The organism is Brevundimonas sp. LPMIX5 (assembly GCF_003576505.1).
In the GTDB taxonomy this organism is placed as follows: domain Bacteria; phylum Pseudomonadota; class Alphaproteobacteria; order Caulobacterales; family Caulobacteraceae; genus Brevundimonas; species Brevundimonas naejangsanensis.
The window spans coordinates 166024-221179 of record NZ_QWTZ01000004.1; the positions used below are offsets into that span (position 1 = coordinate 166024).

The following is a 55156-nucleotide window of genomic DNA, read 5'->3' on the forward strand; positions in this document are numbered from 1 at the left end:
CGGCGGGATCGAGGCGCGCGGTCTGGGCGGCGTGGTCGAGGCGACGACGACCGGCGATCGGCTGGCGATCGCGCTTGATCTTCAGGCGGAACGGTTTGCAGCTGGGGATCAGGCTAGCGGCGAGGGCGCGGTCCTGCATCTGAAAGGCGACCTGCCTTATCCGGACATGAAGACGCGGCGCGGCGACGGGCGCATCGCCCTGACCGGCCGGTTCTCGGCCGATGCGGCGAGCGGCGCCGGGGTCAGAGCCCGCACGATCGGCGCCGACCTCAGTTTCGACGGTCAGGTCTCGGGCTGGCTCAACAAATACGCGCTGACGGGCAAGGGGCAGGCGACGGCCACGGCGGCCGCTGTCGCCGGCGAGGGGCTACAGGCGAACGCGTTCGACCTTCGTCTGACGGACGCCGATCTGTCGGTGTCCGGCGGCGTCGATGCTGCCGAAACGCGGTGGCGGCTGGCGACCCCGGCGCGCCTCAGCGCCGGTTCGGGCCGGGCGGGCGACACGCGGCTGGAGGGGCTGAACCTGACCTCGGCCAGCCTGCGCGCGGGCGGCCACGGCGATGCGCTGGAGGTGCAGGGCCCAGTGACGCTTCAGGCGCGCTCCGTGCACGCCAAGGACTTCAACCTGCGCAGCGCCAACGGCGCGCTGGATGTGGATATCGTGCGCGACGCCGTGACCCGCATCGATGTTCAGGGCGCGCTCAAGGTCGATCATGCCGCCGTGACCTCTATGGGCGCGCCGACGGCGGACGACCTGCCGGAAATGGCCGAGTTGAAGCGCGCCCTGGGCGACTTCGCCCTGAACGTTCCGCGCATCCGCCTGGCCAGCGACAACGCCGGACTGGAGCTGAGCCTGCCGCAGCCGATCACGGCGCGCCCGGCCAACGGCGGCGAGGTGCGGCTGGAGGCCCACCGCAAGCCCCTGTTCGCCTCGGGCGAGGGGGCAAATGGCGGCGGGGCGCTGAGCCTGACCTCCACGCGCGGCGGCGGCCTGCCGGAAGCCCGCTTTGAAGGGATCGAGTGGCGTCTGACGCGCGGCGGCTTTGCGGCGCGCCTCAAGGGGCAGGCGGGACTGGACTTCGGCCCGGCGCGCGACATCGCCTTCAGCACCCAGGGCGAACTGGCTTCGTCGGGCGGGCGGCTGACCTATACGGCCGACGACTGCATCCCATTGACGGTCGGCAAGCTGGATTTGGGCGAGAACTCGGTCGAGGCGATCTCGGGCCGGGTATGCCCTGGCGACGAGCCGCTGATCGCGGCCCAGGGCGGCGCCTGGCGCGCGCGGGCGCGTCTGGCCGATGTAGCGGCGACGGCGCCGTTTCTTGAGATGCGGTTTTCCGAAGCGGAAGGCTCTCTGGCCGTCGACGGCGCGGCCAAGGGGCTGTCGATGCGAGCCGCGATCTCCAAGGCCCAGGCGTCCGACGTCGCTGATCCGGCCCGCTTCCTTCCGCTTCAGGCCAAGGGCGAGGCGCAACTCGCCGATGAGGTCTGGACCGCCGGTTTCGATCTCAGTCGACTGGACTATGAGGTCGGCCGCATCGACCTGCGCCACGACGGGCGCCTTCAGGCGGGCGGGGCGGCGATTTCCGCGCCCAACCTGATCTTCACCGAGCATGGGCTTCAGCCCGACGACCTCAGCCCGCTGGTCGCCGACTATGTGAAGTCGCCGGTCGAGGGCTCGGCCGGGTTTGAGGGGCGGTTCGACTGGACTGCCGAGGGGGCGACCAGTTCGGGCGTTCTGACCGTGCCGGATCTGGATTTCACCAGCCCGGCGGGCAAGGTTCAGGGTCTGAAAGGGCGGGTGGAGTTCACCAGTCTGACGCCCCTGATCACCGCGCCGGATCAGAAGCTGACCGCCGACCGCGTGCAGACGGTGACGCCGCTGACCGATTTCCAGCTGACGTTCGGCCTGGACGAAAAGGCCCTGACCATCGGCGGCGGGCGGATTCAGGCGGCGGGCGGGCGCATCAGCGTCGAGCCCCTGTCCCTGCCGCTGACGCCCGGCGAGGGCTGGGGCGGGGTGATCGTGGTCGAGGGCGTGCAACTGAACGAGCTGCTGAAGAGCGCCAATCTTCAGGACAAGGCGGAACTGGACGCCGTGGTGTCCGGCCGTCTGCCCTTCACCTATGACCCCAAGGCGGGCTGGCGCATCGTCGGCGGCGTGCTGAACGGGGTGCGGCCCGGCCGTCTGTCGATCCAGCCCGAGGTGTTCGACGATCTCGGCGCGGGTGGAGGCGCGAACTCTGCCGATCTGCCGCCCAACACCATGCAGGATCTGGCCTATCAGGCCATGCAGGACCTGGCGATCAGCGACCTGACCGCCGAGGTCAACAGTCTGGACGAGGGGCGTCTGGGCGTCCGCTTCCGCATCAACGGCCGCCACGATCCGCCCGAGCGCGAACAACTGCGCCTGACCTTTATGGAGCTGATCCGCCGCGACTTCATGAACAAGAAGCTGAATCTGCCGTCCGATACGCCGATCGACCTGACGCTGGACACGACGTGGAACGCCAATCAGATCGTCTCGGACCTGCTTGAATACGCCCGGCGCGGCGAAACGCCCGTGCTGACGACGGATGAGCAGCCTTGATCGGCGGCTCCGCTTTGTTCAGAACCCGTTCACTCGCCGCAGCGTTATATGGCGGTGACTTCCAACGCCGCCTTCGGAGATCGGCCTCATGATCAGCAAGCGTCAGATCGTCGCTGCGCTCGGCCTCAGCGCCGTCAGCCTGGCCGCATGCGCGCCTACGGTGAACATCAAGTTCAGCGAGCCGCTGCAAATCTACGCCAAGCTCGACGCCGATATCCGCATCAAGCTGGACCAGGAACTGCAGAACCTGCTCCGCGAAAACCCCAACCTGTTCTGATACGAAAGGGGGCTTTGACATGACTAATCGCAAACTCTTCGTCGCCGTGGCCGCTGTGGCAGCCCTGGGCGTCGCCGCCGGCGCCGCCGTGGCCCAGACCGCCTCGCAGAAGGCTCTGGTCGATCAGGCCAAGGCCGCAGGCGCGGCGGGCGAGCAGGCCGACGGCTATGTCGGCGTGCGCACCTCGGTCGACGGCGACACCCAGGCCGCCATCAGCGCCACCAACGCCGGTCGTCGCCAGGCCTACGCCCGCAGCGCCGCCGACGCCGGCACCACGGCCGAAGTGGCCGGGGCCCGGATGTTCGAGACCCAGCTGCTGCCGCGCATCAGCTCGGGCCAGTGGTACAAGAACGCCCAGGGCCAGTGGGTCCAGCGCTGAACTGAGCCATGACAAAGACCTCCAGAGGCGGGCGGCTGTTCCGGCTTCTGCGGTCGCTGGTTCTCGCCGTCGCCATCTCGGCCGTCAGCACGCTTGGGCTGGCGGCCTATTGGCGTCTGATCGGCGGCGGCGAGATGAGCCTGCACGGCTGGATCGCCATGGGGCTGGGCGTGCTGGGCACGGTCGGCCTGGCCTGGGGGTTGATGGCCCTGGCCTTCCGGTCGGACCGCGACGGTTGGGACGACCGGGTCGATAACCATCTGGACCCCGGCATCGAGGGCTCCGAGGACCGCAAGGACGACGACCTCTATTACTGACGGTTCAGGCTGCGGCTTCGGCGCTGTCGGTCAGGGCGGGCAGGAACAGGCCGCGTGTCAGGGCCGCGACGACGGGCACGGACACGGCGTCGCCCATCAGCTTCAGCGCCGCGCTTTCGCTGGCGGGCAGGCGATAGGCCTCGTCCACCCCCATCAGCCGCGCCGCCTCGCGCCCGGTCAGGCGGCGCAGGGCGACCTGGCCATCCTCCACAATGACCACATACTGTCGCGACGATCCGCCCGACGGCGTGCGCAGACAGCCCGCCAGCCCGTCGAAGCGCAGCTCCAGCCGTTGCAGCTTCTGCCCGTCCTTGGTCCGCACCCGGCGGAAGGCGGCGCCCACGCGCCGCTCGCCCGAGGCCTGGATCGCCTCCAGCCGCGCCCGGTGCAGCGGCGACAGCATGGCGAGCAGGGTCTGCGCCTCCGCGTCGTCGAAACAGGGAACGTCAGGCTCAAGCACCGCCGCCAGATCGAGGTTGCGGCGCGGCGGCGTGTCCAGCCGCCACCAGGCCCAGTTCGCCTTCAGGGGCGCCGGCAGCCGCGCCCAGGCGGCGGTCAGGCGCGGCGAGTGGAAGGGCAGGGCGGGGCCTTTCAGGCGCGGCCCCTCGATCCCCCGCATGGCGATGATGAACAGGCGCGGCCGCGACTGGGGCAGCCACAGTTCCGCGTCCAGCTCCAGCGCCCCGACCGTGTAACCGGCCTCGACCATCGCCCCGCATACGGCGGCGAAGTCCTGTCCCTCGCCCGAGGTCAGCAGGCCGACCACGTTTTCCAGCACGATGAGGCGCGGCGCCCGACCCTCGGCGTCCAGCCCCTGCATCAGCTTCCAGAAACCCCAGAAGGCGCCTGACCGCTGCGCCTTCAGCCCGCCGCGGGCGCCCGCCAGACTGACGTCCTGACATGGCGATGAGGCCCAGCACAGGTCCGGCGCGCCCGGAACCTGATCGGGCGTCACCGTCCAGATATCGTCGTGGATCAGCGGCGTGTCCGGGTGGTTGGCGCGAAAAGCGCGAGCCTTGGCTGCGTCGATGTCATTGGCCAGAACAGTGCGGAAACCGGCGCCGCTCAGATGCAGCCCCAGCCCCGCCAGCCCGCCGCCCGCAAAGAACTCGCAGGCCGTGAGGGCGGCGCCTGCGTCTGTGGCTGGTGCGGGACGAATCGGCATGACGCCACATTAACCCAGGCGCGCCGCTTTGGCGCCTGTCTTGACGGGGGGGCGCCAAACCCTGACCTTGGCAGGCGAACCTCAGAAAGGATCGCCCATGCGCGCCGCATTCCTGCCTGCCGCCTTCTCCGCCGCCGCCCTGTCGCTGGTCCTCGCCGCCTGCTCCCAACCTGCCCAAAAGGCGCCGGAAGCCGCCAAGGCCGAGCCTCGCGCCCTGGCGGGCGTCGATCTGGACCAGCCGGTGCGCGTGCTGGGAACCGAGCCCTTCTGGGCCGTGGAGATCACGCCGCAGGCCCTGATCTATTCCGGCGTCGACCGGCCGGAGCAGAGGGCCGCCAACCCCGGCCCGACGCTTCAGGGCAACCTCGTCAGCTGGACGACGAAGACTGAAGCGGGCGCCGATCTGACCGTCACCCTGACGGCGACCGACTGTTCGGACGGCATGAGCGACCGGACCTATCCCCTGACGGCCAAGGTCGAGATCGGCGGCGAGACCCTGACCGGCTGCGCCGCCGCCACGGCCGCGATCGAGCGAGCGGGTGAAAGCGGCCGCGTCGAGTAAGGTCAAGCTGGCGCCGGGCTTGCACTGATCCCCTCAGCGCGGCCGGGCTGTCCCCGGTCGGTTCACCGGCCAGGATGGTCCCATGACGCCCTTAGCGACGCCGATCGACATCCGTCCCCTGACTTCGCTCAGGTTTCTCGCGGCCCTGTGGGTCGTGGTCTATCTGATGTGGCCCAATCTGGCGGTCGGCGGCATGCCCGCCCTGGCGGCCAAGGGTTATCTGGGGGTCGAGCTCTTCTTCGTCCTGTCGGGCTTCATCCTCAGCCACGTCTATCTGCAGGCGTTCGGCGAGAAGCGCTTCGGCTACAGGGGCTTCCTGTGGGCGCGCATCGCGCGGATCTATCCGCTGCACCTGTTCACCCTGTTCGGCGTCATGGCCCTGGGGCTGGCGGCGACGGCGGCGGGGATGGCGATCGATTCCGGCATTCTCAGCTGGAAGACCCTGCTGCCCAATCTGTTGATGCTCCACGCCTGGGGCTTCGCCGGCGAGGCGGGGTGGAACCACCCGTCCTGGTCGATTTCGGCCGAGTGGTTCGCCTATGTGACCTTCCCGCTCTTCGCCGTCGCCGCATGGAAGCTGCGTGACCGGCCGTGGGTGGCGACGGGCGCGGCGGCCCTGTTTCTGGCGGCCCTCTATGTCGGCTTCGAGCGCGTCGCGGGCTATCGCCTGACCGAGGCGACGTTCAAATGGGGGGCGCTGCGGATCGTGCCCTGCTTCGCCTATGGCTGCGCCCTTTATCTGGTCTATCGCCGGGCGCCCCTGCCGCGCGCGGGCCTTCTGGCTGCGGCGGCGGCGGTCGTGATGGCGCTCAGCGCCGCCCTGTTGAGCTGGGACGGGATCACCGTCCTGTCGGGCGGTCTGCTGATCCTGGCCCTGGCCAGCATTCCCGCAGACAAGGCGGGCCTGCTGGGATCGGCGCCGGCCGTCTATCTCGGCGAGATCAGTTATGCCGTCTATATGTTGTGCGCCCCGTGGCAGATACTGGCGGTCAATGTCGTCGCCCGTCTGACCGGCGCTGAAGACAAGCAGCTTCCCTTGGTGTTGTGGCTGGCGATCATCGCCGGACTGATCGTCGCCGCTGCGATTGTTCATCGGTTGATCGAGCGCCCGGCCCGCAGTTTCCTGCGCGGATGGGCGAAACGGCGCCGATCATCTGTGGATCGACGGGGGAAACAGTCGGAAACAGTTCTTCAACATTCTGACCCTATCGTCTAAGGCTTGTCCGCGTTCAGTCGGGAGCACGCCAGATGATGAAACGGCTCACAGCCGCCGCCCTTGCGGCGACCCTTGGCTTCTTCGCCTTCAGCACCACCCCGGCCCAGGCCGGCGACCCCTACTGGCAGTGCGTGACCTTCGCGCGCATGTTCTCGGGGATTCAGATTTTCGGCGACGCCTGGACCTGGTGGCGTCAGGCCGTCAGCAAGTTCCGCACCGGCAATGCGCCTGAGACCGGATCCGTCCTGGTGTTCCAGCCCCACGGCCGGATGAGCGCCGGCCACGTCGCCGTCGTCTCCGACGTCCTGACCGACCGGGTGATCCGCGTCACCCACGCCAACTGGGGCGGCAGCCGCGGCAAGGTTGAGGAAAACGTCACCGTCGTCGACGTCTCCTCCTCTGGCGACTGGAGCCGGGTGAAGGTCTGGTACAACCCGATCAACGATCTGGGCACCACCGTCTATCCGACCTACGGCTTCATCTATAACGGCGCCCGCGACGCCTTCGCCAACGGCCGCCAGATGGCCGCCAACGCTATCGCCGACGACCGCGCGGCCAACTAAGCCCAGGTCGCGGCCGCGTCGAAAAAGGGTCTGGCCCCGCCCGGCTGATCGGGCGATAGCTGGTTCATGACCGACGCAAACGACATTCGCGGACCCAATATTCGGGATCGGGCCATCGACACGGCCAAGCACGAGCCGCAGGGCGTGACCTACGCCGGCTATCTGGCGCTTGACGACATCCTGTCCGCCCAGAAGCCGCGCTCCGACCAGCATGACGAGATGCTCTTCGTCATCATCCACCAGACCAAGGAACTGTGGCTCAAGCAGATCCTGCACGAGGTGGCCCTGGCGCAGACGCTGGTGCGCGCCGGCGATCTGGTGCCCGCCTACAAGAGTCTGGCCCGCGTCAGCCGCATCCAGTCGGTGATGACCCAGAGCTGGGACATCCTGGCCACCATGACGCCCGCCGACTATCTGAAATTCCGGGGCGACCTGGGCGCCAGCTCGGGGTTCCAGAGCGATCAGTTCCGCCGTCTGGAGACCATGCTGGGTCTGAAGGACCCTCGGTTCCTGCGCTTCCACGTCGAACGCCCCGACGCCCATGCGGCGCTGAAGGCGGCGCTGGAATCGCCCAGCCTCTATGACGACGCCCTGCGTCAGCTGGCCCGCGCGGGCCTGCCGGTGCCCGACGCCGTGCTGAACCGCGACGTCAGCCAGTCCTATGAGGCCGACGAGGGCGTCGAGGCCGCCTGGCTGGAGGTGTATCGCGACACCGAGCGCTGGTGGCCCCTGTACCAACTGGCCGAGAAGCTGGTCGATCTGGACGACGCCCTGCTGACCTGGCGGCACAAGCATGTGGTCACGGTCGAGCGCATCATCGGCCGTCGTCAGGGCACGGGGGGCACCGATGGCGTGGGCTATCTGGTCGAGACGCTGAAGCGCCGCTGCTTCCCTGAACTCTGGTCGCTGCGCACCAAGCTGTAGAGCGCGGGCAGATCGGCAACCTTCGCTGCTGGCAGGGATTGAACCTGTGAAACGGCCAAGGAGGTTTCCGATGAGCGGCAACAGTCACGACATCAAGGTCCTCAACAGTCTGATCGAGGGGCTGATCGACAGCGCCGACGGCTATCATGAAGCTGCGGTCGAAACAGCTGACGGCGCCTATCGCCACTGGTTCGAGGCGCGGGCGTCCGAGCGTCGCCGTCTGGCCGAAGAGCTCAAGGCGGCGGTGCGCGAGCGCGGCGGTTCGTCCGATGAGGACGGCTCCATCCTGGCCAAGGCCCAGCGCGCCTTCAGCGATATCAGCCACGCCCTGCTGCGCAGCGAGGTCTCCATGATCGATACGGTCGAAAACGGCGAGGATCAGTTGAAAAGCCGGTTCGAGCGGGCGCTGGCGGACGAGGCCCTGTCGGCTACGACCAAGGAGAGCATCCGCCGCGCCTATGGCGAAGTCTGCGCAGGATATGATCAACTCAGCGCGCTGAAACACAGTCTCGCGGGCGACACAACCCGCTCAAGCAGCGAGCCGCCGCGCGGCGAGCGGTAGCGCGCTTAACCCGCTCAAGCAGCGAGCCGCCGCGCGGCGAGTGGTAGCGCACTCAACCCGCTCAAGCAGCGAGCCGCCGCGCGGCGAGCGGTAGCGCACTAAAAAGCCCCGGCGTTTCCGCCGGGGCTTTTGATCTTCAGCGCGAAGCCGAAGCCTGAAATCAGGCCTCGTCGCCGGCCTTCTCGGTCGTGCCGGCGGCCGGGACGGCGACCTTGCGGGCCGTCTGGCGCTCGGCGATCCGGGCCGACTTGCCGCGACGGTCGCGCAGGTAATACAGCTTGGCGCGACGGACGACGCCGCGACGCTTCACTTCGATGGAGTCGACGTTCGGCGACAGGATGGGGAAGCGGCGCTCCACGCCTTCACCGAACGAAATCTTGCGGACCGTGAAGGTCTCGTTCACGCCGCCGCCATCACGGGCGATGCAGACGCCTTCGAACGCCTGGATGCGTTCGCGCTCGCCTTCCTTGATGCGCACGTTGACGCGCAGGGTGTCGCCCGGCTGGAATTCGGGGATGGTCTTGCCTTCGAGCAGGCGGGCTTTTTCTTCGGCAGCAAGTTGCTGGACGATGTTCATGTTATTTCTCCGGAGCTTGTTTGCTCTTTACCTGTAAGTTGGCGAGATGCCGCTCCCAGAGATCCGGGCGCCGCTCCCGCGTCGTTCTTTCCCTTTGTTCCTGACGCCATTGGGCGATCTTCTTGTGATCGCCTGACAACAGGACTTCCGGGATGTCGTGGCCCTCGAACGTCCGCGGTCGCGTGTACTGCGGATGCTCAAGCAGGTCGTCCTCGAAGCTCTCGGTGGACAGGCTTTCCGCCGCACCCAGAACCCCCGGAACCAACCGGACGCACGCCTCGATCGCCACCATGGCCGCCGCCTCGCCGCCGGCGAGCACCGCGTCCCCGACGGAGACCTCCTCGAACCCCCGGGCGTCGAGCACCCGCTGGTCCACCCCCTCGAAACGGCCGCACAGGACGACGATGCCGTCGGCCTTGGCCCATTCCGTAACCCGCGCCTGCGTCAGGGGTCGACCGCGTGCGCTCATGTACAAAAGCGGCCTAGGCGGGCCTTCCAGGCTGTCGAGAGCCCTGGCCACCACGTCCGCTTTAAGCACCTGACCGGGACCGCCACCCGCAGGGGTGTCGTCCAGGAAGCCGCGCTTATCTTCGGAAAACGCGCGAATGTCCAGCGTCTGCAGGTCCCACAGCCCCTTCTCGCGCCAGGCGGTGCCGATCAGCGACACCCCCAGCGGTCCGGGAAAGGCCTCGGGAAACATGGTCAGGACGGTGGCGGTAAAGGGCATGGGCAGCCTCCTAGCCCTTCTCCCCCCGGGGGAGAAGGTGTCATGCGTCAGCATGACGGATGAGGGGGCGGGCGGATGAAGGCGAGACGTCAGCCGTCCGTGCGCTGAAACCTCCCCCTCATCCGAACTCCTCCGGCGCCCACCTTCTCCCCCGGCGGGGAGAAGGAAGACTTAGGCCGGGTGGCCGCCGCCCTTGGCGATCCAGGCGTCGACCAGGTCGCCCAGCACGTCCAGCGGCACGGCGCCCGAACCCAGGACGACGGTGTGGAAGTCCTTGATGTCGAAGCGGTCGCCCAGCGCCGCCTCGGCTTTTGCGCGCAACTCTTCGATCTTCAGCTCGCCGATCTTGTAGCTGGTCGCCTGGCCGGGGTTGGTGATGTAGCGCTCGACTTCCTTCTGAATGTCGCGCTCGGACAGCAGGGAGTTGTGGCGGAAGTAGTCCATCGCCTGCTCGCGGCTCCAGCGCTTGGCGTGCAGGCCGGTGTCGGTCACCAGACGCACCGCGCGCCACAGCTCGGTCGAGAGGCGGCCGAAGTCGGAATAGGGGTCCTGATAGAAGCCCATCTCCTTGCCCAGGCGCTCGGCATACAGGCCCCAGCCTTCGGAATAGGCGCCATAGCCCCCGAAGCGGCGGAAGCTGGGCAGGTGCTCCATCTCCTGCGCATAGGCGATCTGGAAGTGGTGGCCCGGCGCGCCCTCGTGATAGCTGATGCCCTCGATCTGGGGCTTCAGCACCTGGGTCATGTCCGACAGGTTGACGTAGTAGATGCCCGGGCGCGAGCCGTCGGGCGCGGGCGAGTTGTAGAAGGCGATCGACGCCGTCGCCTCACGGAACGGCTCGACGGCGCGGACCTCCAGCGGGGCCTTGGGCAGGGTGGAGAACCACTGCGGCGCCACGGCCATGACCTGGGCCACGAAGGCGCGGGCGTCGGTCAGATAGGCTTCCTTGCCCTCCGGCGTGTTCGGATACTGGAACTGCGGGTCCGTCTTCAGGAAGGCGAAGAAGTCCTGCAGCGAGCCGGTGAAGCCGACCTGGGTCTTGATCGTCTCCATGTCGCGCTGGATGCGGGCGACCTCGTCCAGGCCGATCTGGTGGATCTGGTCGGCGGTCAGGTCGGTGGTGGTCGAGAGCTGCAGGCGCGCGTTGTAATAGGCCTCGCCGTTGGGCAGGCGCCACACGCCCGCGTCGCTGTCGGCCTTCGTCTGCACCTGGCCCAGCGCCGTCAGCACCGTGTCGAAGCCGCGTTTGTAGGGGCCGGTCAGGGCTTCGCGGGCCGAGGCCAGCAGACGGTCCTTGGTCGCCTGATCGGCGTCGAGGGCGGCGATCTTCTTCTGGAAGTCCGCCCAGACCGGGTTGTCGGCGCCGCCGTCGAACGGGGCCCCGGCGATCACCGCGCGGGTGTTGTCGATCGAGGGCTCGAACACGAAGCGCGGCGACACCACGCCCTTGCCGGCCCGTGCGCTCAGGGTGTCGGCCACCTGGCCCATATAGCGCTCGGCGGCGTTCAGGCGGGCGACATAGGCCTCGGCGTCCGACACGTCTGAAATGCGGTGGTTGTTGATCAGGAAAACCGGCAGGCTGGTGGTCGGGTTGCCGTTGGCGGCGAACTGGAAACCCCAGTCGCGCCACTGGTTCGACAGGCGCGCCTGCTGCACGCCGTGCTCGAACAGGCGCCAGGACAGGCGGCTCTGCTCGCTCAGCTTGGCCGGATCGAACTGCGCCTTCATCTGCGCCAACTGGGCTTCCTGCAGCGCCAGCGAGCGTTCGGCGGCGGCGTCGGAGACGTCGTCCAGTTTGTCGTAGTCCGTCTTGCGGCCCAGCGAGGTCATGCGCTGGGGGCTCAGCGCCACGCGCGCCTCGAAGGCCTGTTCGAAGAAGGCGTTGAGCCGCGCGTCCTCGCTTTGGGCCTGGGCGGCGGCAGCGGCGGGCACCGCTCCTTCGGCCATGGCGGCGGGCGCGGCGGCGCAGAGCGCCAGCACGGCGGCGGATGAAATCAGAAGACGACGCATGATAAAGACCCCCTCGGTACAATAAGGGGCGCACTCTTTCGCGAAGCGTGGCGGGACGCAAGCGCGGAAGCCGACCCTCTCCCGATGGGAGAGGGCTTGAGCCTCCAAGAGCGTAGCGATTGGCTAAGGCGAAAGGGTGAGGGTTCGCGGCATAAGTCGGCCGAGAGGCCGTTGTGCGACGGCTGACGCCGACTGACACGTCAGCCCCTCACCCTTTCGCGCCAGAACGCTCGCCTTCGGCTCTCGTGCGCTCAAGCCCTCTCCCGCCGGGAGAGGGAGGTATTACTGACCCCGCAAATCCGTAATCGTCCGCCCCGGCGCGATCTGTTCGGCGTCGGTGATCAGGTGGATCAGGGCCGGACGGCCGCCTGCCGCCGCCTCGCGCGCCGCCGCTAGGGCCGCCGGGAAGTCGCCGGTCGTCTCGCAGCGCACGGCGAAAGCGCCGAAGGCCTCGGCATATTTCACGAAGTCGGGGTTCTTCAGCTCGGTGGCGATGACGCGAGCCGGGTATTCCCGCTCCTGGTGCATGCGGATGGTGCCGAAGGTCCCATTGTCCACGACCACGACGACGACGCCGAGCCCATACTGGGCGGCGGTGGCCATCTCATTGGCGCTCATCATGAAGTCGCCGTCGCCGGCGATGCAGACGACCTCGCGCGACGGCTGGATCGCCTTGGCTCCCAGCGCCGCCGGATAGCCGTAGCCCATGGCGCCCGAGGTCGGGGCCAACTGGGTGCGGCGCGCCTGATGGCGGTGGAAGCGGTGCAGCCAGGCGGCGAAATTGCCTGCGCCGTTGGTGATGATGGCGTCCTCGGGCAGGGCTTGCGCCAAATGGGCGTTGACCTCGCTCATGTTGACGGCGCTGTTCACCGCGATGGGCGAGGAGAAGGCGAGGAAGTCGGCATGGGCCGTTGCGCCCTGATCGTTCCATGTCCGTCCCGGCTCGATCGCTGACAGGGTCAGCGCTGCCAGTGAGTTATCCGCCGCCGCCGACAGGGCGGGCGCCCAGACGCGGCCCAGTTCTTCCGGTCCCGGATGGATGTGGATCAGGGTCTGCGCCGTCTTCGTCCGGTCCAGCAGGGTGTAGCCCTGTGTTGGATTCTCGCCCATGCGCGCGCCGATGACCAGCAGCAGGTCGGCCTCCTTGACCCGCGTGACCAGCTTCGGGTTCGGGCCAAGGCCGAGGTCGCCCGCATAGCCGGGGTGGTCGTTGCGGATCAGATCCTTGCGGCGGAAGGACAGGGCGACCGGCAGCCCCAGCCGTTCGGCCCAGCCTGAAATCGCGTCGGTCGCTTCATCGGTCCAGCCTGAACCGCCCAAGATCAGCATGGGACGCTCGGCGCGGCTCAGGCGTTCGCGCACCTGTTCGACGAAGGCCGGGTCCAGTGCGGCTTTTGCCGGGACGACCGGACGGACCGGGGCGGGGCCGCCGTTCTCGTGCAGGATATCCTCGGGCAGGGCGACGACGACCGGACCCATGCGGCCCTGCTGCGCCGTCGCGAAGGCGCGCTCGACCACTTCCACCGTGCGCTGCGGGCTTTCGATCTCGGTCGCCCATTTGGCCAGGCCGCCGAAAACCTCGCGATAGTCGACCTCCTGGAAGGCGCCGCGGCCCCGGTCGGTCAGGGCGATCTGGCCGACGAACAGGATCATCGGCGTCGAATCCTGATGCGCCGTATGCACGCCGATGCTGGCGTGGGTCGCGCCCGGCCCGCGCGTGACCATGCAGACGCCGGGACGGCCCGTCAGCTTGCCATAGGCCTCGGCCATGTTGGCGGCGCCCGCCTCATGACGGCAGACGATGACCTCGATCCTGTCACGCACATCAGCCAGGGCGTCGAGCACGGCCAGATAGCTCTCGCCCGGCACGCAGAAGACCTTGTCGACCCCGTTCATCACCAGGGTTTCGACCAGACGGCGGGCGGCGGTGTCAGGAGCTTGCGTCATACGTTCGCCGTTAGCAGATTGCAGGATGAATTGGCCATGCAACCTTATGGCCAAGCTTCACGTTGAAGCGCTCTATCGATCCACGGGGATTTCATCATGCGCAAGCTCATCGTTCTGGGCGTCATCGCCGCAGCCCTGACCACCGCCGCCTGCAATACGGTCTCGGGCATCGGTCGCGACCTGTCGGCCGCCGGTCAGGCCGTCACCTCGGGCTCGGAACGCGCGAAGAACTGACGCGAAGGCTTTCGCCGCTCCCCTGTCGCCGGACGCCTTGTTTTACGTTTCAGCGGCAAATCCGCCAAGGATATCCGCTATGCTGACGCTCCAATCGGAGGAATGAGCATGGGACTTCTGGACAATATTCTGGGCGGTCTGGGCGACGGCGCGGCCGGGGGCGTGGCCGATCTGCTGAAAAGCCAGGGCGGCGTGGCGGGCCTGACGGAAAAGTTCGGTCAGAACGGCCTGGGCGATGTGGCGGCCTCATGGATCGGCAAGGGCGGCAACGCCGCGATCAGCGCCGAGCAGATCGCCGCCGTGCTCGGTTCCGGCCCTATCGCTGACTTCGCCAAAAAGCTGGGCGTGTCGCCGGAACAGGCCAGCGCGACTCTGGCGACCCTGTTGCCGCAGATCATCGACCGCCTGACGCCGAACGGTACGGCCGCCGGCGCTGACGACATGCTGGGGGGTCTTCTGAACAACCTGCCGGGCGGCCTCGGCGGCGCCTTGGGCGGTCTGTTCAAGCGCTAGGCTTCAGCCTCATAGGTGACGCCCGTCAGATACAGCCCGTCTGACGGCGCCACCGGGCCGCAGCGGGCGCGGTCTTTCGCCGCCAGCGCCTCGGCCAGATCGGCGGGACTCCAGCGGCCCAGACCCACTTCGGCGATGCTGCCCGCCATTGAGCGCACCTGACGATGCAGGAAGCTGCGCGCCTCGAACACCAGATGCACCTCTTCACCGACGCGGGCGACGCGGGCTACGTCCAGCGTCTTCATCGGACTGGCCGCCTGACAGGCGGCGTCGCGGAAGGTGGTGAAGTCGTGCAGGCCGATCAGGGCTTGCGCCGCCGCGTGCATGGCTTCGGCGTCCAACGGCTTCCTGACGTGCCAGACCCGGCCCCGGTCCAGCGCCGGGCGGCCGGGCCGGTTCAGGATGCGATACAGGTATTTGCGCCCGTTGGCGGTGAAGCGCGCGTGCCAGTCGTCGCTGACCGGCGTGCAGTCCAGCACCGCGACCGCCTCCTTCACCAGATGGGCGTTCAGGGCGTTCATCACCGTCTGCGCGGGCCAGTCGCGTTCCAGATCGACATGACAGGTCTGGCCCGTGGCGTGGACGCCCGTGTCGGTGCGACCGGCGGCGGCGATACGCACCCTCTGGCCGGTGAAGGCGGCGATGGCCGTCTCAATGGCGCCCTGGACGGTCGGCTGGTCGGTCTGGGCCTGAAAGCCGTTATAGGCCGAGCCGTCGTATTCAACGGTGAAGCGGTACCGGGGCATTATCCTTGGGGGCCGCGATCAGAAGGCTCTGCCTTCTCGACCCGACGCGGCTCGGCCAGAACCACACCTGCCGGAACCGGAAAGCCTCGCAGCATCTCGTCGGCGGCCTGCGCCGCCTTGCCGGGGCGCTGCACGCGGGTCAGACGCACCGCGCCGCTTCCGCAGGCGATGGTCAGGGCGTCGTCCAGCACCTGACCGGCGGGGCCTTGCCCGTCAGCCAGCATCGACATCAGCGCCTTGATGCGCACCGGCTCGCCGTCGGCCTCGACCTCGAACCAGGCGCCGGGGAAGGGCGACAGGCCGCGGATATGGGCGTCCACTTCTGCGGCGGGGCGGGTCCAGTCGATGCGGGCCTCGGCCGAGGTGATCTTGCGGGCATAGGTCGGCTCGCCCGTCTGCTCCGTCTCAGTGAAGCCGCCGCGCTCGATGGCCGCCAGGGCGCGCGGCCACAGGGCGGCGCCGACATGGGCCATGCGGTCGCTGAGGCTGGCGGCCGTGTCGTCGGCGTGGATGTCCATCAGTTCCGACAGGATGATGGCGCCTTCATCCAGCCCCTCGCTCATCCGCATGATCTGGGCGCCGGTCTGGCGATCGCCCGCCATGATGGCGCGCTGGATCGGGGCGGCTCCGCGCCAGCGCGGCAGCAGCGACCCGTGCAGGTTGAAGCAGCCCAGGCGCGGCGCCTCCAGAACCTCGGGCTTGAGGATCTGACCGTAGGCGACGACGCAGGCGGCGTCGAGGTCCAGGCTCTTGAAGACGTCGATCGCTTCTGCCGACTTCATGCTTTCTGGCGTGAAGACCGGCAGGCCCATGGCCTCGGCGAAGGCGTGAACCGGCGACGGCGTCAGCTTCTGGCCCCGGCCCTTGGGGCGCGGCGGTTGCGAATAGACGGCGACGATCTCGTGCCCCGAGGCGATCAGCTCGGCCAGGGACGGCACGGCGAAGTCGGGGGTTCCCATGAAGGCTAGGCGCATGGGCAGGCCTTTAGACCGTGAGGCCGATTACATCCAGCGGGTATAGACGCCGCCGCCCTCGTCCCACTCGCCGCCCGCGTCCAGCGCGTCGTCGAAATCGAGCAGGCGGTCGACGATGAGGCCCGCCACCACGCCGACGGCGGCGACGGCCAGCAGGGTCGCGACGCTGGCGACGCCGACCTTTTCATTGCGCGTCAGGCGGCGACGGCCGCGCTGGTCTATGATGCGGGTCTTGCGGGACATCAGGCGGCCATCCTCGCGTGTTTCTTGACCTTGGCGACCGCGCGGTCGCGACGCAGGCGCGACAGGTGGTCGATGAACAGGACGCCGTTCAGGTGATCCAGTTCGTGCTGGAAGCAGACGGCGTAGAGGCCCCCGATCTCTTCTTCGATCGTCTCGCCCTGATAGTTCATGTAGCGGACGCGCACGCGGGCCGGACGCTCGACCGCGTCGTAATAGGTCGGCACCGACAGGCAGCCCTCTTCGTAGGAGAACATCTCCTCCGACGCCCACAGGATTTCCGGATTGACGAAGAAGCGCGGATTGCGGCGCTCCAGCGCCTCTTCTTCGGTCTGCGGCTCGTCAGCGGCGCCCTCGACCGGCTTGTCGCCCAGGTCCATGACGACCACGCGGGTCAATTCGCCGATCTGCGGTGCGGCCAGACCGATGCCCGGTGCATCGTACATCGTTTCCAGCATGTCATCCATCAGGGCGCGCACGGCGTCGCTGACGCCGCCCTCGACGGGTGCGGCGACGGTCTTCAGGATCGCCAAGTCGGCGGCGTTATCGATAGTCAGGATACGACGAATGGCCATGCGGGGGAGGTAGGGCCGCAACCCCCGAAGGTCAAGAATTTCCGACTGTCGCGCTGGGACTTGAGAACGTCTTCAGGCAGGCGGCACTTCGCGCGGCTTGCGGTCCTGGTCGATGGCCACATAGGTGAAGACGCCCTCGGTCACGCGGACCGACAGGGCCTCGGCCTGGCCGCGCGCCCGCTTCCATGCCTCGACATGAACGCGGATCGAGGTGCGGCCGACACGGATGATCTTGGCGTAGGTGGACACCTCGTCGCCGACCGAGACCGGCTGGTGAAACACCATGCCGTCCAGCGCCACAGTGGCGCAGCGGCCGCCTGCGCGCTCGAACGCCGGGGTCGCCCCGGCCAGGTCCATCTGGGCCAGCAGCCAGCCGCCGAAGATGTCGCCCTCGGGGTTGGTGTCGGCGGGCATGGCGATGACGCGGCCGACGGGGTGGCCTTCAGGCAAGGTGGCGATAGGCTTTTCGTCGGACACGGCGATTTCTCGATAGGGCGAGGGGGAGGGCGGATTTCATGCGCTTTTGGTCTTGAGGGCGCAAGTTCGTTGCGGCGATCTCAGGAACGGGCGACGAAACGCAGGATGGCGGGCAGGCTGGCGAAGGGCGCAGAGCCGTGGTCCTCGTCGGCCAGGACCGACAGGGTCGCCCCGTTGGCTGTCGCCAGAGCGCGCAGGTTGGAGACCATGCGCCGCGCCAGATGCGGGCCGGGCAGGGCAGGGGCCTCTTCTTCGGCGCCGACGGCCAGGAACAGGTCGCTTCGGGTCTGCGGCGGTTGGGCCTTGATGACGGCCGGATTCCACCAGATCGACGGGCTGATGGCGACGAAGCGGGCGAAGGGGGCCGAGCGCGCGCGCGCTTCCAATACGAACTGACCCGACATGGAATGGCCCATCAGGGCGGCGCGCGCCGGGTCGGCGCCGTGCCGGACCGCCAGCGGCAGGACGTCTGCGATCAGTCGGCGCAGCAGGTCGGGACCGCGCGGCGCGACTGTCCGCCCGCCCTTGTCGGGGCCGGAAACGAAGGCGAAGGCGCCCAGTCGCTCGGCGCCGGGCGCCAGGGCGACGCCGATCACCATCATCGGCCCCACGCGGGTCTTCTGCGGGCGGCGGGCCAGGCGGCGCGCGCACTCGGCGGCGGCGGTGAAATAGGCCTCACCCTCCAGCACGATCAGCAAGGGCCAGCCCTCAGCCGGGGGCTCGCCCTCGGGCGCGCTCAGCCACAGGGTCAGGCCGGGCGCGTCGCTCTCGGCGGCCAGGCTCAAGGCGCGGCACCCGCCGGACAGGGGCGGGGCGGACGGCGAAAAGACGCAAGGGGCGGAATCCATGCCTTCACCCTAGCCCATCTCGGCCCCGAGATGTATTGCGACGCAGTGGCTGAATGGAGTGTGCTGTTGGCGAGTCTCGAACCTGTCGCGTCCAAGGCGGCCCCCAGCGCGACGCCCAGCCGAACGCCCGACGCGATCGCGGCCTATGGGCGCGACGTGCGCTTGCGGTTCGTCGCCATCGGCGGGCTGGCGGTTCTGGCCCTGTGCAGCCTGCTGCTGGACGTGGTGACGGGGCCGTCCTCCATGTCTCCCCTGACCGTGCTTCAGGGCGTGTTCGACCCCTCCAGCCTGACCACGGCCCAGCAGGCCATCGTCTGGCAGGTGCGCCTGCCCTACGCCCTGATGGCGATGATGGTCGGCGCCGCCCTGGCCCTGGCGGGCGCCGAGATGCAGACGGTGCTGAACAATCCGCTGGCCAGCCCCTTTACGCTGGGCGTGTCCTCGGCCGCCTCCTTCGGCGCTTCGCTGGCCATCGTGCTGGGAGTGGGGGCCAGCTTCATCGGCGCCGACTGGCTGGTGCCGCTGAACGCCTTCGTCTTCGCCTTCGGCTCGGTGCTGGCGCTCCAGGCGCTGGCGCGGATGAAGGGCTCGGGCGTCGAGAACATCGTCCTGTTCGGCATCGCCCTGGTCTTCGCCTTCAACGCCCTGACGGCGTTGGTGCAGTTCCTGTCCTCGGCCGAGGCGCTGCAGCAGCTGGTGTTCTGGACCATGGGATCGCTGTCGCGCGCCACCTGGGGCAATGTCGGGGCGCTGGGCGTAGTGCTGGCGGTGGTCGCGCCCTTTTCCCTGCTGTCTTCGCGCGGCCTGACGGCGCTTCGCCTCGGCGAGGACCGGGCCATGAGCTTCGGCGTCGACGTGAAGCGTCTGCGTTTCCTGTCCCTGCTGCGGGTCAGCCTGCTGTCGGCGACGGCCGTGGCCTTCGTCGGCGCCATCGGTTTCATCGGTCTGGTCGGGCCGCACATCGCCCGCCTGCTGGTCGGCGAGGATCACCGCTTCTTCCTGCCCGCCAGCATCCTCTCGGGGGCCGTCATCATGTCGTTGGCCTCGGCGGCGTCCAAGATCATCGTGCCCGGCGTGCTGATGCCGGTCGGCATCGTCACCGCCGTGATCGGGGTGCCGGTCTTCCTGGTGCTGATCTTCCGCAACGGGGGACGCGCATGACCGGGCTGGATATCCGGAATCTCAGCGCCGGTTACGGCGGCCGCCCCATCGTCGAGGGCCTCAGCCTGCCGCCGCTCAGCCCCGGCGAGGTGGTGTCCGTGGTCGGCCCGAACGGCGCGGGCAAAAGCACCTTCCTGCGGGCTCTCGCTGGTCTGATTCCGGCCAAGGGGGCGATCCGGCTGGATGACGCTGAACTGACCGGCCTGTCGCTGGCCGATCGGGCCAAGCGCGTCACCTACATGCCCCAGACCCTGCCGCAGGGCGTAGCCCTGACGGTGCTGGAGACGGTGGTCGCCTCAATCCGCGCCACGCCGCTGGGCGGCGCCAGCTTCACCGACCAACAGGCGGTCGAGCGCGCCTATGAGGTGCTGCAACGCATCGGCGCCGAGGCTCTGGCCGGGCAGCGTCTGGACCGGCTGTCAGGCGGCCAGAAACAGCTGGCGGGCCTGGCTCAGGCCCTGGCGCGCGAGCCGCGCCTGCTGCTGCTGGACGAACCGACCAGCGCGCTCGACCTGCACTATCAACTGCGCGTGCTGGACCTGGCGCGCGAAGCGGCGGCCGAGCGGGGCATGACGGTGATGATCGTGCTGCACGATCTTCAGGCGGCGGCGCGTGTTTCGGATCGGATCGCCGTCATGGCCAAGGGGCGGCTGGTCGCCTTCGGAACGCCAGACGAAGCCGTCACGCCCGCCATCCTGGCCGAGGTCTATCGCGTCTCGGCCCGCGTCAAGCGCTGCGATCGCGGCGTGCTGCAGGTCATGATCGACGACGTGCTGGCGCACTGATCGTCGCTTCTATCCAACCCATGAAAAAGGCCCGGCAGCATCGGCGGCCGGGCCTTTTCTTATTCGGTCCTGATCGGGACTACGGACGGATCAGCGTCACCACGTCGCCGGTCGGGTCGACCGGGACCGGCGTGCCGGCCGGGGCGTTGCGCGGCAGGCCGCGCGCCTTGTTCGAGACGTAGACGGCGTTGGTCGCGCGATCGATGGCGATGGTCTGGGGGAAGGTCCCGGTTTCCAGGTTGGCCTTCACTTCATAGGTGTCCGAATCCAGCACCGTCACCGTGCCCGCCTGACGGTTGGCGACGTAGATCTGCTTGACCGCGCCGTTGTAGGCGACGCTCAGGGCGCCCGCGCCGGTGGCGGCTTTGTGGATCAGGGCGCCGGTGTCGGCGTTCAGCACCGTCAGTTCGCCCGACTTCTGGTTGGCGACGAACAGGCGGCGGCCTTCGGAATCGACGGCGACGTTGATGGCGGAATCGCCGTGCGACGGCCATTTGCCGACCGTCTCGCCGGTGGCCAGGTCGATGGCGGCGACTTCATTGCTGCTCATGCCCGTGACGTAGAGGCGGTTGGTCGCCGGATCTAAGGCCGCCCCGGTCAGGGCGCCGATCGCGACGGGAATGGCCCGCTCGACCTTATTGGTCGCGCCGTCGATGACCCAGACCAGGTTCGGCTTGGCGGCGTCGTCCGCCTCGCCGCCGACGACGCTGACATAGACCTTGTTGTTCGCCTCATCGACGACGACCTGGCGGACGTGAGCGCCTTCTTCGTCGCCGTTGCGGATGGTGGAGATGACTTCGCCCGTGCGGGCGTTGATGGCCGTGACGGCGCCCGCGCGGGTGTCGGTGCCGTACAGGACCTGGGTGCGGGGGTTCAGGTTCAGGCCGTAGAGCGGATTGGCCGAGACATCGACCGAGGACTCCGGCGCCAGGCTCTGGCCCTGCAGGCGAACGATCTGGGCCTGATTGGCGCTGCGCGGGCCAACGGCGGCGACATAGAGGTCGTTGTCGGCCGGGTTGAAGACGATCTCATACAGGCCGCCGGGGGCGACCTTGACGGTCTTCTCGATCGTCTGGGCCGAGGCGGTCGAGGCCATCGTCAGGGCGGCGAAGGCGGCGGCGGTGACAAGGCCGTTGCGCAGGATGGTCATGGCGGTTCTCCGGGGTGAAATCAGGGGGCAGGACATCAGGCGGCCGGGACCAGATCGGTCCAGTAGTCCCCGCGATAGGGCACGGCCAGGAAGTCCTTGTTGATCGTGTCCAGCGTCGCGCGCGGGTCCAGATCGGCGAACAGTTCGGGCTGTATCCACTTGGCCAGAACCTCGGTGGCGACGATGTCGATGGGCGAGTTGATCAACTGGTGCGACAGGCCGTGCACCTTGCCCTCGCGCACAGCCTTCAGGGTCGACAGGCCGCGCCGCCCGGCCACGCGGCGCAGCGAGGCGCGCGAGGTCTCTGCGTCGTATTTCGGGCCGACGACAAAGCCGCCGGTCTTCTCCAGGTGCGGGCCGCCGGTGGCGATGTAGATGTCGGGATCGCGCTCGACCACGAACTCCAGGTTCAGCTTGCCGGACGGCTGTTTCAGCACCTCGGCCCCGATGTTGCGGGCGCCGACGAAGGTCAGATAGTCGCCGATATTCCCGGCGCCGACCGAGTTGCAGCAGTCCGGTCCGTTGCCCGCGTGGGCCTCAAGGAAGACGGTCGGCTTCTGCTCGTCCTTCAGCCCGGCCACACGGTCGGAGATGGTTTTCAGCTTGGCGGCGCGGAAGGCGTTATAGGCCTGCGCCTGCTCCTCGCGGCCGATCATGGACCCCAGCAGGCTCAGGCTGCGGGGCTGATTCTGGAACGGGTGCTGGAAGAAGTCGATATAGGCGACGCGCACGCCCGCCTGCTCCAACTGGGCCGTCTGGGCGTCGGTCGGGCCTGAATCCAGCGACACCAGGGCGACCTGGGGCTGGGCGCCCAGCACCGCCTCGACGTTGAAGGCGGCGGCCGAACTGGGCGTCCTGGGCAGGCTGGCCAGCGCCGGGGACTTTTCCAGATAGGCGGCGTAGATTTCGGGGCTGAGCCGGTTCACGTCGCCCGCCCAGGCCGCCAGCAGACTGACCGGATCGGGATGGATCAGCGACAGGGCGATCAGGAAGCGGCTGTCGTCGATTGAAAGCTTCGTCACCGGCGGGGTGATGGCGACGGGCCGGTCGCGCAGATCGGTCAGCAGGGACGAGGCCCCCGTCTCTTCACGTCGCGTGCAGGCCCCGGCGCCAGCGGCCATCAGGGCGGCGGCGCCCAGCAGAAGGGCGCGACGGCCCGGTTTGAATTCGGCCATCGGCCCCATCCTCAGAAGTCCCAGCTGACGCCCATCCAATAGCGACGACCGTCGCCCTGGAAGTCGTAATCGGCGACATTCAGCACCTTGTCCGTCAGATTGTAGACGCCGAACTTCAGCGTCACGTCGTCGCGCACCCGCCAGTTGGCGCCGATGTCGGCCAGGGCGTAGTCGGGATAGCGGCGGCCGACCTGGCGCGGCCCGTCCAGCACCGGCTCGCCATTGATGCCGACGCGCAGGCCGGCATTGATCTCTTCGCCGTGATAGGAGGCCGCCGCCCACAGGTTCAGCCGGTCCGTCGCGGCGTAGTCGGCGCGCAGATTGGCCATGTGCTCGGGCGTGCGCGACAGCGGCAGGCCGTCGTACAGCCCGCCCTTCTGGGCCGAGTCCGTATAGGTATAGCCCGCCTTCAGCGTCAGCTGATCGGTCGCCTGCCAGCTGCCGCCCAGCTCGACGCCCTGAATGCGGGCGTCGTTGATATTGTACCAGTAATAGAGCTGATACAGCGGGTCCTGATCCCAGCGCATGACTTCATCCGGCACGTCGCAGACGCCGTTGTTGTTGACGTCCGGACCGCACACGCGGTCATCGGCGATCTTGTCCTTGAAGTCGGTGCGGAACACCGTGGCGTTCAGCGCCAGCGTCGGGATCGGCCGCCACAGGGCGCTGACCTCATAGTTGACGCTGCTTTCCGGCTTCAGGTTCGGGTCGCCGATGATGACGCCGCACAGGCCCGCCCCATAGTTGCAGTTGGCGCCGCCTGTTTCATAGGCGTAGCCGTCGGCCACGGCGCGGATTTCCGGCGCGCGGAAGCCGGTCGAGACGCCGCCCTTGATCGTCAGCGTCTCGCTGGGCGTCCAGACGGCGTAGGCGCGCGGGCTCCAGTGATCGCCGTATCGTTTGTGGTCGTCGACCCGCAGGCCCAGCGTCAGCGCCAGTTCCGGCGTCAGCGTCCATTCATCCTCGATGAACAGGGCGCGCTGCCAGACATCGAAGGTCCTGGCCACATTGTCGCGCGCGCCCGGATTGATGTCCTTCAGGCTGTTCTCGATCCACTGGCCGCCGAAGACCAGGTTGTGATCCCCCAGACGCGAGCCCTGCAGCGGCAGGTTGAACAGGGCGTCCAGCACCGTATTGGTCAGTTCCGGCGCGCGTGGATTGCGCACCATCGCCCCGGTCGCGTCGGCGGTGAAAATCTCACGCGACGACTCTTCGCGCATCAGCGACAGGGCGCTGGTCCCCCAACTCCAGTTCCCGTTCCACGACAGGGAGGCGCTGTCGCGGCTGTGGTCGTTCCGGGTGCTGCGGCCGTTGGCGGCCAGCGTCTTGCCCGCCGTGCTGGACCGTTCGATCCGCGTCGTATCGGCCTGCAGCAGGACTTCGTGATCGGGCGTGGGCGTCCAGGCCAGACGGCCGGTCAGGCTGTGTTCCTCGGACCCCATGACGCCGGTGCTGCTGGGAGCGTTGAAGATGTCGTCCTCGGCGCGGTCATAGACCCGGCCCCAGATCTGGGCGCCCAGCTTGCCGCCGACGATCGGCCCGGCCAGGTAGAACTGACCCTGGCTCCAGTCGCCGCTGTCGCCGCCTTCCTGCGCCACATAGTCCGCCGAGATCGTCCCGCCCCAGCGGTCCGGCACCTTGCGGGTGATGATGTTGATGACGCCGCCAATGGCGTCCGAGCCGTACAGCGACGACATCGGCCCGCGCACCACCTCGATCCGTTCGATGGCCGAGACGGGCGGGGTGAAGCTCTGCTCCAGACCGCCGTTGCCGTTGACCCGGGCGTCGCGCGTCGACTGGCGCCGTCCGTCCACCAGCGTCAGCGTATAGGCGCCCGGCAGGCCCCGGATGAAGATGTCCTGAAAGTTCGAGCCGCCGCTGACCGACACGCCCTCGACATCGCGCACGGCGTCGAACAGATCGACATAGGCGCGGCTTTCCAGCTGCTGGGCCGAGACGACGGTGATGGTGGCGGGCGCCTGCTCAATGCGTTGGGCGCGGGTCGAGGCCGTGACGACGACATCGTCAACCGTGGCGACGTTGGTTTCCTGCGCCTGCGCCGTCGTCGCCCAGCCGCCGATCACGGTCAGCAGGGCCAGTGTGCTCGCGGCGCCGGTCTTCAAGCTCGTCATTCCATGCCTCAATCAAGAGGAATGGCGAATAGTAATAATCACTCGCACTTGCAAGCGTGCTGATGGGACACGCTGACGCAACAGGCGGATGAGAAGACGGACGAGAAGAGGGGGGGATCAGGCGGCGGGCGGCGTCGGCAGGCTGGGCGTCGGCTGGTTTGATGCCGGAGCGGCGGAGAGCGCCTCGGTCTGCGGCGCCCGCACCAGGAAGGGCCCCAGGGCGAAGGCCGCCGCCGCCGCGCCCGCCGACAGGGCCAGGACGGCCACGACAACATAGGCGGTCATGGCGCGCGCGCGCCGACGGCGGGAGCCGCTCGATCTGACGTGCGTGATCAGCACATACTGTCGATTGCTGAAGGCCTCGGAGCCCACGATGTTATGCTGGGACAAGAAAACGCTCCCGACTGTCCTGTAGCGGACGGTTCAGAGAGCGGCCTCATACGGCCAAAGGATGGCGAACAGCGATCAGCTTTCGTAATTCGTCAGTATTGTCAATGGCCAAGGTTGACGCTGATGGCGCGCCCGCCGCGCGTCTGAACCCGGCGCATAACCACCACGATCTCGTCTCCCGCCTTGACCGGCGAGATCAGGAACCAGCCGCCGTCGGGCAGGCCGGTGAAGCGGAAGCCGTTATCCGTACAGGCTTCGGCCCGCTCGAACGAGCGATAGTCGGCGCCCTGTTCCCCGGCCGAGCGGGCGCGCACCACGGCGGCGGGCACGGCGGCGCGTTCGGTCGAGCCGTACAGGCGCTGCATCCGGGCGCGGGTGTAGGGGGTGTCGGGGATCAGGCCGACATTGCCGACGCACTGGAAGGCGCGGCCGTCCTGAATGAATTCGACACGGCCGTTGATCGAGGCCTGACCGGCGCGCGCCGACCAGGCGAAGTCGTCGGCGCTGAAGACGGCTGGGCCGGTGGTCCCGCCGCCCATCGGCGTGGTGGCGCAGGCGGCCAGCGTCAGTCCGGCGACCGCCACGGCGGCGAGGGCGATCCGGCGCGAGCGGCGCGCGTTCGAGGGACGGTCGGTCATCGTAGGTCGGCTCCGGCTTTACTCGATCAGGCGTGTTCCGGCATGAGCCCCGTCGCAGGGGTGAGTCAAGGTTGCCCGCCGCCGCAGCCTGTTCCACAAGAGACGCCGGAGACCGGACGACAGAGGCCGGCCACACTGAATTTAGGGACTTCATGACCGTCACCATCGACGACATCCGGGCGGCGCAGCAGCGTATCGCCGGCCAGGTCGACCGCACGCCCGTCCGTTACTCGCGCCGCCTGTCGCAGCTGACCGGCGCCGAGATCTGGATCAAGTTCGACAATCTGCACTTCACCGGCAGCTTCAAGGAGCGCGGCGCCCTGAACCGGCTGCTGCAACTGACCCCGGACGAGAAGAAACGCGGCGTCGTCGCCGCCTCGGCCGGCAACCACGCCCAGGCCCTGGCCTATCACGGCGGCCGTCTGGGCGTGCCCGTAACCATCGTCATGCCCGAGGGCACCCCCTTCGTGAAGGTGGACGGCACCCGCGCCCACGGCGCCAATGTCGTCATCCACGGACTCGACTTCTCGGCCTCGACCGAGGAAGCCAAGCGGCTGAAGGCCGAGCACGGCTATGTCTTCGTCTCGGCCTTCGACGATGAGGGCATTGTGGCGGGGCAGGGAGTCTGCGGGCTGGAGTTCGTCGAGGACGCGCCGGACCTCGACGCCCTGATTATTCCTATCGGCGGCGGCGGCCTGATCGCGGGCAGCGCCATCGCCGCCAAGGCGGTCAAGCCGGACATCAAGATCTTCGGTGTCGAGGCCGCCCGCTATCCCTCCTTCACCGCGCGCCGTCGCGGCGAGCCCGCCAAATGCAGCGGCCAGACGATCGCCGAGGGCATCGCCATCAAGGCCGTGGGCGAGATTCCCTTCGCCTTGGCCGACAGCCTGATCGACGAGGTCTTCGTCTGCGAGGAGGCTGATTTCGAAAAGGGCGTGGCCCTGCTGGCGACGCTGGAGAAGACGGTGGCCGAGGGCGCCGGGGCGGGCGGCCTGGCCGCCATCCTGGCCAACCCCGAACGCTTCAAGGGCATGAAGATCGGCGTCGAACTGACCGGCGGCAACATTGACGCCCGCATGCTGGCCGTGGTGCTGAACCGCGAAATGGTCCGCGAGAAGCGGCTGATCGTCTATCGCATCCTGGGCGACGACCGCCCCGGCATGCTGTCGGCCATGGCCGCCGTGATCGGCGGTCTGGGCGGCAACATCATCGACGTCGTGCACAACCGGCTGGCGCTGGACGTGCCCGCCAAGGGCGCCGAGTTCGACATCATGGTCGAGACCCGCGACGCCCGTCATGCCGAGGAAATCGGCGCCGCCTTGAAGGACCAGGGTTATGAACTTCGCATGGGCTAAACGCCCGGCCGCCGCCGCCCTCGCCGCGACCGCCCTGCTGGCCCTGGCCGCCTGCGGCCGCCCGGCCGCCGCGCCCGAGGACCTGGCCAGGAACGCCGCCGAATCCGCTGCCTTCATGAAACAGAACGCCTCCGAAGAAGGCGTCCGGACCCTTCCGTCCGGCCTGCAATACAAGGTCGTGGCCTCCGGCCCGGCGGGCGGCGTCAGCCCCGACCGCAACGATCTGGTCAAGGTCGACTATGAAGGCACGCTGACCGACGGCACGGTGTTCGACAGCTCGTTCAAGCGCGGCGCCCCGGCCGTCTTCTCGCCCGAGGGGGTGGTGCCCGGCTGGACCGAGGCCCTGCAGATGATGAAACCGGGGGACGAGTGGATTCTCTTCCTGCCGCCCGAGCTGGGCTACGGCGAGATGGGCGGCCCGCCGATGATCCCCGGCAACGCCGTGCTGGTGTTCCGCCTCAAGCTGCTGGACGTCGCGCCGGTCCCCGGCGGCGGGCGCGGCGTCGGCTCGGCGATGGGGTAAGCCAAGCGCTGACGCCTCTCCCTCCCCTTCATGGGGAGGGTGGTTGAGCCCGCAGGGCGAAACCGGGTGGGGGCGGCAAGGCTGTGCAGGCGCCGAGGCCGGGATCACCAAGCCCTCCCCACCCGGTCGCTACGCGACCACCCTTCCCATAAAGGGGAGGGAGAAGGGCTCTAGATGCGTTCGCTGATCTTGATGGCGGCCTTGCAGCCGACCTTGATGACGCTGCTGAGCAGGCGATAGGCGGGCGCTTCGCGGCTGCCGTGCTCGATGGCGTGGTCGTGGTGGGCCAGTTCCTCTTCGCGGAACTTGGTCAGTTCGGCGGCCAGTTCGGGGTCGCGGTCGCGGATTTCCTCGATCTGGTCGGCATAGTGTTTCTCGATGACGCTCTCAACCGCTTCGGTGCAGGCGTGGGCCGCCTTTTCCGAAATCAGGGCCGTGCCGGCGCCCAGCGCCGTGGCCGCCAGCTTCCACAGCGGGATCATGGCCGTCGGGCGCACCCGGTTCTCGTTCAGCAGGGTCTCGAAGCGGGCCAGGTGGACGGCTTCATGCCCTTCCATCTCGGTCAGGTCGGCGGCGATGGCGTCCTTGCCCTTGCGGCCTTCCAGCACGGCGCGCTGGGCGCGGTAGATGTGGACGGCGGCGAACTCGCCGGCATGGTCGACGCGCAGCATCTCGGCCAGGCGCGCCTTGTCCTGACCGACGCCGGGGCGCGGCAGGGGAATGCGGCGGGCGGCGGCGATGTCTTCAGCGGATTGGGTCATGACGCCCCTTCTTAGCTCTTGGGCGCGCGCGCGTCCTTGGGACGTTTCGCCGCCAGCAGGCTGATGATAGCCAGCGCCAGGGAGATGACAAAGTTCCAGCCCGCCATCGACAGGCCCGCAAAACTCCACGGCACGTCGCCGCAGGAGACGAAGGCCGTGCTGCCGCCCGTGCCGTCGAGCAGCGCCGTCAGCGCCGACAGGTCGATCGAGGTCGAAGGCGCGGCCATGCAGGTGGCGGGCAGGTTCCACCACTTCAGCTCGCCTCCGGCATGATAACCCGCCGTGACCGCCCCCGTCAGAAAGACGACGGCCAGCAGGAAGGAGGCGATGCGCGGCGTGCCCCGGCTGGCCCGGCTGAACAGGGCCCAGAAGGTCGCGGCTCCGGCGATGGCGACGGCGGCCCAATAGACCTCGCGTTGCTTCAGACACAGGCTGCACGGCGGCATTCCGCCGAACCGCTCGAACGCATGGGCGGCGCCCAGCATGGCCAGGGCGGCGGCCAGGGCGAAGGCCGTCCACCAGCGGGTCAGCAATTTGTAGATCGCGCTCATGTGCGCCTCACAGGAACCGGGCGCCTCTCATAAACCGTGCCGGGGGCGGCGTCGATCAGTGTCCGATAAGCTTGACTATAAAGAAGGCGCCGACCAGCAGCACAAGAAACAGCACGGTGAACAGGGCCAGCCGCTTTTCGACGATCGCCAGCATCGGCGGCCCCCAGCGCTTGAGCACGAAGGCGACCAGGAAGAAGCGGGCGCCGCGCGTGACGACGCACAGGGCGATGAACAGCGCCAGATTGAACTGGAAGATGCCCGAGGCGATGGTGATCAGCTTGAAGGGGATGGGCGTCAGGCCCTTGATCAGGATGACCCAGGCGCCGTGCTGCTGGAACAGGGCCTTGGACGCCTCGAACGTATCGGCCTTGCCCAGCCAGGCCAGCATCTGCAGGCCGACCGGCTCCAGGAAATAGCCGATGGCGTAACCCAGCAGGCCGCCCAGCACCGAGGCGATGGTGCAGACCGCCGCATAGAAATAGGCGCGCTCGGGCTTGGCCAGCACCATCGGCGCAAGCATCACATCCGGCGGAATCGGGAAGAAGGAGCTTTCGGCGAAGGAGACGACGGCCAGCGACCGGGTGGCGTGACGATGGCGGGCCAGAGAGAAGACCCAGTCGTAGAGCTTGCGCAGCATTCAGGCGTCCTGATCGAGGCCCCCGCCTCTTGTCGTTCTGCCCGATAGCAGGCTGCGCCGATGCGGGCGAGAGGTCAGGCCGCGGCTGCGACACTGGAACGTGCGCCCTTTCCGCTGAAACCCGCCTTGCGCCCCATGCCGCCCCGCCAGTAGGTTCCGCCCCAATCAGCGGCCGCGCCATGACGGCCCCGGCCGCGCCAAACCATAAGAGAGAGGAGACGCGTCATGCAGGACGCCGCCAAACTCGACCAGGAAAACCCCCTCGGCGTCGACGGCTTCGAGTTCGTTGAATTCACCGGCCCCGCGCCCGAGGCGATGATTTCGCGTCTGGAGCTGATGGGCTTCACCCCCACCCATGTGAACCCGGCCAATGACGTGGTGCGCCTGAAACAGGGCGACATCACCATGCTGGTCCATCGAACGCCGAAAGCGCAGGCGGCGGACTTCGCCCGCGACCACGGCCCGTCGGCCAACGGCATGGCTTTCCGCGTCGCCGACGCCAAGGCGGCCTATGAAGGCGCGCTGGCGCGTGGCGCACGCGCAGCCGAGGGCGTGCACGGCGGGGCGCTGGCCAACGACTACCCCTATGTGCTGCAGGGCATCGGCGGCAGCCTGCTCTACGTCATCGACCAGTATGGCGAGACCGGCTCTCTCTATGACGCCTGGGACGAGATCGAGGGCTGGGAAGAGGCCGAGCGCAGAAACAGCGTCGGTCTGGAGATCCTGGACCACCTGACCCACAACGTCCGTCGCGGCGAGATGCGCACCTGGTCAGGCTTCTACAACTCGGTGTTCAACTTCGAGGAGCAGAAGTATTTCGACATCAAGGGCAAGGCGACGGGCCTGTTCTCCCAGGCGATGATCGCGCCCGACCGCGCCATCCGCATCCCGTTGAACGAGAGCCAGGACGAGAATTCCCAGATTGAGGAATTCATCCGCCGTTACAACGGCGAAGGCATCCAGCACATCGCCCTGACGACCGAGAACATCTTCGAGACGGTCGAAGCCATGCGCGCGCGCGGCGTCGACTTCCAGGACACCATCGAGACCTATTTCGAACTGATCGACAAACGCCTGCCGGGCCACGGCGAGGACGTGGAGCGGATGCGCAAGAACCGCATCCTGATCGACGGTTCGGACGAGGAAGGCCTGCTGCTGCAGATCTTCACCCAGGACACCTTCGGCCCGATCTTCTTCGAGATCATCCAGCGCAAGGGCAATGAAGGCTTCGGCAACGGCAACTTCCAGGCCCTGTTCGATTCGATCGAGCTGGACCAGATCCGTCGCGGCGTCATCAAGGTCGACGCCTAAATGCGGTTCCGACCGCCGCACTGGCTGCCCTGGCTCGGCCCGCTTCTGGCGGCCGGGGCCGGGGCGCTCGCGGGCGAATACTGGCTGGGGGGCGGGTTCTGGATGGTCCTGATCGCCGCCCTCGTCTGCGGCTTCGCCCCGATCCTGGCCCACCGGCTCTGGCGTCGCCTGCACCACAAGGCCTAGCTTTGCCCGCCTCCCCATTGCATGGGGATCAGACAGTACATTGGGGAGCCTGAAATGAAGTCCATCGCCTTCGCCGCTGCTGCGGCCGCCGCCGTCCTGGCCGCGCCTGCCCTCGCTCAGGAGGCGCCGACCTGGTCGCTGGCCATCCACGGCGGCGCGGGCGTGATCGAGCGCGCCCAGCTGAGCCCCGAGCGCGACGCGGCCTATCGCGCCGGTCTGCAAGCGGCGCTGGACGCCGGTTCGGCCGTGCTGGCGCGCGGCGGCTCCTCGCTCGACGCGGTTCAGGCCGCCGTCGAGGTGATGGAGGACAACCCCCTGTTCAACGCCGGGCGCGGCGCCGTCTTCACCTCGGCGGGCAAGAACGAACTGGACGCCGCCGTCATGGACGGCACGGACCTGAACGCCGGGGCCGTCGCGGGCCTGACCCGCACCCGCCACCCCATCGCCGCCGCCCGCGCGGTGATGGAGAAGTCACCCCACGTCATGCTGATAGGCGAGGGCGCCGAGACCTTCGCCCGCTCGGCGGGTCTGGAAGAGGTCGTCCCCGGCTTCTTCTTCACCGAAAGCCGCTGGCAGGCCCTGCTGAAGGCCCTGCGCGACGCCGGCCAGCCGCTGCCGCCGCGCCCGGAAGGCGCGCCGGCCGAACCGGCCCGTCTGGGTCCGGCCGCGCCCCTGGCCTTCAACCTGCATGAAGCCCCGCTGGACGAGCGCAAGTTCGGCACCGTCGGCGCCGTGGCGATGGACAGCCAGGGCCGCCTGGCCGCCGCCACCTCGACCGGCGGCATGACGGCCAAGCGCTGGGGCCGGGTCGGCGACGTGCCGGTCATCGGCGCCGGGACCTACGCCTCCAACGCCGACGGCTGCGCCGTCTCGGCGACGGGCTCGGGCGAATACTTCATCCGCGCCACCGTGGCCCGCGACATCTGCAGCCGCACCGCGACTGGCGCCTCCGTGCAACAGGCGGCCGACGCCGAGATCGCCGAGGTCGGCTCCATCGGCGGCGACGGCGGCGTCATCGTCATGGGCAAGGACGGCGTCCACGCCTTCTCGATGAACACCTCGGGCATGTATCGCGGCGCGGTGTCCTCGACCTCGCCCGCGCGCGTCGCCATCTACGGCGACGAAGAAGCCGCGCGTTGACGCCCATGAAGCCGGGTAGGGGCGATCATTCGGGCGTCGTCGTGCCGCCGCCCGCGATCTATTTCGCCTTCCTGTTCGGCGGCTGGGGGTTGGGCCAGTGGCTGGGCGAGCCGTCGCTTGGCCTTGCGACTGAGGTTCGGCGCGGCCTCGCCCTCGTGCTGATCCTGGGCGGCCTGCTGCTGGACGGGGCGGCGGCGGGCTATTTCCGCCGCCTGGGCACCCCGCCCGAACCGTGGAAGCCGACGACGGTTCTAGCCACCGGCGGCCTTTACCGCTTCAGCCGCAACCCCATCTATCTGGGGTTCGCCATCACCTATCTGGGACTGGCGATCGCGATGGACAGCCCGATTGCGCTGGGCCTGTTGATCCCCTGCCTGATCGTGGTCGACCGCTTCGTCATCGCCCGCGAGGAGCGCTATCTGTCCGCCCGTTTCGGCGCTGAATACGCCGCCTATCGCCAGAAGGTCCGTCGATGGCTGTAAGCCCTGAAACGCCCGAACCCCACGCCGACGAACTGTCGGAAATGGCGCTTGAGGAACTGGACGCGGCCTGCGCCCTGCGCTGGGTCGAGATGAAGGCGATCACCCCCTGGGGCGACACCTATGAGGGCATGGCCCCGTCCGGCCGCGAGGTCGAGGTCGAGCGCCGCTATCTGTGGGCGCATGACCCCGTCGGCGCCATCATCATCGAGGTCGAGGTCCGCGACCCGGCCAAACGCACCGGCGCCGAGGCGCGCGCCGTCATCAGCCCGCCGGGCGCTCAGACCGTGTGAGGCGCCTGCCGCCCTCGCGCAGACTTCCCTCCGCCCCTGCTTCGGATTAGCTTCAGCTCATGAAACTCGCCTCGCTCAAGCACGGCCGTGACGGCCGCCTCGTCGTCGTCTCCAACGACCTGAACTGGTTCACGGACGCCTTCCTGATCGCCCCGACGCTGCAGGCGGCGCTGGACGACTGGGAGCGGTGCGAGCCGCTACTGCGCGCCCTGGCCGAAAGCCTTGAGCATGAAGCCGTGCCGCGCGGCCGCTTCCGCGAGCACGAGGCCGCCGCCCCCCTGCCGCGCGCCTATCAGTGGGCCGACGGCTCGGCCTATGTGAATCACGTCGAGTTGGTGCGCAAAGCGCGCGGGGCCGAGATGCCCGAGAGCTTCTGGACCGATCCGCTGATGTATCAGGGCGGCTCCGACGGCTTCCTGTCGCCGCGCGACGCCATCCCGCTGAAGGACGAGGCCTGGGGTTGCGACCTGGAGGCCGAGATCGTGGTCGTCACCGGCGACGTGCCGCTCGGCGCCGGTCGCGACGAAGCTCTGGCCTCGATCCGCCTTGTCGGCCTGGTCAACGACATCTCGCTCCGCAATCTGATCCCCGGCGAACTGGCCAAGGGCTTCGGCTTTGTCCAGTCCAAGCCCGCCAGCGCCCTGTCGCCGGTCTTCGTCACGCCGGACGCCCTGGGCGAGCATTGGAATGACGGCAAGCTGTCCGGCGCCCTGCTGGTTCAGATCAATGGTCAGGATTTCGGCCGCGCCGACGCGGGCGTCGACATGACCTTCGACTTCGGGACCCTGATCGCCCACCTGGCCAAGACGCGCTCCTTAGGCGCCGGGACGGTCATCGGCTCGGGCACGGTGTCGAACAAGGACGCCGACGGCGGGCCCGGCAAGCCGGTGTCCGAAGGCGGCCTTGGCTACAGCTGCATCGCCGAAATCCGCACCGTCGAGACCATCCAGACCGGCGCGGCCAAGACCCCTTTCCTAAAACACGGCGACACCGTTCGCATCGAAATGCTGGACGACAAGAACCGCACCCTGTTCGGCGCCATCGAGCAGACCGTGGAGCCGGCCTGAGCGAACGCTGATCCGGTTGGGCTTGCGGCGAGCCGTGGAGCGGCTACCCTCTTGAGGCAGGGAGCGGAGAGGGCCGATGAGGACATGGGTGGTGCGCGGGTTAGCGGCGGCCGTGATGGGGTTGGCCGTCGCGGCAGCAGCGACGGCTCAGGACGCTGAAGACTGGGACCTGTTGGTTCAGCCCGAAGAACAGCTGACGGTGGCCTATACGCAGTTCGATAACGGACTTCTGCTGGCCGCACGTTGTCAACGCGGCGTCTATCAGGTCATGGTTGGCGGCTTGCCGGCGGCGAGTGCGGTCAAGGATTTCCATAAATCCAATCGGGTCCTGGTCATCGGCATCGGCGACAAGGACGCGGCCGAACAACGCTTTATGCTGGGCGCTGATCCCAGCGTCGCCTTCTCGGAATTGCCGGCGCCCCTGGCGCGCCAGATGCGCGAAGGCGGGACGATGACGATCACCGTGCCCGGCGGCGCCGAAGGTGGACGAAACCTGCGCTATCTGGTGAACTTGCCCGCGTCCAATGCTGCGATTGATCAGTCTTTGGCGGCGTGTGGGCGGCCTCTCGTCGACTCGCGCGATCAGCAATTGGAAGAGCTGGAAGTCGACGGTTTGCCGGTCAACCTGGCCTGGAAGCGTATTCCCCTGCCTGAATACCCCGAGGGTCGGACCTATACTGCGGGCTTCGCGGTCATCACCTGTCTCAGCCAGTCCGACGGGCGGGTTGGAGACTGCGTGGTAGAGACCGAATTTCCGACCAACGGCGGCTTCGGCGAGGCCGCCATACGAGGAGCGAGAAAAGGTCGACTGGAGAATCGCGGGGGCGGCGGCGAGCCGGTTCCGACGCGCCTGATTGCCTATCGGGTCTCTTACACCATGTCCGGCGGCGAGTTTTCGACAGGCAGCCGCATCCGCCGCAAAGACGAATGATGCGGCGCGGTGCGATCTTCGATTGACGGAGCCTTCGCCGTCGCTAGATTGCGCCGCCTTGAGCCAGGCCGTGCCGGTGTGGTGGAATTGGTAGACGCGCCGGACTCAAAATCCGGTTCCGCAAGGAGTGTCGGTTCGAGTCCGACCACCGGCACCACCGGCCCCTGAGCTGGTTCCCCAGAAAATCCGTCAGTTTGATCCGTCGCCAGAGCGTTCTCGCGGCGCAGCTTGCGCGCGACTTGCGCATTCAGGGGGGATTGCCACTTGAATAACCGGACACAAGTGTCCACTTAGCGCGCCATGACCCGTCCATTGCGACAAGACGCCGCAGAACGTCGTGAGAAGCTGCTTCTGGCGGCGGAGGCCGCCTTTGCGCGCGATGGACTGGATGCGCCGCTGCATCTGATCGCCGAGCAGGCGGGGGTCGGGCGGGCGACCCTGTATCGAAACTTCGCCGACCGCTCCGAACTGGCCCTGGCGGTCTTCCTGAAGCAGATCGACGGTCTGGCGAGACGCAGCCGCGCGCGGCTGGATGACCCCGACGTCTTCATCTGGTTCCTGGAGCAGATGACTGGGCTGATGCTGGACAGCGCGGGTCTGTCCAGCGCGATCCGCGATCTGAAGGACGAGGCTCTGGCCCCGATCCGGCAGGGGTTGAAGGCGGCCGGCGCCGAGGCTCTGGCCGTGTCCCAGGCGTCTGGGCGGGTGCGGCCGGACCTGAGCGTCGAGGATATCCGAGTCCTGGCCCTGATGCTGGGCGCCCCGTCGCGGACAGCGCCGGCGAAGGCGCGCGAGGCGCTCAGCCTGCGGTCCCTGGCCCTGGTGCTGGACGCGGTGCGGCCGCGCTGCGAGGCCGCATGAGCCGCCGTCACTGGGACCTGCCGTGGGAGGATTACCTCGCCACCCTGAAGCCGCACGAGCGGCCGGTTCTGCCCGGCTCGCCCGCGACGCCGGATCATACGACGCCCTGGCGGCTGGCCTACGCCTTCGTCGGGGTGCTGGTGGCCCTGACCGGCAGTCTGGGCAACGCCGCCGTGACGGCCGACCTGCCGCAACTGGCCGGGGCGCTGGGCGTGACCACGACGGAGGCGGCCTGGCTGCCCGTGGTCTTCGTCATGACCAACGCCTGCATGAACCTGCTGCTGGTCAAGTTCCGGATGCAGTACGGCCTGCGCCTGTTCACCGAGATCATCCTGGTTGTCTTCCTGGCCACGGCGGCGGCGCATCTGTTTCTGGAAGACTATGGCTCGACCCTGGTCGTGCGCGGCGTGGCCGGGATGGCGGCGGCGGGGATGTCGACCCTGGGCATCCTCTACATCATCCAGGCCTTTCCCGCGCAGCACCGGCTGAAGGGCATCATCATCGGCGTCGGCCTGTCCAGCCTGGCCATTCCCCTGGCGCGGCTGGGGGTGACGCGCCTGCTGGACCTTGATCAATGGCGGGCCTTCTACATGTTCGAACTGGGGCTGGTGCTGGTCGCCCTGCCCGCCGTCTTCGCCCTGAAGATGCCGCCGTCGCAGCGGGTGCGGGTATTCGAGACGCTGGACTTCGTCACCTTCGCCCTGTTCGCGCCGGGCGTGGCCCTGCTGACGGCCGTTCTGGGGCTGGGCCGCATCGTCTGGTGGACCGAGGCGGCGTGGATCGGCTGGGCTCTGGCAGGGGCGATCGTGCTGCTGACCGCCGCCGTGCTGATTGAATACAACCGGACCAATCCGCTGATCGACCTTAAGTGGCTGGCGGGCCGGGACCTGGTGCGGCTGCTGCTGGCCATCCTGCTGGTGCGGATCGTCCTGTCGGAACAGACGACCGGCGCGGTAGGCTTTCTGCAGCAGATGGGACTGGTCCCGCAGCAGATGCAGGGCCTGTTCCTGGTCATGCTGGCCGCCACGGCGGCGGGGACCCTGGTCAGCGCCTTCACCCTCAATCCGATGAAGCTGTGGAAGCCGATCTCGATCGCCCTGGTCATGATCGCCGTCGGCGCCTTCATCGACAGCCACGCCACCGTGCTGACGCGCCCGACCCAGCTCTATTTCAGCCAGGCGCTTCTGGCCTTCGCCGCCGCCTTCTTCATCGGCCCGACGATGATCCTGGGCTTCGGCAAGGTGCTGCAGGGCGGGGGCAAGAACATGGTCAGCTTCATCGTGCTGTTTTCGATCGGCCAGAACGTCGGCGGACTGATGGGCTCCGCCCTGGTCGGCACGATCCAGACCCTGCGCGAGAAGTTTCACTCCAGCCAACTGTCTGAGAGCATCGGCTTGGGCGATCCCGAGACCGTGCTGCGCTTGCAGCAACTGGGCGGCGCCTACGCCCACGTCATCGGCGACGCGGCCCAGCGTCAGGGCGCGGCCCTGGGCCTGCTGCAGCAGCAGGTCAGCCAGCAGGCCCAGGTGCTGGCCTACAACGACGTCTTCCTGCTGATCTCGGGGGCTGCCGCGATCGGCGCCGCCTGGGTCGCCCTGAACCACTATCGGCCGAAGCTGGAGGCGCGCCGCGCCGCCCGCCGGGCCCAGACGCAAGCCTCCGACGCCGCCGCCTCCGTCGCGACGGCTGTCGATTGAACCGGACCAGATCATGACTGACGCCGCCCCTCCGCCGTCCGCTCCCGCCGCGCCTCCTGCGCCCCCTCCGTCTGGGCCGTCCCCTGCCGCCCCGGCGCCGTCCAGCGGCCGCCGCGTGATGTGGAGCGTGGCCTTGATCGCCATGGCGCTGGTGGGGATCGGCCTGATCCTGCACGCCTGGGGCCTGCCGCCCTTCTCGGGCGGGCCGCAGACGACGGACAACGCCTATGTCCGCGGTCAGGTGACCATCATCAGCCCCCAGGTCAGCGGCTATGTCACCTCGGTCGAGGTGCAGGACTTCCAGACGGTGAAGCAGGGCCAGCTTCTGGCGACCATCGATGACCGCATCTATCGCCAGCGGCTGGAGCAGGCGCAGGCCTCCCTGCATTCGGCCGAGGCCGCGCTGGCCAACTCGGCCCAGAGCCAGGCTTCGGCGCGCGGATCGGTGGCCCAGACCCGCGCCTCGATCGCCGCCGCCCAGTCGGCTGTGACCAAGGCCCGCGCCGACGCCACGCGGGTTGGCGCCCTGTTCGAGGGCGGCTGGGTCGCCCAGGCTCAGGTCGACACAGCCCAGAACGCCCTGCGCGCCGCCGAGGCCCAGTTGGCGCAGGCCCGCGCCGCCGAGGACGTGGCCCAGACCGGCGTCACCTCGGCCGTGGTCAGCAAGGGCTCGCTGGAGGCCGCCGTCGAAAACGCCCGCGCCCAGGTGCGTCTGGCGCAGATCGATCTCGACAATACCCGCATCGAGGCTCCGCGCGACGGACGGCTGGGCGAGGTGACGGTGCGCCAGGGCCAGCAGGCGGCGGTCGGCACGCAGTTCATGGCGCTGGTCCCCGACGTGGTCTGGGTCACGGCCAATATGAAGGAGACGCAGATGCGCGACGTGCGCGTCGGCCAGCCGGTCGAGATCACCGTCGACGCCCTGGGCGGACGCGTCCTGACGGGCAAGGTCGAGCGCATCTCGCCCGCCACCGGCTCCGAGTTCAGCGTCATCCGCCCCGACAACGCCACCGGCAACTTCACCAAGGTGGCCCAGCGCATCCCTGTCCGCATCGCCGTCGATCCGGGGCAGGAGGGGGTGGAGCGGCTGTCGCCCGGCATGTCGGTGACGGCGCGGATCAAGGTGAAGGCGTAGGGTTTCGATTCTAATCCCACTCATCCCGGCGTGCGTGGAATCAGCGACGAAAAGGGGGAGTACGTCTCGCCGTATTTGCTGCGGTGCAAAAACTTCATCGCTTCGGGCTTGCGTCAGCCTGACGCAGGCCGCATCTGGACCTGATGAACAGAGCCCCGACCCCGTCCTCCGTGATCGAGGCCCCGCCGGCGCCCTCCAAGGGGCCGGGCTTCGCTGAATTCGTCTGCCTGATCGCTGTGATGATGGCGCTGAACGCTCTGGCGATCGACGCCATGCTGCCGGCCTTGCCCCACATCGGCGAGGATCTGGGCGTGACCAATGAAAACAGCCGCCAGTGGGTGATCACCGCCTATCTGCTCGGCTTCGGCGTGGCTCAGCTGTTCTATGGGCCGCTGTCGGACCGCTATGGGCGGCGCCCGGTCCTGTTTGCGGGCATCGGCATCTATGTCGTCTTCAGCATTCTGGCGGCCTTCGCCCATACGTTCGACATGCTGATCCTGTCGCGGATCGGCATGGGGATCGGCGCGGCGGCGACGCGGGTGCTGGCCGTTTCCATCGTGCGCGACCGCTATGTCGGACGGACGATGGCGCGCGTCATGTCGCTCAGCTTCCTGGTCTTTCTGGGCGTGCCGATCATTGCGCCCGCGATGGGGCAACTCGTCATGCTGGTGGCGCCCTGGCCGTGGATCTTCGGCGTCTTCGCCCTTTCGGGCGGGGCTTTCCTGATCTGGGCGGCCCTGCGTCTGCCCGAGACCCTGCACGCCGAGGACCGGATGCCGATCGACGTCAGCCGGATCGCCGCCGCCTTCCGCTTCGCCTTCACCAGCCGTCAGGGCATGGGTTACACCCTGGCCATGACGGTCATCAGCGGGGCGCTGTTCGGCTTCATCAACTCCTCGCAGCAGATCTTCTTCGACGTGTTCAAGGCGCCCGGCCTGTTCCCGGTGGTCTTCGCCCTGGTGGCGGCGGGCATCGCCGTGGCCTCGATCCTGAACGCGCGTCTGGTCGAGAAGCTGGGCTCGCGCCTGATCGCCCACGCGGCCCTGTTCGGCTTCATCGGCTTTAGCGCCCTGCACGCCCTCATCGCCTGGCTGGGCTATGACAGCCTGTGGATGTTCGCCGTCATGCAGGCCTGCAAGATGTTCTGCTTCGGCTTCATCGCCGGCAATTTCGGCGCGATGGCGATGGAGCCGATGGGCCATATCGCCGGCACGGCCTCCTCGGCCCAGGGCTTCATCTCCTCCATCGGCGGCGCCCTGCTGGGCTTCGCCATCGGCCAGCAGTTCGACGGCACGACGGTGCCGATGACGGTCGGCTTCGCCCTGCTGGGCGTGGCGGCTCTGGCGCTGGTTCTGGCGGCCGAGCAGGGGCGGCTGTTCAAGGCCCGCCATCTGCCGCCGGTTGCAGCCGAGACTTGATCTTTCGAGCGCGAGGGAGCCTCTTCGGGCGCATCTGAATACGGAGCGTTCGATGACCCTGAAGCTGGTCGGGCGGGTTTCCGCCCTCGCTATAGCCGCCGCCCTCGCCACATCCCTGGGCGCCTGCGCCACGACCGGAGACGCCGTGCCGATGACGCCTCTGGTTCCCGCCGCCCCCGTCCCTACAGCGGTCCCGGCGACCGCTTACGTCAACGACCCGCACTCCTGGGCCCGTCCGGCCGAGGCGCGGGTGACGCACGTCGACCTGGACCTGACCGCCGACTTCGCCGCCAAGACCCTGTCGGGCAAGGCCACGCTGGACGTGACCGGCCGTCCCGGCGCGACCGAGGTGGTGCTGGACGCCAAGATGCTGGACATCAAGGGCGTGACCGACGCTCAAGGCCGTCCGCTGGAATGGAGCCTGGGTGCCGCGGACCCGATCAAGGGACAGCCTCTCAGCGTGCGCCTCCCCGCCTTCCAGGGCGATGAGGGGCAGAAGATCGTCGTCGCCTATGCCACCCGCCCCGACGCCTCGGCCCTGCAATGGCTCAGCCCGCAGCAGACGGCGGGCGGCCAGAAACCCTATCTGTTCAGCCAGGGGCAGGCGATCCTGACCCGCACCTGGATTCCGACCCAGGACAGCCCCGGTATCCGCCAGACCTACAGCGCGCGCATCGTGGCGCCGTCAGACCTGACCGTGGTCATGTCCGCCGAGCATCTGACCCCGAACGGCGAGGCGGCGGGCGAAAGGCTAAAGGCCTGGCGCTTCAAGCTGGATCAGCCCATCCCGCCCTATCTGATCGCCATCGGAGCAGGCGACCTCGCCTTCGCCGCCTTCGACGTACGCACCGGCGTCTGGACCGAGCCGAGCCGATTGCAGGCCGCGCAATGGGAGCTGGAGCCGACGGCCAAGATGGTCGATGCGGCCGAGGCCCTGTACGGCCCCTATCGTTGGGGCCGGTATGACCTGCTGGTGCTGCCGCCCAGCTTCCCGTTCGGCGGGATGGAGAACCCGCGCCTGACCTTCGCCACCCCGACCATCATCGCCGGCGACCGGTCGCTGGTATCGCTCGTGGCGCACGAACTGGCGCACTCCTGGTCCGGCAATCTGGTGACGAACGCCACCTGGGCCGACATCTGGCTGAACGAGGGCACGACCACCTATTTCGAGAACCGCATCATGGAGGCGCTGTACGGCCGCGAGCGCGCCCTGCAGGAACAGGCCCTGGCCTGGAACGATCTGGTCGCCGAGATCGCCGTCACCGATCCGGGCGACACCCGCCTGCATCTGGACCTGACCGGGCGCGACCCGGACGACGGCCTGTCGGGCATTCCCTATGACAAGGGCGCGGCCTTCCTGCGCACCATCGAACGCATTGTCGGGCGCGAGACGTTCGACGCCTGGCTGCGCGGCTATTTCGACCGCCATGCCTTCCAGCCCATGACCGACGTGGGCTTCCTGAAGGACATCCGCGAGAATCTGGTCAAGGGCGACGCCCGTCTGGAAGCCGAGCTTCAGCTGGAGAACTGGATCTATCAGCCGGGCCTGCCGTCCAACGCCCAGGCGCCGGTGTCGCACGCCTTCGAAGCCGTGGACGCGGCGGCCGAGGCCTTCTACGTCGCCAAGGGCCCGGCCTCGGCCGCGCCGTGGAAGGACTGGAACACCCAGCAGCGCCTGCGCTTCCTGTCATGGCGTCCGCAGGGGCTGGCGGCGGGGGTCGACTGGCTGACCCCGGCGCAGTTGGCCGATCTGGAAAGCACGCTGAAGCTGGACAGCGAAGGCAACGCCGAACTGACCTTCGCCTGGCTGCAGGCGGCCCTGGCCAACCGTTATGAGCCCGCGGTGGCGACGGCCGAGCGCTTCCTGACCAGTCAGGGCCGGCGCAAATTCGTCCTGCCGCTGTTCCAGACCCTGTGGGCCGAAGGCGACTGGGGCCGCCTCATCGCCACGCGCATCTACGCCGAAGCGCGACCGCTGTATCACCCGGTGACGAGCAACTCCGTCGATCAGGTGGTGGGGCGGCCGTAAGAGGCCTTCCACTTCCGTCATCCTCCGACAAGCCGCCTAGCGGCGCCGATCGGGGGACCCAGCGGCGCCGAAGACGATCTTCGAGGCAAGCGGCGCGCGTGGATTTTTCGCGCTCACGCGCGCCGCTGGGTCCTCCCGTCGTCGCTTCGCTCCGCCGGAGGACGACGGAGGCGACACTGGATCGCTTGACGCCAAGCTCGGCTGAGGCTCCCCTGCGCCGCGACTGGAGGCGCTGATGATCCGAACCCTGAATACGACCCTGCCGCTGGCGGTTGTGCTGTTGCTGGCCGCAGCGCCCGCAGCCTACGCCCAGAACCTGTTGATCCGGGGCGGGACCATCCATACCGGCGTTGAGGCTCAGCCGACCGCCGAGGTCGTGGTCGTGCGCGACGGGCGCATCGCCTATGTCGGTCCAGCGGACGGCGCGCCTTCGGCCGAGGGGCTAGAGGCGGTCGATCTGAAAGGGGCGACGCTGTTTCCCGGCTTCACCGACGGCCACGTCCATCTGGACGGCATCGGCTGGCGCGAGATGACGCTGAACCTGGAAGGCTCGGCCTCGGTCGTCGAGGCCATGGCGAGGCTCAGCGCCTGGTCCGAGGCCCACCCCGACGGCGTCATCGTCGGGCGCGGCTGGATCGAGACCCACTGGCCCGAAAAACGCTTCCTGACCGCCGCTGATCTGGACGCCGCCGCGCCGGGGCGGGTGGTGGTGCTGAGCCGGGCCGACGGCCATGCGCGGGCGGTGTCCAGCGCGGCCCTGGCCGCGGCCGGGATCGATGCGACGACGCCGGCCCCTTCGGGCGGTGAAATCCTTAAAGGCGCGGACGGACAGCCGACCGGCCTGCTGGTCGACGGGGCCATGACCCTGCTCGAAGGCCTGGCGCCCGAGGCCGATGCAACGGCGACGCGCGAAGCCTATCGCGCCGGGTTCAACGTCTACGCCCGCTACGGCTGGACCGGCGTCCACTTCATGAGCGCGCCGTGGAAGGACGTGCCTCTGCTGGAGGCGATGGCCGAGGCGGGCGAGGCGCCCCTGCGGGTCTATAACAGCATCGACATGGGCGACGCGCGCGCCCTGATGGCGGGCGGGCCGCGCGACGCGGGCGACGGGCGCATCATCACCCGGGCGATCAAATTCTACGCCGACGGCGCCCTGGGTTCGCGCGGGGCCAAGCTGTTCGAGCCCTATTCAGACCGGCCCGACACGTCCGGCCTGATGCTGGCTTCGCGCGAAGAGGTCATGCCGCTGTATCAGGAGGCGCTGCGGACCGGCATCCAGATCGCCACCCACGCCATCGGCGATCAGGGCAATCACGACGTCGCCGCCTGGTATGAAGAGGCCCTGCGCTCGACGCCCAAGGCCGAGTGGAAGCTTGCCGACCCGCGCTGGCGCATCGAGCACGCCCAGATCATCCGGCCGCGCGACTATCACTATTTCAACGACCTGCCGATCATCGCCTCCATGCAGCCCAGCCATGCCATCGGCGACCTGCATTTCGCCGCCGAGCGTCTGGGCGACGCGCGGCTGGACGGGGCCTACGCTTGGCATACGCTGGTGGAACGCGGCGTGATCGTGGTCGGCGGCTCGGACGCGCCGGTCGAGCGCGGCGACCCGCTGATCGAGTTCTACGCCGCCGTGGCGCGCCGCGACCTGAACGGCTTCCAGGGACCGGACTGGCGCCCGGACGAGGCGGTGGACCGGGCGACGGCGCTGAAGATGTTCACCCTGTGGCCCGCCTACGCCAGCTTCCGCGAGAATGAGCTGGGCACCATCGAGGTCGGCAAGCGCGGCGACTTCACCGCCTTCGACATCGACCTGATGACCGTCCCCGCCGCCGACATTCCCAAGGGCCGGGCCGTGCTGACGGTGGTCGACGGACAGATCGTCCAACGGGCGGATTGAGGGGGCGGACTGAGGGGGCCGATTGATCAGACGGAATCCCGCCCTTCTCGTTGCGGGGCGGGGCCGCTTCGGTTAAGCCCCGCGCATAGGATTTTATCTCCGGCCGGGTCTGCGGCCGGGGCTTGGCGTTTGGAGCGTCTGAGATGGCTGATTTCGCCCCCGGTCTGGTCACTGTATTCGGAGGCTCGGGCTTCATCGGGACCCAGGTCGTGCGCGCCCTGGCCCGTCGCGGCTGGCGCGTGCGCGTCGCGGCGCGCAACGCCAAGAGCGCGCCCGTGCTGCACATGGCCGGCGACGTCGGCCAGGTTCAGGTCGTCCGCTGCGACATCACCGACAAGGCGGCCGTCGCCGAGGCCGTGCGCGGCGCCGACGCCGTCATCAATCTGGTGGGCATCCTGTTCGAGACCGGCGGCCGCAAGTTCCAGACCCTGCACGTCGAGGGCGCGACCAACGTCGCCGAGGCTGCGGCGGCGGCGGGCGTCCAGCGCCTGACCCACATCTCGGCCCTCGGCGCCGATGCGCACGGCAAGGCTGACTACGCCCGCACCAAGGGCGAGGCCGAGGTCGCCGTGCGCGCCGCCTTCCCCGGCGCCGTGATCGTGCGCCCGTCGATCGTCTTCGGCTCGGGCGACCAGTTCCTGAACCGCTTCGCCGCCATGGCCAGCTGGTCGCCGGTCCTGCCGCTGATCGGCGGCGGCCAGACCAAGTTCCAGCCGGTCTATGTCGCCGACGCCGCCGAGGCCATCGCCCGCGCCACCGTCGCCCCCGAGGCTGTGGGCGAGACCTATGAGCTGGGCGGTCCGTCGGTCTGGACCTTTGAGGACATCCTGAAGTTCATCCTGCGCGAAACCAACCGCAGGAACATCCTGCTGCCGCTGCCCTTCCCGGTGGCCCGCATGATCGGCTCGCTGGCCCAGATCCCGGCCATGATCGGCCTGGCTCCGGCCCTGACCAAGGATCAGGTCGTGCTGCTGGAGAGTGACAACATCGTGTCGCCGGGCGCCAAGGGCCTGGCCGACCTGGGCGTCGAGGCTTCGGGCCTCGAGGCTATCGCCCCGGCCTATCTGTGGCGCTATCGCGCTGGCGGCCAATACGCTGAAAATCCCGCCGCCTGATCTCAGGGACGGCTCAAGAAAAACCCCTCGGGACCGGCGTCCCGAGGGGTTTTTGCTGTGCGCTGGGCGATGGCCTTACAGCGCCCCCGTCGCCGCCAGGCCGATGATGCCGACGACGCCGACCGCGATCCGCCACCAGGCGAAGGGGCCGAAGCCGCGCTTGGACACGAAGTCGAGCAGGAAACGCACCACGGCCAGGGCCGAGATGAAGGCGGCGACGAAGCCGATGGCGATCAGGCCCAGATCGCTGAAGTCCAGAACGTCGCGGTTCTTGAACAGGTCATAGGCCACCGCCGCCCCCATGGTCGGCAGGGCCAGGAAGAAGCTGAACTCGGCCGCCGACCGCTTGTCCGTCCCCAGCAGCAGCCCCCCGGCGATGGTGGCGCCCGAGCGCGAGACGCCGGGGATCATGGCCAGACACTGGAACAGGCCGATCAGGAAATAGACCCGGAACGGATAGCGATCCGCGTCCAGATAGGCCGGAATCTTGTTCATCCGGTCCAGCCACAGCAGCAGCACTCCGCCGACGATCAGGGCGATGCAGATGATCAGCGGCGTCTCGAACAGCACCGTCTTGATGAAGCCATAGGCCAGAAAGCCGATCACCACGGCGGGAAGGAAGGCGACCAGCAGGCCGATCAGAAAGCGTCGCGCCTCGGCATCGAACGGCCAGCGCGTCGCCAGCGTCCACAGCCGTTTGAAATAGATGCTGATGATGGCCAGCAGGGCGCCCAGCTGGATGACGATTTCAAACGTCTTGCCGGTGCTTTCAAAGCCGAGGAAATGCCCCAGCAGCAGCAGATGACCGGTGGACGACACCGGAATGAACTCGGTCAATCCTTCGACCAGACCCAGAAGGATCGCCGTCAGCCAGTCCGCCATGAATGCTCCGTCTCGGTTTTCAGGTCCGGGGGTCAGGCGCGCCGCGCCCTGCGGCGTCGCGTCCGCCCTTCCATAGCGCCCCGGCCTTCTCGCCGCCATTGGCGCGGGCGCGGTTTTGGGCGACAAGGGCGAGGAAATGACCGTCTCCCCCCTCGACGCCGCAAATGAGACCACCCGCCGGATCACCACCTTGTCGGTGGCGACGGCGGTTCTGCTGATCGTCATGAAGGCCTTCGCCCTGGGGGCGTCAGGCTCGGTCTCCATCCTGGCCAGTCTGGCGGATTCGACGCTGGACCTGATCGCGTCGCTGGCGACCTTCTTCGCCGTGCGCTGGGCGGCCCTGCCGCCGGACGACGCGCACCGCTATGGCCACGGCAAGGCGGAGGGGCTGGCCTCTCTGGTGCAGGCGGGCATGGTGCTGGCGTCCAGCGTCTTCATCGGCTGGGAGGCTGTGCAGCGCATCTTCGACCCGCGCCCCGTCACCTCGGGCGGCTGGGCGATCGGCGTGGTCGTCCTGTCCATCGCCATAACGTCCGCCCTGGTGTGGATGCAGACGCAGGCGGTGAAGAAGACCGGCTCCCTGGCGGTGGCGGGCGACCGCGCCCACTACGCCGCCGACCTGGCCTCCAACGTCGTGGTGCTGATCGGCGTGGTCTCCGGCTCCCTGCTCAAGGCGCCCGGACTGGACGCGGCGGCGGGTCTGGTGGTCGCGGTCTGGCTGGCCTGGGGGGCGCTGAATCTGTTGAGGGGCGCAGCCGATCACCTGCTGGACCGCGCCGCTTCGGACGAGGACCGCGCCGCCATCGTCGCGGCGGTGACTGAGGACGCCCGCATCGCCAACGTCCACCAACTTCGCACCCGCATGGCCGGCCAGGCGCTGATGGTGCAGATGCACGTCGACCTGGAGCCTGATCTCAGCCTGAAGGCCGCGCACGATATCACCCTGGACGCGGAGAAACGGGTGCTGAAGGCGTTTCCTCGCGCCGACATCATGATCCACGCCGATCCGCGCGGCGCCGCCGAACCGCACGGCGGCCCCTTGGCTTCGGCGCGGCCGACGGGACCGGAGCCGGTCAAGGCTGAAGCCAACGCGCCCCAACCGGATCAGCGCGACGCCCCGGACGCGCCCTCGAACCGGGTCGGCCCCTGGTCCTGAGGCCCTGCGGCAATCGCGCGCGGTAAACGGAGCCTTAACGGGCGCGGGCGCATTGAAGGCGGACGATGTCCACGCCCGCCGTCCTGTATCATTTCGCCTTTCATCCGGCTTCGCGCACGGCGCGGCTGGCGCTGGGCGAGGCCAAGGTCGAGTACGCCGAGGAGCCGGTCCGGCCGTGGGAGGGCGACTGCCCGCTGTTCGAGCTGAATCCCTCGGGCATGCCGCCGGTCCTGAGCATGACCGAGAAGGGCAGGGGCCTGACCCTGTGCGAACAGGACGCCATCCTCGGCTGGCTGGAAGACCGCGCCAAGGGCGATTTCCTGCTGCCGTCCGACATGGCCGAGCGGGCCGAGGCGCGCCGTCTGGCGACCTGGTTCAGCCGCCGTTTCACCGATGAGGTCGACGCCGTCCTGCTGCATGAGCGGATGGAGAAGCCGTTGCTGCGCATGGGGCCGCCCGACGCCCGGATGCTGCGCGAGGGCCGCGAATTCCTGAAGGGCCACCTGACGGTTCTGGAGCCGCTGGCGGCCGGCCGCGAATGGCTGGCGGGTCGCCGTCTCAGTCAGGCCGACCTGATCGCGGCGGGCCATCTGTCGGTGCTGGACTATTTCGGCGAGATCGCCTGGGCGTCCTGGCCCTCGCTGAAGCTGTGGTACTCTAAGCTGAAGTCGCGCCCCTGTTTCCGCCCCCTGCTGGGTGACCGCTTCCCCGGCGTCCACCCCGCGCCCTGGTACGCCGACCTCGACTTCTGAGGGCCGGGAGGGCTAAAGCGCCCTCATGGCGGCCGATCCCCGCATCTTCATCCGACAGCGCGCCGCCGAACTGGGCTTCGGCGTGTGCCGCTTCGCCTCGGCCAGCGAGCCGTGGAGCGCGGGCGAGCGGTTGGCCTATTTCGTCGATGCCGGCCGCCACGGCGACATGGGCTGGATGGAGACGACGCTGGAGCGCCGCGCCCACCCCACCGCCATGTGGGACGGCGCTCGGACCGCCATCGTCCTGGGCATGAACTACGGCCCCGACGAAGATCCTCGGCCTGAGCTGGAGGAGGCGTCGGCGGGCTATATCTCCGTCTATGCGCGCGGCGACGACTATCATGAGGTGATCAAGGGGCGGCTGAAGATCCTGGCCGGTCAGATCGCTGCGCGGCTCAAGCAGGAGGTCAAGGTCTTCGTCGACACAGCCCCCCTGATGGAGAAGCCGCTGGCCCAGCGCGCAGGCCTGGGCTGGCAGGGCAAGCACACCAACCTGCTCAGCCGCACCCACGGAAACTGGCTGTTTCTGGGCACGATCCTGACCGCCGCCGAAATCGAGCCGGACGAGGCCGAGACCGAGCACTGCGGCCGCTGCACCGCCTGTCTGGACGCCTGTCCTACCAGGGCTTTTCCGGCGCCGTTCCAGATCGACGCCCGACGCTGCATCTCCTATCTGACTATTGAGTATGCGGGCGCCTGGCCGCGCGAGTTCCGCATCGCCACCGGCAACCGCATCTATGGCTGCGACGACTGTCTGGCCGCCTGTCCGTGGAACAAGTTTGCGCAAAGCGCATCGGAGGCCCGGCTGCAGGCGCGCGATGCGCTGAAGTCGCCGCCGCTGACGGACCTGCTGGCGCTGGACGACCCCGCCTTCCGCGCCCTGTTCACCAAGAGCCCGGTCAAGCGCATCGGCCGCGACCGCTTCATCCGCAACGCCCTCTATGCGGCGGGCAATTCCGGGGACGCCCTGCTGATCGCGCCGGTCGAGGCCCTGCTGGACGATCCCGCCCCCGTGGTGCGCGGCGCGGCGATCTGGGCGCTGGCGCGTCTGTCGCCGGAACGGTTCGCGACCGAGCGCGCGGCGCGGCTGGCGCATGAAACAGACGAAGAGGTTAAACAGGAATGGTCCTTCTCCCCTTGAGGGAGAAGGATCACTCGACGTCAAACGCCAGCAACAGCGTCTTCTGCGCAGGGTTGGCGTTGTCGTCGGACAGGATGTAGAGGCGCACGTTTTCGCCCCTCGCCTCGGCGGCGACGCCCTCGAAATTGTCCGTCAGCCCCGGCAGCTTCAGCTCGATCAGCACCGGCCCCAGCGTCCCGTCCGCAGCCATGCGGCGCACGCGGGCGCGCACGTCGAAGGGGGGCCGCCACGACCGCTGGACCGTGAACCAGCCGTCTCCGCCCGGATCGCGATCCAGTCCCGTCAACCGCCAGCTATCGGCGGGCGGGCTCGGCCGGGTCACGACGCGACAGCCTTGCGTCGAGCAGTCCCACACGCCGCCGCCTTCGCCCCCGACGCGCCAGCCGCCGGGCGCGGCCGCCAGCCCCTCCATGCCTTCGTTCAGGGGAAAGTCCGCTGCCGGGTGCGGCTGCGCCTGCGGTCGGGCGTGCAGGGCGTCCAGAGGGCCGTAGCTCCAGATGCGGTGCTCGCGTTCGAAGCTGACCAGCACCTCGCCGTCGTCGGTCAGGGCCAGCCCTTCGGCGTCGCCCATGCGCTTTTCGGCGATCGGCTCGCCGTCGGTCAGCGTCAGGCGCCGCACTCGCAGGTCATGCAGCCCGGCCAGCTTGCCGTCTGCATCTAGCTCCAGCCGCCCGCGCACCAGGTCGCCGGTGTCGGACACGGCGACGAAACCGCCGTCGCCCGTCAGCTTCAGGTCCGACAGGCCGTGCAGGGTGGAGGCGGGCGCTGCGATCAACTGCACCCCGCCCGCATAGCGCACGCCCTTGGCCAGCCTGGCACCGCCCGGCCAACCCAGACCGACCTGCCGGGTCGAACCGCCTGCGGGCGACCAGCCGTCAGCCGTCGCCTCGGGCGTCCAGGGATGGGAGGTCGCCGCCGCCCCGGCGCAGGCGGCCAGGGCGAGAGAGATCAGGGCGGCGACATGGAGGCGCCGGTTCACGCCGCGCGCTTGTGCGAGGGCCGCCCCGTCCTGGCGCTGACGGTCTTGGGTTCGGCCTCGAACAGTTCGGCCAGCTTCTCGGTCATGGCGCCCGCCAACTGCTCCACATCGACGATGGTCAGGGCCCGGCGATACCAGCGGGTCACGTCGTGGCCGATGCCGATGGCCAGCAGTTCGACCGGGCTGCGCGTTTCGATCTTCTCGATCACCTGACGCAGATGCTTGTCCAGATAGAGGGCCGCATTGGCCGACTGGGTGGAATCATCGACCGGCGAACCGTCCGAGATGACCATCATGATCCGCCGCGCCTCGGGCCGGGCCAGCAGGCGGTCGTGCGCCCATTCCAGCGCCTCGCCGTCGATGTTTTCCTTCAGCAGGCCCTCGCGCATCATCAGGCCCAGGTTCTTCTTGGACCGGCGCCAGGGGGCGTCGGCGCTCTTGTAGATGATGTGGCGCAGGTCGTTCAGGCGGCCGGGGTTGGCGGGCTTGCCCGCGCTGATCCAGGCCTCGCGGCTCTGTCCGCCCTTCCAGGCGCGGGTTGTGAAGCCCAGAATCTCGACCTTGACCCCGCACCGTTCCAGCGTCCGCGCCAGGATGTCGGCGCAGACCGCCGCCACCATGATCGGCCGCCCGCGCATCGAACCCGAGTTGTCCAGCACCAGGGTCACGACCGTATCGCGGAACGGGCTTTCGCTCTCCATCTTGAACGACAGGGGGCTGGTCGGGTCGGTGATCACGCGGGTCAGGCGCGCCGTGTCCAGCATCCCCTCCTCAAGGTCGAACATCCACGAGCGGTTCTGCTGGGCCAGCAGACGCCGCTGCAGCTTGTTGGCCAGCCGCGACACGACGCTGCCCAGGGTCGACAACTGGGCGTCCAGCAGGGCGCGCAGCCGGTCCAGTTCCATCGGATCGCACAGTTCGGCCGCGTCGATGACCTCGTCGAATGCGGTGGTGAAGGCGTGATAGACCTCGACCGCGCGGCCGTCGTCCTGGGTCTGCTGATGGTTGGGGCGCTCGCCCTCGCTCAGTTCAGGGGCGTCTTCCTGTCCTTCGCCGTCCGGTTCGCCCGGCGTGCCGTCGGGGCGGGCCTGACGATCATCGTCGGCGGACTGATCGTCGGCCGAGCCGTCAAGCGACTCGCCGCCGTCGCCGCCGTCCTGTTCTTCCTGTTCGTCCGGTTCAGCCTGGTCTTGATCCGGCTTTTCGGCGTCGTCCTCGCCGTCTTCCTCCGAATCGCCGCCATCGGCGTCGCCGGGGTCCAGGTCCAGCGCGCGCAGAAGGTCTTTCAGCCGCGCGCCGAAGGCCGCCTGATCGTCGCCCGACGCCGCCAGGGCGTCCAGTTCGGCGCCCGCCTTGGCCTCCAGCTCGGCGCGGACCCGGTCCAGCATGGTCCGGGCGCCGTCGGGTGCGGGCTCGCCCGTCATCCGCTCGCGCAGCAGAAGGGCGGCGGCCTCAGCCACCGGCACCTGCTCCGCCTCGGCGCGCAGGGCGCCCGACTTCTCCAGCCGGGTCAGCAGCGCCGAGTCCAGATTGCGCCGCACGCCCCTCAGTTCGCGCGCGCCGACGGCCTCGACGCGGGCCTGTTCGACGGCGTCGAACACCTCGGCGGCGTTGATGTCGGTCGGACGCAGCCGCGCGTCCAGCGCTGCGTCGTGATTGGCCAGGCGCAGGGCCAGCCGGTCGGCCTGACCGCGCAGGGCCGCGCTTTCGGGCCCGCGCGGATCGCGCGGCGGGTGCGGCAGGGTCAGGACGCCGCCCGTCAGCCTCGGACCGTCCGAACCGAAGCGCACCTCCAGCTCGGCCTGTTCGGCCAGCGCCCGCGCCGCGTGCGACAGGGCGCGTTTGAACGTCTCTACGGGGGTCTCTGCGGCGGCCATGCGCCACACATAGACCATGCCGCGCCGGGGGGAAGAGGGCGAGACGTCCTAGGATGAGGATTGCAGCTTAGAAAGGCTCAGGAACGGATGGCGCGTTTGGGCAAGCGTTTCGCGCTCGCCAGTCGACAGACGTCTTGTCGTATGTTGGAGCCCGTCATTTGGCCGCGATAGCAGTCTTCGCGGACTTCATCTCCAGGACGCGGCGCCGAACGATCGCGCACCCAGGCGCCCACGGGCATGGCGGCTGCTGATTGGGCGTGAACCGGCGTAGTGGCCGACGTCGACAGGATCAGACTGAAAAGAAGAGGCGTGAACATGGGGAACACCTTTTGCCTGCGTTAAGCGTTAGCCCACAGGGCGACCGCCAGGAGAGCGCGGCACGGGAAGATCGCCCCAGCGCGAGCCCTGCATTTCGCGTATCACGTCAGACGACATCTGTTCGCGCTGGCTACTGTTTAGGGGCACCTTGCGGCAGACGCGTTGCTGGATGGTGCTGCCCATGGCCCGCTCCCAGCCGCAGACCGTACGGGTGGGGACGTTGGCCACCGTCGGCGATCGCGCGGAAATGGCCCGCGTGGGGGAATTGGACGTGATGGGCTGGCGGCGTTCCGCTGTGGCCGTGTCGTCGTTCTGCATCGGAGCGCCGCTAACAATCAGTAGGGCGATGGTCGAAATCAGCATGGCGAAGCCTCCATGGGCACATTCGACGGCTACTATGAGGGCAGCCTTAAAATCTTACAACGTCGTTCTTTCAATGGCTCCGCTTAGACCTGACGGGGTTTAACCCGCACCCGCATGACGCCTCCGGGGCCGACCTCGACATCGAACCGACCGGCGGCGCGGATCAGTTCGGACAACTTGGCGTGACCATAGGTGCGCTGGTCGAAATCGGGATAGGCGTTGCGCAGCCGACTGCCGATGCCCCCCATCGCCACCCAGCCGTCGCCGTCTTCGTCCATATCGGCGATGGCCTTGGCGATCAGACGCCCGGCTTCGGACGGTTTGCGGCGAGCAGGGGCGGGGGGCGTCGCCGCGGCCTCGTCATTGGTCTCGGGCGACGGGACCGTCAGGTTCTCGGTATAGATGAAGCGGGTGCAGGCCTGACGGAAGCTCTCGGGCGTCTTCTGCTCGCCGAAGCCGTAGACCGGGACGCCCTGCTCGCGGATGCGCGCCGCCAACCGGGTGAAGTCGCTGTCCGACGACACCAGGCAGAAGCCGTCAAACCGTCCCGAATGCAGCAGGTCCATCGCGTCGATGACCAGGGCGATGTCGCCCGAGTTCTTGCCCTTGGTGTTCTGGAAATTCTGCTGCCACTGGATCGCCCAGCGCGGCAGGACGTCGATCCAGCCGCGTAGCGCCGGACTGGCCGCGTCGCCATAGATGCGCCGCGCCGAAGCCTCGCCCAGCGTAGCGATTTCGGTGAACAGGGCCTCGGCGATGCGGGCCGAGGCGTTCTCGCCGTCGATCAGCACGGCCAGGCGCGGGGCGCGGGCGGAAGGGATCAGGGCGTCGGTCGGCATGAAGGCTCCGGCTGAAGGCAGCAGACGACGGGAAGGCTCGCCTCCACGGCCTTTCGGGTCAACCGCAAAGCAAAACGGCCGGCGGGTCGCCCCGCCGGCCGTCTCGTTTACGTCTGGATGAAGCGGTTTACTGGGCTGGCTTACTGGGCCGGCTTCGGCGCTTCGGCGGCGCGCACCTCGACCGGCAGGCCCAGGGCGTCCAGCTGCGGTTTGACCACCGAGGCGTCGCCGACCACCACCCAGACGAAGCTGTCGGGCTTGATCGCGGCGCGGGCGGCGGCGTCCATCTGCTCGGCCGTCAGGGCGTTGATGCGGCCCGCCAGCGTCTCCTGATAGTTGTCCGGGCGGCCGTACAGGGCGTTCGAGCGCAGGGCGCCCAACACCTGGAACGACGTCTCATAGCTGCCCGACAGACCGCGCGTGTCGCCCAGAACGGTGCGCTCGCGCTCGGCCGCCGTCACGCCGTCGGCGCCCAGGAAACGCTCGTACTGACCGATCAGGGCGGCGATGGACTCGCCGGTGCGGTTGGCCTGCACCGGGGCGTTGACGATGTAGGGCGAGCGGTGCTGCAGGGTGCTGACGTTGCCGCGCACCCCGTAGGACCAGCCCTTGGTCTCGCGCAGATCGGCGTTGATGCGCGACAGGAAGTCGGCGCCCAGGACCGTATTGGCCGTGGTCAGGGTCAGCAGATCGTCCGTGCCCGACACCGGCAGCACCTGACCGCCATAGATCAGCGACTGCGGCGACTGCGGACGGTCGATCAGGACGATGCGGGCCGAGGTCTGGGGCAGGGCGGCGTCGAAGGCCTTGGTTCCCTTGGCCGCCGACGGCGCGCGCCAGTCGCCGAATGCGGCTTCCAGCTGCGGCTTCAGCTCGGCCAGCGGCAGGTCGGACACCACGAACAGCTTGGCGTTGTCGGGACGGATCCAGCGGGCGTGTTCGGCCATCAGGTCGTCGCGCGACAGGCTGCGGATCACCGCCTCGTCGCCCGTGCCGCTGAAGGAGCGGCCATAGGGGTGGTTCTCGCCATAGATCAGCGGCGGCAGGGCGCGGCCGGCGATGGCGCCCGGCTGCGTCTTCTCATTGGCCAGGCCCGCCAGACGGGTGGCGCGCAGGCGCTCGATCTCGGCCGGGGCGAAGGCGGGGTTGCGCACCACGTCCGACAGCAGGGCCAGCGAGGGCTGCAGATTGGTCGTCACAGCCGACAGATTGGCCACCGTACGGTCCATCGAGGAGCCGACGGAGACGCTGGCGCCCAGACGTTCCTGCGCCTCGGCCAGGGCCTTGGAATCGCGCGTCGTCGTGCCTTCCTGCATGACGTTCAGCATCAGGGTGTGGGCGCCCAGACGGTCGGCGCGGTCGGCGGCGACCCCGGCGTCGAACTCCAGCGCCACGCGCGTCACCGGCACGGTGGTCGAGCGGGCGTAGACGATCTCGACGCCGTTCGACAGGGCGGCGCGCTCCACCGCCGGGAAGACGACGTTGGACACCTGGCCGATGGCGGGGGCGGCGTCGCGGGCGACGCGCTGGATCGGCTCGGCCGGCGTCGGGGTCGCGCCCGACGGCGCGGCGGCGGCTTCGGCATAGGCCTCACGCTCGCCCG

57 protein-coding genes and 1 tRNA gene (2 of these 58 running past the window's edge) are annotated in these 55156 nt (G+C 68.6%); 33 read left to right on the forward strand and 25 right to left on the reverse strand.

From position 1 onward, the window contains the following. The 4 genes from D1604_RS05880 to D1604_RS05895 all read left to right on the forward strand — a co-directional run. Positions 1-2590, forward strand: the 3' portion of a protein-coding gene (locus D1604_RS05880) for an intermembrane phospholipid transport protein YdbH family protein (RefSeq protein ID WP_119412762.1). Its footprint begins 536 nt before the window's first position; the window shows 2590 of its 3126 coding nt (coding positions 537-3126); the start codon falls outside the window, past its left edge; the stop codon is at positions 2588-2590. 88 nt (positions 2591-2678) lie between these two features. Beyond that, positions 2679-2867 carry a YnbE family lipoprotein gene (locus tag D1604_RS05885; protein WP_003166838.1) on the forward strand — a complete coding sequence of 63 codons (189 nt, stop codon included), beginning with the start codon at positions 2679-2681 and terminating at the stop codon, positions 2865-2867. Between the two features lie 19 nt (positions 2868-2886). Next, the gene (locus tag D1604_RS05890; protein WP_119412602.1) at positions 2887-3246 is read left to right on the forward strand and encodes a YdbL family protein; all 360 of its coding nucleotides are present in this window, start codon (positions 2887-2889) and stop codon (positions 3244-3246) included. A gap of 8 nt (positions 3247-3254) precedes the next feature. After that, the gene (locus tag D1604_RS05895) at positions 3255-3563 is read left to right on the forward strand and encodes a hypothetical protein (RefSeq protein ID WP_119412603.1); all 309 of its coding nucleotides are present in this window, start codon (positions 3255-3257) and stop codon (positions 3561-3563) included. 4 nt (positions 3564-3567) lie between these two features. On the opposite strand, the gene D1604_RS05900 is transcribed toward D1604_RS05895, so the two are convergent. Beyond that, positions 3568-4728: a DNA cytosine methyltransferase gene (locus D1604_RS05900; protein ID WP_119412604.1), complete on the reverse strand. Its 1161-nt coding sequence runs from the start codon at positions 4726-4728 to the stop codon at positions 3568-3570. A 97-nt stretch (positions 4729-4825) separates the two neighbouring features. Between D1604_RS05900 and D1604_RS05905 the strand changes: the two genes are divergently transcribed. From D1604_RS05905 to D1604_RS05925, 5 genes are all read left to right on the forward strand, one after another. Beyond that, positions 4826-5290, forward strand: a complete 465-nt coding sequence (locus tag D1604_RS05905; protein ID WP_119412605.1) for a COG3650 family protein — start codon at positions 4826-4828, stop codon at positions 5288-5290. 82 nt (positions 5291-5372) lie between these two features. Further along, complete coding sequence (locus tag D1604_RS05910; protein ID WP_119412606.1) at positions 5373-6506, forward strand: acyltransferase family protein; 1134 nt, start codon at positions 5373-5375, stop codon at positions 6504-6506. Positions 6507-6538: 32 nt separating this feature from the next. Further along, positions 6539-7069, forward strand: coding sequence for a CHAP domain-containing protein (locus D1604_RS05915; protein ID WP_003166844.1), 531 nt, complete (start codon positions 6539-6541; stop codon positions 7067-7069). Between the two features lie 66 nt (positions 7070-7135). Further along, positions 7136-7993 carry a tryptophan 2,3-dioxygenase gene (locus D1604_RS05920; protein ID WP_233551917.1) on the forward strand — a complete coding sequence of 286 codons (858 nt, stop codon included), beginning with the start codon at positions 7136-7138 and terminating at the stop codon, positions 7991-7993. 70 nt (positions 7994-8063) lie between these two features. Further along, a complete protein-coding gene (locus tag D1604_RS05925) occupies positions 8064-8555 on the forward strand; it encodes a PA2169 family four-helix-bundle protein (protein WP_119412607.1) in 492 nt (163 codons plus the stop codon). Positions 8556-8715: 160 nt separating this feature from the next. Here the strand turns inward: D1604_RS05925 and rplS are convergent, their stop codons facing one another. The 4 genes from rplS to D1604_RS05945 all read right to left on the reverse strand — a co-directional run bounded on the left by rplS (position 8716) and on the right by D1604_RS05945 (position 13816). After that, the gene (gene rplS / locus D1604_RS05930) at positions 8716-9132 is read right to left on the reverse strand and encodes a 50S ribosomal protein L19 (RefSeq protein ID WP_024353812.1); all 417 of its coding nucleotides are present in this window, start codon (positions 9130-9132) and stop codon (positions 8716-8718) included. 1 nt (position 9133) lies between these two features. After that, entirely contained in the window at positions 9134-9859 is a 726-nt protein-coding gene (gene trmD, locus D1604_RS05935) for a tRNA (guanosine(37)-N1)-methyltransferase TrmD (protein WP_119412608.1), read from the reverse strand. A 171-nt stretch (positions 9860-10030) separates the two neighbouring features. Continuing rightward, positions 10031-11869 carry a DUF885 domain-containing protein gene (locus tag D1604_RS05940; RefSeq protein ID WP_119412609.1) on the reverse strand — a complete coding sequence of 613 codons (1839 nt, stop codon included), beginning with the start codon at positions 11867-11869 and terminating at the stop codon, positions 10031-10033. 282 nt (positions 11870-12151) lie between these two features. Continuing rightward, on the reverse strand, positions 12152-13816 hold the full coding sequence (locus tag D1604_RS05945; protein ID WP_119412610.1) for a thiamine pyrophosphate-binding protein: 1665 nt from the start codon (positions 13814-13816) through the stop codon (positions 12152-12154). A 96-nt stretch (positions 13817-13912) separates the two neighbouring features. Here D1604_RS05945 and D1604_RS05950 point away from each other — a divergent pair, with 96 nt between their 5' ends. Together D1604_RS05950 and D1604_RS05955 are read left to right on the forward strand one after the other, a co-directional pair. Then, positions 13913-14050 (forward strand): entericidin A/B family lipoprotein, encoded by a 138-nt coding sequence (locus D1604_RS05950; protein WP_119412611.1) that lies wholly within the window; start codon positions 13913-13915, stop codon positions 14048-14050. Positions 14051-14152: 102 nt separating this feature from the next. Further along, positions 14153-14563: a YidB family protein gene (locus D1604_RS05955; protein ID WP_119412612.1), complete on the forward strand. Its 411-nt coding sequence runs from the start codon at positions 14153-14155 to the stop codon at positions 14561-14563. Here D1604_RS05955 and truA read toward each other — a convergent pair. The 6 genes from truA to D1604_RS05985 all read right to left on the reverse strand — a co-directional run bounded on the left by truA (position 14560) and on the right by D1604_RS05985 (position 18423). Beyond that, complete coding sequence (truA, locus tag D1604_RS05960) at positions 14560-15309, reverse strand: tRNA pseudouridine(38-40) synthase TruA (protein WP_119412613.1); 750 nt, start codon at positions 15307-15309, stop codon at positions 14560-14562. The two genes, D1604_RS05955 and truA, sit on opposite strands and share 4 nt — an antisense overlap. Continuing rightward, positions 15309-16283: a methionyl-tRNA formyltransferase gene (gene fmt, locus D1604_RS05965; RefSeq protein WP_119412614.1), complete on the reverse strand. Its 975-nt coding sequence runs from the start codon at positions 16281-16283 to the stop codon at positions 15309-15311. The genes truA and fmt overlap by 1 nt, the downstream gene beginning before the upstream one ends. Before the next feature lie 27 nt (positions 16284-16310). Next, positions 16311-16526 carry a hypothetical protein gene (locus D1604_RS05970; protein WP_024353805.1) on the reverse strand — a complete coding sequence of 72 codons (216 nt, stop codon included), beginning with the start codon at positions 16524-16526 and terminating at the stop codon, positions 16311-16313. Then, positions 16526-17098: a peptide deformylase gene (def, locus tag D1604_RS05975; RefSeq protein WP_119412615.1), complete on the reverse strand. Its 573-nt coding sequence runs from the start codon at positions 17096-17098 to the stop codon at positions 16526-16528. Before def ends, D1604_RS05970 begins: the two co-directional genes overlap by 1 nt. 72 nt (positions 17099-17170) lie before the next feature. After that, complete coding sequence (locus D1604_RS05980) at positions 17171-17575, reverse strand: acyl-CoA thioesterase (protein WP_119412616.1); 405 nt, start codon at positions 17573-17575, stop codon at positions 17171-17173. Between the two features lie 80 nt (positions 17576-17655). Continuing rightward, positions 17656-18423 (reverse strand): alpha/beta hydrolase, encoded by a 768-nt coding sequence (locus D1604_RS05985; RefSeq protein WP_119412617.1) that lies wholly within the window; start codon positions 18421-18423, stop codon positions 17656-17658. 60 nt (positions 18424-18483) lie between these two features. Here D1604_RS05985 and D1604_RS05990 point away from each other — a divergent pair, with 60 nt between their 5' ends. Together D1604_RS05990 and D1604_RS05995 are read left to right on the forward strand one after the other, a co-directional pair. Beyond that, positions 18484-19584, forward strand: coding sequence for a FecCD family ABC transporter permease (locus D1604_RS05990; RefSeq protein ID WP_233551930.1), 1101 nt, complete (start codon positions 18484-18486; stop codon positions 19582-19584). Continuing rightward, positions 19581-20369, forward strand: a complete 789-nt coding sequence (locus D1604_RS05995; RefSeq protein WP_119412618.1) for an ABC transporter ATP-binding protein — start codon at positions 19581-19583, stop codon at positions 20367-20369. Before D1604_RS05990 ends, D1604_RS05995 begins: the two co-directional genes overlap by 4 nt. Before the next feature lie 79 nt (positions 20370-20448). On the opposite strand, the gene D1604_RS06000 is transcribed toward D1604_RS05995, so the two are convergent. The 5 genes from D1604_RS06000 to D1604_RS06020 all read right to left on the reverse strand — a co-directional run bounded on the left by D1604_RS06000 (position 20449) and on the right by D1604_RS06020 (position 25854). After that, a complete protein-coding gene (locus D1604_RS06000) occupies positions 20449-21519 on the reverse strand; it encodes a YncE family protein (RefSeq protein ID WP_119412619.1) in 1071 nt (356 codons plus the stop codon). A gap of 35 nt (positions 21520-21554) precedes the next feature. After that, positions 21555-22694 carry an ABC transporter substrate-binding protein gene (locus D1604_RS06005; protein ID WP_233551918.1) on the reverse strand — a complete coding sequence of 380 codons (1140 nt, stop codon included), beginning with the start codon at positions 22692-22694 and terminating at the stop codon, positions 21555-21557. 11 nt (positions 22695-22705) lie between these two features. Beyond that, positions 22706-24826 carry a TonB-dependent receptor domain-containing protein gene (locus D1604_RS06010; protein WP_119412621.1) on the reverse strand — a complete coding sequence of 707 codons (2121 nt, stop codon included), beginning with the start codon at positions 24824-24826 and terminating at the stop codon, positions 22706-22708. Positions 24827-24943: 117 nt separating this feature from the next. Then, positions 24944-25216 carry a hypothetical protein gene (locus D1604_RS06015; protein WP_119412622.1) on the reverse strand — a complete coding sequence of 91 codons (273 nt, stop codon included), beginning with the start codon at positions 25214-25216 and terminating at the stop codon, positions 24944-24946. Positions 25217-25317: 101 nt separating this feature from the next. Continuing rightward, positions 25318-25854, reverse strand: a complete 537-nt coding sequence (locus D1604_RS06020) for a hypothetical protein (protein ID WP_119412623.1) — start codon at positions 25852-25854, stop codon at positions 25318-25320. Between the two features lie 152 nt (positions 25855-26006). Between D1604_RS06020 and D1604_RS06025 the strand changes: the two genes are divergently transcribed. Together D1604_RS06025 and D1604_RS06030 are read left to right on the forward strand one after the other, a co-directional pair. Further along, a complete protein-coding gene (locus D1604_RS06025; protein WP_119412624.1) occupies positions 26007-27209 on the forward strand; it encodes a threonine ammonia-lyase in 1203 nt (400 codons plus the stop codon). Continuing rightward, complete coding sequence (locus D1604_RS06030; RefSeq protein WP_119412625.1) at positions 27190-27732, forward strand: FKBP-type peptidyl-prolyl cis-trans isomerase; 543 nt, start codon at positions 27190-27192, stop codon at positions 27730-27732. Before D1604_RS06025 ends, D1604_RS06030 begins: the two co-directional genes overlap by 20 nt. Before the next feature lie 170 nt (positions 27733-27902). Here the strand turns inward: D1604_RS06030 and D1604_RS06035 are convergent, their stop codons facing one another. Genes D1604_RS06035 through D1604_RS06045 form a run of 3 tightly spaced genes read right to left on the reverse strand, consistent with a single transcriptional unit; the run spans position 27903 to position 29681 of the window. After that, positions 27903-28493: a demethoxyubiquinone hydroxylase family protein gene (locus D1604_RS06035; protein WP_119412626.1), complete on the reverse strand. Its 591-nt coding sequence runs from the start codon at positions 28491-28493 to the stop codon at positions 27903-27905. Positions 28494-28504: 11 nt separating this feature from the next. Next, a complete protein-coding gene (locus tag D1604_RS06040; RefSeq protein ID WP_024353790.1) occupies positions 28505-29044 on the reverse strand; it encodes a disulfide bond formation protein B in 540 nt (179 codons plus the stop codon). A 55-nt stretch (positions 29045-29099) separates the two neighbouring features. Continuing rightward, complete coding sequence (locus tag D1604_RS06045) at positions 29100-29681, reverse strand: YqaA family protein (protein ID WP_119412627.1); 582 nt, start codon at positions 29679-29681, stop codon at positions 29100-29102. Between the two features lie 225 nt (positions 29682-29906). On the opposite strand from D1604_RS06045, the gene hppD reads away from it, so the two are divergent. The 15 genes from hppD (at position 29907) to D1604_RS06120 (ending at position 45246) form a co-directional block, all read left to right on the forward strand. After that, entirely contained in the window at positions 29907-30992 is a 1086-nt protein-coding gene (gene hppD, locus D1604_RS06050; protein WP_119412628.1) for a 4-hydroxyphenylpyruvate dioxygenase, read from the forward strand. Then, positions 30993-31178, forward strand: a complete 186-nt coding sequence (locus D1604_RS06055) for a hypothetical protein (protein WP_024353787.1) — start codon at positions 30993-30995, stop codon at positions 31176-31178. It abuts the gene before it with no gap. A gap of 54 nt (positions 31179-31232) precedes the next feature. Continuing rightward, entirely contained in the window at positions 31233-32318 is a 1086-nt protein-coding gene (locus D1604_RS06060) for an isoaspartyl peptidase/L-asparaginase family protein (protein ID WP_119412629.1), read from the forward strand. 5 nt (positions 32319-32323) lie between these two features. Further along, positions 32324-32800 carry a methyltransferase family protein gene (locus tag D1604_RS06065; protein WP_119412630.1) on the forward strand — a complete coding sequence of 159 codons (477 nt, stop codon included), beginning with the start codon at positions 32324-32326 and terminating at the stop codon, positions 32798-32800. Beyond that, positions 32791-33090, forward strand: a complete 300-nt coding sequence (locus tag D1604_RS06070; RefSeq protein ID WP_024353784.1) for a hypothetical protein — start codon at positions 32791-32793, stop codon at positions 33088-33090. Before D1604_RS06065 ends, D1604_RS06070 begins: the two co-directional genes overlap by 10 nt. A gap of 59 nt (positions 33091-33149) precedes the next feature. Next, positions 33150-34157 (forward strand): fumarylacetoacetate hydrolase family protein, encoded by a 1008-nt coding sequence (locus D1604_RS06075; RefSeq protein WP_119412631.1) that lies wholly within the window; start codon positions 33150-33152, stop codon positions 34155-34157. A gap of 76 nt (positions 34158-34233) precedes the next feature. After that, positions 34234-35088, forward strand: a complete 855-nt coding sequence (locus D1604_RS06080) for a hypothetical protein (RefSeq protein ID WP_147399882.1) — start codon at positions 34234-34236, stop codon at positions 35086-35088. Between the two features lie 72 nt (positions 35089-35160). After that, positions 35161-35245 (forward strand) — tRNA-Leu (locus D1604_RS06085). Between the two features lie 143 nt (positions 35246-35388). Next, on the forward strand, positions 35389-35949 hold the full coding sequence (locus tag D1604_RS06090) for an SbtR family transcriptional regulator (RefSeq protein ID WP_119412633.1): 561 nt from the start codon (positions 35389-35391) through the stop codon (positions 35947-35949). Further along, on the forward strand, positions 35946-37646 hold the full coding sequence (locus tag D1604_RS06095) for an MFS transporter (protein WP_119412634.1): 1701 nt from the start codon (positions 35946-35948) through the stop codon (positions 37644-37646). The genes D1604_RS06090 and D1604_RS06095 overlap by 4 nt, the downstream gene beginning before the upstream one ends. Before the next feature lie 13 nt (positions 37647-37659). Continuing rightward, positions 37660-38781: an HlyD family secretion protein gene (locus D1604_RS06100; RefSeq protein ID WP_233551921.1), complete on the forward strand. Its 1122-nt coding sequence runs from the start codon at positions 37660-37662 to the stop codon at positions 38779-38781. Between the two features lie 143 nt (positions 38782-38924). Next, positions 38925-40199 carry a multidrug effflux MFS transporter gene (locus tag D1604_RS06105; RefSeq protein WP_119412635.1) on the forward strand — a complete coding sequence of 425 codons (1275 nt, stop codon included), beginning with the start codon at positions 38925-38927 and terminating at the stop codon, positions 40197-40199. Positions 40200-40251: 52 nt separating this feature from the next. Beyond that, entirely contained in the window at positions 40252-42228 is a 1977-nt protein-coding gene (locus tag D1604_RS06110) for a M1 family metallopeptidase (RefSeq protein WP_119412636.1), read from the forward strand. 235 nt (positions 42229-42463) lie between these two features. Next, positions 42464-44131: an amidohydrolase gene (locus D1604_RS06115; protein ID WP_119412637.1), complete on the forward strand. Its 1668-nt coding sequence runs from the start codon at positions 42464-42466 to the stop codon at positions 44129-44131. Positions 44132-44274: 143 nt separating this feature from the next. Next, positions 44275-45246 (forward strand): complex I NDUFA9 subunit family protein, encoded by a 972-nt coding sequence (locus D1604_RS06120; protein ID WP_119412638.1) that lies wholly within the window; start codon positions 44275-44277, stop codon positions 45244-45246. A 75-nt stretch (positions 45247-45321) separates the two neighbouring features. On the opposite strand, the gene D1604_RS06125 is transcribed toward D1604_RS06120, so the two are convergent. Beyond that, complete coding sequence (locus D1604_RS06125; protein WP_024353774.1) at positions 45322-46128, reverse strand: undecaprenyl-diphosphate phosphatase; 807 nt, start codon at positions 46126-46128, stop codon at positions 45322-45324. A gap of 136 nt (positions 46129-46264) precedes the next feature. Here D1604_RS06125 and D1604_RS06130 point away from each other — a divergent pair, with 136 nt between their 5' ends. The 3 genes from D1604_RS06130 (at position 46265) to queG (ending at position 49177) form a co-directional block, all read left to right on the forward strand. Then, positions 46265-47284: a cation diffusion facilitator family transporter gene (locus D1604_RS06130; RefSeq protein WP_119412765.1), complete on the forward strand. Its 1020-nt coding sequence runs from the start codon at positions 46265-46267 to the stop codon at positions 47282-47284. Between the two features lie 65 nt (positions 47285-47349). After that, positions 47350-48036 (forward strand): FtsZ-binding protein FzlA, encoded by a 687-nt coding sequence (fzlA, locus tag D1604_RS06135; protein WP_119412639.1) that lies wholly within the window; start codon positions 47350-47352, stop codon positions 48034-48036. A gap of 25 nt (positions 48037-48061) precedes the next feature. Further along, positions 48062-49177 (forward strand): tRNA epoxyqueuosine(34) reductase QueG, encoded by a 1116-nt coding sequence (gene queG / locus D1604_RS06140; protein WP_119412640.1) that lies wholly within the window; start codon positions 48062-48064, stop codon positions 49175-49177. Positions 49178-49187: 10 nt separating this feature from the next. Here the strand turns inward: queG and D1604_RS06145 are convergent, their stop codons facing one another. The 5 genes from D1604_RS06145 to D1604_RS06170 all read right to left on the reverse strand — a co-directional run. Continuing rightward, a complete protein-coding gene (locus tag D1604_RS06145) occupies positions 49188-50156 on the reverse strand; it encodes an esterase-like activity of phytase family protein (protein WP_119412641.1) in 969 nt (322 codons plus the stop codon). Beyond that, positions 50153-52033 carry a cobaltochelatase subunit CobT gene (cobT, locus tag D1604_RS06150; protein WP_119412766.1) on the reverse strand — a complete coding sequence of 627 codons (1881 nt, stop codon included), beginning with the start codon at positions 52031-52033 and terminating at the stop codon, positions 50153-50155. Before cobT ends, D1604_RS06145 begins: the two co-directional genes overlap by 4 nt. Before the next feature lie 345 nt (positions 52034-52378). Then, complete coding sequence (locus D1604_RS06160) at positions 52379-52714, reverse strand: hypothetical protein (RefSeq protein ID WP_119412643.1); 336 nt, start codon at positions 52712-52714, stop codon at positions 52379-52381. An 83-nt stretch (positions 52715-52797) separates the two neighbouring features. After that, on the reverse strand, positions 52798-53553 hold the full coding sequence (locus D1604_RS06165) for an NYN domain-containing protein (RefSeq protein WP_029673304.1): 756 nt from the start codon (positions 53551-53553) through the stop codon (positions 52798-52800). A 140-nt stretch (positions 53554-53693) separates the two neighbouring features. After that, positions 53694-55156, reverse strand: partial view of a M16 family metallopeptidase gene (locus D1604_RS06170; RefSeq protein ID WP_119412644.1) — the 3' portion only. 1393 nt of this gene lie beyond the right edge of the window; 1463 of the gene's 2856 nt are visible here — the last part of the coding sequence; its start codon lies beyond the right edge, outside the window; it ends in the stop codon at positions 53694-53696.

Bases quoted from the DNA above. Each gene is read 5' to 3' on its own strand.
- D1604_RS06095 (WP_119412634.1), top strand. From the start codon at position 35,946: ATGAGCCGCCGTCACTGGGACCTGCCGTGGGAGGATTACCTCGCCACC.
- D1604_RS05910 (WP_119412606.1), top strand. From the start codon at position 5,373: ATGACGCCCTTAGCGACGCCGATCGACATCCGTCCCCTGACTTCGCTC.
- D1604_RS06105 (WP_119412635.1), top strand. From the start codon at position 38,925: ATGAACAGAGCCCCGACCCCGTCCTCCGTGATCGAGGCCCCGCCGGCG.
- D1604_RS05970 (WP_024353805.1), bottom strand. From the start codon at position 16,526: ATGTCCCGCAAGACCCGCATCATAGACCAGCGCGGCCGTCGCCGCCTG.
- D1604_RS05890 (WP_119412602.1), top strand. From the start codon at position 2,887: ATGACTAATCGCAAACTCTTCGTCGCCGTGGCCGCTGTGGCAGCCCTG.
- D1604_RS06040 (WP_024353790.1), bottom strand. From the start codon at position 29,044: ATGAGCGCGATCTACAAATTGCTGACCCGCTGGTGGACGGCCTTCGCC.
- D1604_RS05915 (WP_003166844.1), top strand. From the start codon at position 6,539: ATGATGAAACGGCTCACAGCCGCCGCCCTTGCGGCGACCCTTGGCTTC.
- D1604_RS06055 (WP_024353787.1), top strand. From the start codon at position 30,993: ATGCGGTTCCGACCGCCGCACTGGCTGCCCTGGCTCGGCCCGCTTCTG.
- D1604_RS06120 (WP_119412638.1), top strand. From the start codon at position 44,275: ATGGCTGATTTCGCCCCCGGTCTGGTCACTGTATTCGGAGGCTCGGGC.
- D1604_RS06070 (WP_024353784.1), top strand. From the start codon at position 32,791: ATGGCTGTAAGCCCTGAAACGCCCGAACCCCACGCCGACGAACTGTCG.
- D1604_RS06075 (WP_119412631.1), top strand. From the start codon at position 33,150: ATGAAACTCGCCTCGCTCAAGCACGGCCGTGACGGCCGCCTCGTCGTC.
- D1604_RS06065 (WP_119412630.1), top strand. From the start codon at position 32,324: ATGAAGCCGGGTAGGGGCGATCATTCGGGCGTCGTCGTGCCGCCGCCC.
- def (WP_119412615.1), bottom strand. From the start codon at position 17,098: ATGGCCATTCGTCGTATCCTGACTATCGATAACGCCGCCGACTTGGCG.
- D1604_RS06100 (WP_233551921.1), top strand. From the start codon at position 37,660: ATGACTGACGCCGCCCCTCCGCCGTCCGCTCCCGCCGCGCCTCCTGCG.
- D1604_RS06060 (WP_119412629.1), top strand. From the start codon at position 31,233: ATGAAGTCCATCGCCTTCGCCGCTGCTGCGGCCGCCGCCGTCCTGGCC.
- D1604_RS05900 (WP_119412604.1), bottom strand. From the start codon at position 4,728: ATGCCGATTCGTCCCGCACCAGCCACAGACGCAGGCGCCGCCCTCACG.
- truA (WP_119412613.1), bottom strand. From the start codon at position 15,309: ATGCCCCGGTACCGCTTCACCGTTGAATACGACGGCTCGGCCTATAAC.
- D1604_RS06090 (WP_119412633.1), top strand. From the start codon at position 35,389: ATGACCCGTCCATTGCGACAAGACGCCGCAGAACGTCGTGAGAAGCTG.
- D1604_RS06160 (WP_119412643.1), bottom strand. From the start codon at position 52,714: ATGCTGATTTCGACCATCGCCCTACTGATTGTTAGCGGCGCTCCGATG.
- D1604_RS05945 (WP_119412610.1), bottom strand. From the start codon at position 13,816: ATGACGCAAGCTCCTGACACCGCCGCCCGCCGTCTGGTCGAAACCCTG.
- cobT (WP_119412766.1), bottom strand. From the start codon at position 52,033: ATGGCCGCCGCAGAGACCCCCGTAGAGACGTTCAAACGCGCCCTGTCG.
- D1604_RS06025 (WP_119412624.1), top strand. From the start codon at position 26,007: ATGACCGTCACCATCGACGACATCCGGGCGGCGCAGCAGCGTATCGCC.
- D1604_RS05905 (WP_119412605.1), top strand. From the start codon at position 4,826: ATGCGCGCCGCATTCCTGCCTGCCGCCTTCTCCGCCGCCGCCCTGTCG.
- D1604_RS06080 (WP_147399882.1), top strand. From the start codon at position 34,234: ATGAGGACATGGGTGGTGCGCGGGTTAGCGGCGGCCGTGATGGGGTTG.
- D1604_RS06110 (WP_119412636.1), top strand. From the start codon at position 40,252: ATGACCCTGAAGCTGGTCGGGCGGGTTTCCGCCCTCGCTATAGCCGCC.
- D1604_RS06010 (WP_119412621.1), bottom strand. From the start codon at position 24,826: ATGACGAGCTTGAAGACCGGCGCCGCGAGCACACTGGCCCTGCTGACC.
- fmt (WP_119412614.1), bottom strand. From the start codon at position 16,283: ATGCGCCTAGCCTTCATGGGAACCCCCGACTTCGCCGTGCCGTCCCTG.
- D1604_RS06035 (WP_119412626.1), bottom strand. From the start codon at position 28,493: ATGACCCAATCCGCTGAAGACATCGCCGCCGCCCGCCGCATTCCCCTG.
- D1604_RS05985 (WP_119412617.1), bottom strand. From the start codon at position 18,423: ATGGATTCCGCCCCTTGCGTCTTTTCGCCGTCCGCCCCGCCCCTGTCC.
- trmD (WP_119412608.1), bottom strand. From the start codon at position 9,859: ATGCCCTTTACCGCCACCGTCCTGACCATGTTTCCCGAGGCCTTTCCC.
- D1604_RS06125 (WP_024353774.1), bottom strand. From the start codon at position 46,128: ATGGCGGACTGGCTGACGGCGATCCTTCTGGGTCTGGTCGAAGGATTG.
- D1604_RS06000 (WP_119412619.1), bottom strand. From the start codon at position 21,519: ATGACCATCCTGCGCAACGGCCTTGTCACCGCCGCCGCCTTCGCCGCC.
- D1604_RS06045 (WP_119412627.1), bottom strand. From the start codon at position 29,681: ATGCTGCGCAAGCTCTACGACTGGGTCTTCTCTCTGGCCCGCCATCGT.
- D1604_RS05895 (WP_119412603.1), top strand. From the start codon at position 3,255: ATGACAAAGACCTCCAGAGGCGGGCGGCTGTTCCGGCTTCTGCGGTCG.
- fzlA (WP_119412639.1), top strand. From the start codon at position 47,350: ATGTCCACGCCCGCCGTCCTGTATCATTTCGCCTTTCATCCGGCTTCG.
- D1604_RS06130 (WP_119412765.1), top strand. From the start codon at position 46,265: ATGACCGTCTCCCCCCTCGACGCCGCAAATGAGACCACCCGCCGGATC.
- D1604_RS05950 (WP_119412611.1), top strand. From the start codon at position 13,913: ATGCGCAAGCTCATCGTTCTGGGCGTCATCGCCGCAGCCCTGACCACC.
- D1604_RS05925 (WP_119412607.1), top strand. From the start codon at position 8,064: ATGAGCGGCAACAGTCACGACATCAAGGTCCTCAACAGTCTGATCGAG.
- D1604_RS06020 (WP_119412623.1), bottom strand. From the start codon at position 25,854: ATGACCGACCGTCCCTCGAACGCGCGCCGCTCGCGCCGGATCGCCCTC.
- rplS (WP_024353812.1), bottom strand. From the start codon at position 9,132: ATGAACATCGTCCAGCAACTTGCTGCCGAAGAAAAAGCCCGCCTGCTC.
- D1604_RS06115 (WP_119412637.1), top strand. From the start codon at position 42,464: ATGATCCGAACCCTGAATACGACCCTGCCGCTGGCGGTTGTGCTGTTG.
- D1604_RS06005 (WP_233551918.1), bottom strand. From the start codon at position 22,694: ATGGCCGAATTCAAACCGGGCCGTCGCGCCCTTCTGCTGGGCGCCGCC.
- D1604_RS05955 (WP_119412612.1), top strand. From the start codon at position 14,153: ATGAGCATGGGACTTCTGGACAATATTCTGGGCGGTCTGGGCGACGGC.
- D1604_RS05995 (WP_119412618.1), top strand. From the start codon at position 19,581: ATGACCGGGCTGGATATCCGGAATCTCAGCGCCGGTTACGGCGGCCGC.
- D1604_RS06030 (WP_119412625.1), top strand. From the start codon at position 27,190: ATGAACTTCGCATGGGCTAAACGCCCGGCCGCCGCCGCCCTCGCCGCG.
- D1604_RS05940 (WP_119412609.1), bottom strand. From the start codon at position 11,869: ATGCGTCGTCTTCTGATTTCATCCGCCGCCGTGCTGGCGCTCTGCGCC.
- queG (WP_119412640.1), top strand. From the start codon at position 48,062: ATGGCGGCCGATCCCCGCATCTTCATCCGACAGCGCGCCGCCGAACTG.
- D1604_RS06165 (WP_029673304.1), bottom strand. From the start codon at position 53,553: ATGCCGACCGACGCCCTGATCCCTTCCGCCCGCGCCCCGCGCCTGGCC.
- D1604_RS05885 (WP_003166838.1), top strand. From the start codon at position 2,679: ATGATCAGCAAGCGTCAGATCGTCGCTGCGCTCGGCCTCAGCGCCGTC.
- D1604_RS05920 (WP_233551917.1), top strand. From the start codon at position 7,136: ATGACCGACGCAAACGACATTCGCGGACCCAATATTCGGGATCGGGCC.
- hppD (WP_119412628.1), top strand. From the start codon at position 29,907: ATGCAGGACGCCGCCAAACTCGACCAGGAAAACCCCCTCGGCGTCGAC.